Origin of the sequence: Streptomyces sp. BPTC-684 (genome assembly GCF_030028635.1) — a bacterium.
Taxonomy (GTDB): domain Bacteria; phylum Actinomycetota; class Actinomycetes; order Streptomycetales; family Streptomycetaceae; genus Streptomyces; species Streptomyces noboritoensis.
In genome coordinates this window covers 5,170,432-5,228,102 of the sequence record NZ_CP124863.1, presented here as the reverse complement: position 1 = coordinate 5,228,102, position 57,671 = coordinate 5,170,432, and the positions used below count along the sequence as shown (strand labels likewise).

Below are 57,671 nucleotides of genomic sequence, written 5' to 3'. Positions count from 1 at the left end.
GCACGGACTCGATCCAGTCGGCCCACATCCGGTTCTCGGCCACGTAGCTGAGGAACAGATCGGCCGGAAGGGCGGGCCTGCGGCGGGTGAAGGCGTCCCGGATCCGCAGCCGGATCTCCTCGTTGACGGTCGGCATCGAGGTGATCCGGCCCTCGGTGACGACGGAGGCGAGCCGCTCGAAGGCGGACAGCAGCGAGTTGGAGAGTCCGGCCTCGTCGCCGAAGGTCGCCAGTGTCTCCTCGTAGGCGTAGTAGGGGCGGTACGGGATCTCCACCGCGCCCCAGTACGCGGTGAGTTCGTCGCCCGAAAGACCGGCCGGGAAGCGGTCGAACTTGAGGCGGGCGAGCGCCCGGCCGGCGTCCGCCTTCTCCTTCTCGCCCTCGTCGATGCGCATCGGGACGGGCAGGATGCGGATGTTCTGCCCGCTGTAGCGCTCGTCTATCTGGCGGGCCACGGAGGCGGCGCCGTCTATGGACTGGTCGCTGAGGGTGAAGCAGTCCACCAGGATGTCGGGGAGGTGGACGGTGCAGATGTCGGCGATGTCGCTGAGGCCGGTGCGGCTGTCGATCAGGACGTAGTCGTAGTTCTCCTTCATGTCCTCGCGCAGGGCGTCGAAGAAGTGGCCGCCGCCGAGCCGGTCGTAGAAGTTGTCCCAGTCGAACGTGGAGACGGTCGCCGAGTACTCGCGGTTCTGCCGGCCGGCGGAGACGAAGTCCAGGGTGCCGCCGTCGGGGAACTGCCAGCCCAGGGCCTCGGGCGTGAGCGAGACGGCGTGCGGCTGGATGCGCGCGTAGTCGCGGTGCCAGTCGTCCGAGCGCGGCACGGGACTGGTGGCGGCCCAGGCGTATTCGGTGATGAGATCGATGACCCCGGTGGTGGCGCCGAGCGTCGAGGGGTCCAGGAACGGGTGGAAGAAGCGGTGCAGCCCCGGGGCCTCCAGGTCCCAGTCCACCGCGAGGACCCGCTTGCCGTTGGCGGCAAGGATCCAGGCCGTGTTGGCGAGGGCCATGGTGCGGCCCGTACCACCCTTGTACGAGTAGAACGTGACGATGCGTCCGTCACGACTGGCTGTCATCCGTCTCCTCCGCATCGGGCGCGTGATCGAGCCTGTCGGGGATGTACTGCGTGGTGCCGAAATCGGTGCCCATCGGCCCGACCAGGCGCGGCCGTTCGGTGTGCCCGCCCCCCGCGGGCGGATAGACCGTCGCGTGTCTCAGATACTGCTGTGCCGCCGCCTCCACTACCTGGGGCAGTATCTGCCCGAAGGCCTCCATGCTGGGTACGCCCTTGGCTGCGGCCCGGCACGCGGCCCGCCCCTGGCGCATCTTGGACGGCATGGTCTCTTCCAGACGGTGCGTCAACTCCACCTCCGAAGCCCGGCTCTGGTGGTCGTCGCGGTTCCACGGGACGACCACGCTCACCCAGGGCCGGTGCTCGGCGTCGAAGGCCGCGAGCCGGGCGCGCCGGTCCTCGTCCTCCAGCGCCCACCGGTCCACCAGCAGGACCTCGGGCCGCGACGGCGGCTGTTTGCCGTCGAGGTGCAGCACCTCCTCGTCGAAGGAGGAGACGGTGGTCTGGTAGTTGAGCGAGCGCACCATGTCCTCCGCCACCAGCGCCAGCGGCCGGGCGGAGATGGGGTGGTAGGGGTTCCACTCCAGCGGGCTGTCCCCGTAGTACACGTCGTCGCGGCCCTCGGGCAGCTCGTGGCGGGTGGGCGCGGCGACGGTGACGTGCATGGGCCGGGGGCCCTCGCTGGCGGCCGCGCCGAAGGCGCTGGGCGCCAGCCGGTAGTCGACGTGGCGGCCCGGCCGTATCGCGGTGGCGTCGGCGACGCTCACGATCCGTTTGGCGAGCTCGTAGACCGCGCGTTCGTACTCCTCGGCGAATATGCGCAGCTTGATCAGCCCGTAGAGGCCGTCGGTGACATAGCGGTCGCCGAAGGCCCGGTGGTTGAACTGCAACCGCTCGGCGGGCCCGGGCAGTTGCTCGGGCGGGACCGGCACCCACAGGGCCGGCACGATCGCCTCGGCCGGGCGGTTGGTGTACGCCTGGTGCTGGATGGTGCGCTGCTCGAACGCGTACCACTCACGGCCGCACATCTCGCTCGCGAAGTAGCGCGGCGAGAACAGCGGCACGAACACCCGGCAGGAGGCGAGGACTTCGCCGAGACGCTCCGACCAGCCCTCGCCGGACCGTATCTCCCGGTCCATGAAGCCGGCGGGCGCACCGGCGGGCAGATCGGTCATGGCCATCACATGGCCGCAGAGATCACGGAAGAGCCGCTCCACCCACATGTCGGGGTCCGGGCCGCCCGCCCCGTACCTCGGCGTGTGCGCGTAACTCAGAAAGAAGTAGGGCCGATGTTGGTCGGCCGGACGCGGCTGCGCTGATGCGTGCACACGACCCCCGTCCTGCAGTATTGAAGAACATCATTCCGGAGCGCACGGCGCTCCATCCCCTCACCGTTCGGTCAAACAAGGCCGCTTTTCGGTCATCCAGTCCACCGCATGGTCCACCGCCCCCTTGATCGAAAACAACCGGGCGGTTCTCCGTCCCAGCTGCCACTCTTTGCGCGTTTCTTCCGGAAGGTCGGCCCCGACCGCCCCGAAGTCGCTGTCGTCGAGAGCGACATCGGGATAGTGGAACCATCCCCGACGCCCACTCTCGTCCCGCACCACACAGCTGTACAGCTTCTTGGGCGGGTTGTGCAGATACCGGTATTCCGCGAGGTGAAAGGCGCTGCAGACATCGAATCCCACATTGATCATGAGAACCCGGGCATCGGCGCGATACAGCGCGCCGAGCGGCGACTTCTCGCCCAGATGACAATCGGGTTCATGCCCCTCCATCAGCTCCAGGGCACGACAGCCCCAGGCGGCGAAGGAGGTCTGGGGATGGGTGCTGCGCACCGCCCCTTCCGAGGTGCGCACCCACTCCGCCAACCGGCCCATTCCCTGGCTTCGGGTCCGGTCCGGGTCGAAAGGCTCCATTCGGCGCTTGAAATCCTTGTACGCGGCCGGATCGCGCAGCACGTTCCTGCTCCGCCGCCGGTGGGCGAGGGAGGTGAGCGAGTTCTCCGGCGTGAAGGCCGGGACCACCAGGGTGCCCTTGAGCCGCCCGCCGACCGCCGCCTGCAGGGCCTGCCCCAGCACCCGCGGGCCGTGCCCCAGACCGCTCATCGAGGCGTGCACGAGCAGGGTGTCCCCCTCGTTGACCCCCATGGCGACCAGGTCGTCGCGTAACGCGCTCTCCAGCACTGCTTGGGCTCGCTCATCCACGGGCTGCCTCTTCCCACTCCAGCAGGACGTCGGCGACCAGGCTCTTCCCGCCCACGGTGAGTTCGGCCGCCCCTTGAAGAGCTTCCAGCGCGCGCCGGGTCTCCGCCAGAGTGCGTGCACTCCTGTCGTACGCGGCGACCGCCACGCGCTCATGCGTTTCGGCCAGCAGGACCGAGACCGGTACCGGCTCCTCGCGCCAGTCGGCCCGGTGGAGCCAGCCGCCGTCCAGGGCGTACAGGTCCGCCACATCGCGCAGGGCCCGGAACCTGGCCCGGCGGAAGCCGCGCAGCAGCCCCAGCGCCAGCGCGTCCCCCGTGAGCCCCACGGGCACCCCCAGCGCCCCGTAGCCGTGCCGCCCGGCCACCGGTTCGCCGGCGCCCGCGAGCGGGGTGAGCGTGGTCAGCGCGGCGGCCGCGGCGGCCGCGTGGCCCGGCACAGTGGCCGAGAGCAGCCCCCAGGCGGCGCCCAGGCGCCCGCTCCACTCGTCGGCCTCGGCGAGACCAAGCCGCGGCAGCACCTGGGTGCCGAAGCAGTCGCGGTACGGGTCGAGGTCGTCGAGCGCCGGATCGGGCGCCCCGTCCCGGCCCAGGCCCCGCACCGGCAGCCAGTCGCCGCACGGCTCGCGCGGGCACTCCACCTCCACCTCGAAGCGCCCGCCCCGGACCCGAAAGCCCTTCTCGGCCGAGACCACCTCCGCGCGGCCGGACTCGCCCCGGGCGCCGACCCTCAGCTCCCCGAGGGTGGGCAGCACCAGCCTGCCGTCCGCGTACCCGACGGCGACGGGCACGTCGAGTCTGCCGCGCACGGCGGCGGCGGCGGTGTAGGCGGCGAGGCGGTGGGCGTGGGCCACCGCCTCGGGCCGGTTCGTGCGCAGCGCCTCCAGGGTGGTGAGCAGCCAGCTGCGCGCGTACGGATGCGTCAGCACCTCGTCGAGGCCCGGCCCGTCGACGAGGGCGGTCAGCCGCCAGGCCTCGGCCCACTCGGCGCCGCCGCGGCCGGCCAGATCGGCGTGCAGGCGGGCGAGCAGGGTGCGGGTGAGCTCGTGCTCGGCGGCGACGAGCTCGCCGGGGTCGGTGAGCGCCGCGGGGACGAGGCGGGCGGCGGTGCGGGCCTCGATGCCCCGCACCAGCGCCTCCAGGTCCGCGCAGTAGACCGAGGGGCCGTCGAAGGCGTCCCGGCCCGCCGCCTCGTTCGCCGAGCGGTAGCGGTGGGTGTAGAGCCCGCCGCCGCAGGAGCGGACGACCGGGCACTCGCGGCACTCGGGGCCGACCCCGGCCAGGCCGAGCTGGCGCACCCGTACGCCCGGATGGGCGGCGACCTCGTCGAAGGAGTGCCGGAAGACGTCGAACCCGGTGGCGGCGGCGCCGTCGTAGGCGCTCTTGAGCGAGTCGACCTGTTCCAGCGTGCCGTCGGTCTCCACCACCACGAGGTCGGTGGGGGCCAGGCCCAGGGACTCGGTGAGGCTGGGGCCGCCGTTCAACGTCGACAGTACGGACTCGAACAGCCGGACCGGAACCGGTCTGCCCTGTTCCTCCCACCGGTCGAAGACCGCCAGGATCCACTCGGCGTACTCCGTCGGGGAGCCGCCCGGGCGGGCCGGGGGCGCGTCCCAGGTGGCGTGCGGCAGCAGGTAGTCGATGCGCGGCGGGTCCAGGGCGATGAGCGCGTCGTGCACGGTGACCGGGTCGTTGGCCACGTCGATGGTGCAGAGCAGCCCGAGGAAGAGGTGGCGGTAGCGCTCGCTCTGGAGCAGTTCGACGGCCTTGAGGACCAGCGGATGGCTGGTGCGGCCGTCGGCGAAGCGGCGGTGGCGGTCGTTGGCCGACCGGTCGCCGTCGAGGGAGATGCCGACCTTCACGCCGAACTCGTCGAACAGGTCGAGGTAGCGGCTGCTGAGCTGGAGGCCGTTGGTGTGGATGCGCAGATCGAGCTCCGCGACGCCGTCCAGGGCAGCGGTCAGCTCCTCGCACACCCGGCGCAGCCGTGCGGGGCCCGCCAGCAGCGGCTCCCCTCCGTGCAGGATCACTGACACGGAGGGCAGTACGTGTTTCTCGGCGTGCTCGGCCAGTCGCCGGGCCGTCCAGGAAATCGCCTCGTCAGAGATTGCCTTGGGGCGGGTACGCCAACTCTGATCAGGGGCTTCGTAGATATAGCAGTGATCACAAGCAAGATCGCATCTGCTGTGAACCTTGAGCACGATCTCGCGGAATGGGACCACGGGTGCAGTCATTCCGCCAGTCTAGAGCTCTCCGACAGACTAGAGCGCCGAGTTGAAGGTCGACGCCTGCACGGGGCGGCCGATCGACGAGGGCAGCACGCGGCCGAGCTTCCGGGCGGCGTCGGCGCCGCGGACGTCGATCTCGGCCAGGGGCACACGGCTCTTCTTCGCAGGGGCGAAGGAGAGAGAATTCACGGAGGTCTTCACGGCCGTCCTTGATGGGTAATTCCTGCATGTGGACAGTGGTACCGACGACATGCACCGTTGCAGTGTCGGCGGCACGACTTTACTCTCTTGGCCACTGTTGGCAACTGAGCACGGCCGCTTGCCGCAAACGCGTGACCCAGCATTGGCGGAAGGTGTACGGAACGGGTCGTTCCATCGAAAGAGTGATGACTAAAACCGCAGACAGGGGTGGATGTGACGGCGATTCCCGGTCCTCTGCAAAGCATGGTCTTCCGCAACGCCGACCTGCCGGGTCTCTTCCATCACGCGGACTCACTCGCGATAGGGCGCCAGCGGGCCGCGGTGAACAGCACCCGCTGGCAGCTGTGCCTGCTGGTGGTGGGGGCGGCGCTGGCGGCGCTGCCGTGGAAGATGACGCTCGGTGGTGACTTCCGGCTGACGAGCGCGCTCAGCGCACTGGCGTACGCGGGGGTGCTCGCGGTGAGCTTCCGCGCCGCCCGCGGGCACGCGAAATCGCATTGGCAACTGAACCGTTCGGCCGCCGAGTTCATCAAATCCATGTGCTGGCGCTATGCCGTGCACGGCACTCCCTTCGACTCCCACGCGGCCGATCCCGAAGGTATGTTCACCCTCCGTTTGGAGGAAGGACTGCGGGAACTGCGCAAGGTCGGCTGGCGGGACCCGCGCGAGGACCCGGCATCGGGCCTGGCCGATGTCCCCCTCGTCACCGCGCCCATGCGGGAGTTACGCGCGAAGGCGTTCACCGTACGCAAGGAGACGTACGTCCGGGACCGGCTCATCGAGCAGCGCAACTGGTACCGGCGCCGACAGGAGGCCTCCAAGCGGGCCACCGCGCTGTGGACCTCCGCGATCACCCTGCTCACCGTTCTCGCGTTGCTCTTCGCGACGCTGCACATGTTCGGCGCGGCCGAGGGCGTCAAGGTCGCCGGGCTGCTCTCGGCCGCGGCGGCGGCGTGTCTGGCGTGGAGCGAGATCCGCCGCCACCAGCCGCTGATCTCGGCGCACTCCCTGGTGGAGCAGGACCTCAAGGAGATGCACGTGGCCATGGAGAACACGGTCAGCGAGCGGGAGTGGCCCGCGGCGGTCTACGAGACCGAGCGGGTCGTGTCGCCCCAGCACACCGACTGGCTGGCCCGGCTCCGCAGTTGACCATCCCTGCGGGGTGCCTAGGGGCGGCGCACCCCGTCGCACCACACCACCGTGACCGCTTTGCCCAGGCCGCGGGCGTACTGGACGATGTCGCCGGTGCCGCCGAGGCCCCGCGCGGGCTGACCGTCCCAGACGGCGACCAGGCGGTCGCAGTTGTCCGCGATATAGGCCCCGGCCGCGTAGTACGCCTCGTCCGTCGCGTGCGGGAAGTCCATCCGGACCTCCTGGGTCGCCTGTCTCTTCAGGCCCCGGTAGCGGGCGAGTTCGGCGGCGTCGGCGAAGCCGTTCTCGTAGTCGCCGCTGGGAATGACCACGGTCAGGGAGGCGCCGCACTCCAGGGCGATGGCCGCGAACAGCTGGTCCGCGCCGGCCGCGAGGCTGGAGAGGGCCTCAAGGGAACCGTCGTGTCCGCACAGCAGGCTCCGCAGACAGCTGCGGATCTCCCCCAGCGCCTCGGAGGGAATGTCTCGGTGACCGGTCACTCCGATGCGTTTCACTGACTCACCCCGTGTGTCCGGTCGCCTCTCCGCCGTGAACATCCTCCCAAAAAGGCGCATCGCGTCCAGTCGTGACCATCGGACGGGCGCAGGGAACGAGCCCCCGTCCGATGGCCGGACGAGGGCTCGCCGCTGCCGTGGCAGCGAGATGATCAGCCGTCAGAAGACGCTCACGCCATAGGCGTTCATGGCCTCGACCACGGGCTGGAAGAAGGTCGTGCCGCCGGAGGAGCAGTTGCCGCTGCCGCCGGAGGTGAGTCCGAGCGCGGTCGAGCCGGCGTAGAGCGGGCCGCCGGAGTCGCCGGGCTCGGCGCACACCGTGGTCCTGATCAGGCCGTACACGATGTCACCGCCGCCGTAGTTGACGGTGGCGTTGAGCGCGGTGACCCGGCCGCTGTGGATGCCGGTGGTCGAGCCGCGCCGGGTGACCGTCTGGCCGACCGTGGGGTTGGCCGCGCTGGTGATGCGCTGGCTGCCGACGGCGCTCGGGTGGGAGAGCGAGGTGTTGGTGTACTGCACGAGACCGTAGTCGTTGCCCGGGAAGCTGGTGCCGACCGTCGGGCCGATGCTGGTGGTGCGCGAGGAACTGGTGTACCAGGGCGGCTTGCCCTCGGTGCAGTGGCCGGCCGTCAGGAAGTAGTAGGTGCTGCCCTTCTTGACGTTGAAGCCGAGGGAGCAGCGCCAGCTCGGCGCGTAGATGGCGTCGCCGCCGGAGAGCAGCTTGCTGAACTTGCCTGAGGTCCGCTCGACGCGTATGGCGGACGCGTTGGCGCCGGCCTGCCGCTTGATCTTGGCTATGTCGGCCTTGCTCACCGTCGAGTCGGCGGTCACGACCAGCGTGTGGGTGGCGGGGTCGACGTTCCAGGCGGTGCCCGCGACGTCGGCGCCGAGCACGGCACTGCTCGCGGCCGAGAGCTGGGCGGCGCTGAACGCCTGGGACGGGGTGGCGCTTGCGGTGGGGACCGCGAGGGCGCCGGCGGCGAGGAGCCCGGCGGTGAGGGCGACTGCCTTGGTGCGTCTCGCGAGACCGCGGTGGCGCGTGGGGGTGGTGCGCTTGATCCTCACTTCTTTTCCTCCCGAGGGGAATCGAGGGGCCCGGGTTTGGTGGGGGGACCCCGTGAGGCGCAGCCGGAGCTGACGGCAGCACTGTTGAGCGCAAGCCGTGCTCCTGACAAGCGCTGGGAGGGAGTATTCGGTGGCCCGGCCATCGGGCGCAAGGGCGCCTTTCGGCCGGGCCGTTGGGGGTTCGGCAGCCGGCGGGTCAGCGGGTGAGGACGGTCCGCTCGCCCGCCGCGACCGCCACGTCGAGGGTGTTGCCCGGGGGCGGGAAGGGGCAGATGAAGTGCTCCGCGAAGGCGCACGGCGGCAGCAGTGCGCGGTTGAAGTCCACCGTGAGCCTTCCCTGCGCATCGGGTGCGCCGGGGCGCAGGAAACGGAACCGGAAGGTCGAATCCCCGCTGGTCGCGTCGGCGAACACCGCCCAGAGGGCGCCGTCGCCCTCGACCGCCACCTGGAGGGTGTGTTCCCGGCCGTCGAGCGCGAAGGCGAGCTCCCCGCCGAGGCCGAGCCCGCGCTCCACTCCGTCGGCGTTCGCCACCCGTACGGTCCGCGCCTCGTCGTACGGGCGGAAGGTCGCGGGCACCGCCCAGCGCGCCTCGTACGGCGTCGCCCCGATGCCCGCGAAGGCGCGCCGGCGCTCGGCCTCGGGGTCCCAGACCCGTACCGCCCACAGCCCCTCGCGGCGCAGCACCACGAGCCGCCGCGCGCCCTGGGCCAGCCGGGACTCGCCGACCGGCGTGTGGTCGGCGGTCAGCCGCACCTCGCCGCTGAAGGGCTCCCCGTCGAGGACGATCCCGTCCTGCGCGGCGGCCGTGAGCACCACCGCGTCGTCTTCTTCGCGCCACTCGCCCGGCACGGCCGGAATTCGCCCCTCCACCGCGTCGGCGAGCCAGTGGGTGCCGGTCAGCGCCAGTGGGCCGTAGGGCGCCGAGACGGTCTCGACACGCCGTTCGTGCCAGTTCTTCCACTCCTGTGCCGCGTCCGTGCTCATGTGTTCAACCCTTCCGTACGGGGGTGGGCAGCCCCAGGTGCGAGCGCAGTGTCGGGCCGGAGTATTCCGTACGGAAGATGCCGCGCTCCCGCAGCAGCGGCACCACTTGGTCGACGAAGTCGTCGAGTCCGCCCGGGAGCAGGTGCGGGACGAGGATGAAGCCGTCGGCGGCGGCCGTGACGAACTCGGTGAACTGGGCGGCGACCGAGGCCGGTGTCCCGATGAACGACTGACGGCCGGTCGTCTCGATGACCGTCTGCCGGATGGAGAGACCCTTGGCCTCGGACAGCGCCCGCCACTTGGCGGCGCCGGAGGTCGGCGGCCTTCTCCTGTGCCTCGGCCGAGGAGACCGGGCCTCGTAGTGGGGCGGGCCGCCGATGTCGACGGCGAGGTGGAGTGGACGGGTGGCGGACACGGCGGTGACTTCTTTCTTCAGAGGCCTCGGCCTTCAAAGGACGTTGGCCTTCAGAGGACCTTGGCGAGGAAGGCGCGGGTGCGTTCGTGGCGGGGGTGGTCGAGCACCTCGGCGGGCGGGCCCTGCTCGACGACGAGGCCGCCGTCCATGAAGACGACCGTGTCGGCGACCTCGCGGGCGAAGCCGATCTCATGGGTGACGACGATCATCGTGGTGCCCTGGAGCGCCAAGTCCTTGATGACGTCCAGGACTTCGCCGACCAGCTCGGGGTCGAGCGCGGAGGTCGGCTCGTCGAAGAGGAGCAGCTTCGGCTCCAGGGCGAGCGCGCGGGCGATGGCGACGCGCTGCTGCTGGCCGCCGGAGAGCTGCTTGGGGTAGGCGCCCGCCTTGTCGGCGAGACCGACGCGGGCGAGCAGCTCCTCCGCCGCGGCCACCGCCGCCTTGCGGGGGCGGCCGAGCGCCGCGATCGGCGCCTCGGTGATGTTCTCCAGGACGGTGAGGTGCGGGAAGAGGTTGAAGTTCTGGAAGACGAAGCCGATCCCGGTGCGCTGCTTCAGGACCTCCCGCTCGCGCAGCTCGTACAGCTTGTCGCCGGAGCGGCGGTAGCCGATCAGCGTGCCGTCGACGCTGATCGAGCCGCGGTCCACCTTCTCCAGGTGGTTGATGGTCCGCAGCAGGGTGGACTTGCCCGAGCCGGAGGGGCCGAGGACGACGGTGACCTCGCCCGCGCGGACGTCGAGGTCGATGCCGCGCAGGACTGCGAGGCTGCCGAAGCTTTTGTGTACGGAGCGGACTTCGACCATGGCGGTGGCGGTCATCGGGGGGTTCCTAACGGAGAGAGGTGTACGGAGCGGAGGCCGCGGCGCCGGATCAGGCGCTGAGCGGGCGACACGCGAGGTCGTGCAGGAAGCTCAGCGCGGCGCGCGCGCAGGCGTCGTTCTGAGCGAACGCGGGCCCGCCGGTGCGGGGCCGGGTGAACGCGCCGGACGCCCGCGCGGTGGTGTGCGGGCCGAGCGCGAAGCGGCGCGGGTGCGGGCGCCCGTCGCGGTCCAGGACCCGCCCGTCGGCGGGGTCCACGCTCAGCAGCCCGCCGGCGGTGACGTCCGCGCCGTCCCGGTGGAGCGCCCGCAGCAGCGGGCTGCGGGTGCGCTCAAGCGACGGCTCGGGCAGCCGCGCCTCGACCAGGGCGCGCGCCTCGGTCCACTCCCCCGGCACACTGGCGCCGCCCGCCCGGAAGACGCCTTTGTCCTCGTCGCGCTCCACGGTGATGCCCGCGCCGAGGAAGCGGACGACCCCGGCGTCGGAGAGCGCGAGCAGCTGGCGCAGCCGGGGACCGGGCGGGCCGGAGGCGAGGTAGCTGAAGAACCCGTGCCACCAGCCGCCCACGTCACCGAGCCGCAGGAGCTGCCCGTAGACGGAGAGCAGTCCGAGGAACACGGCCAGGTCGGGGCTGTGCGCCCTGTCGTGACGGCGTGTCAGGTCCTGGGTGATGTACGCGCGCAGCCCGTCCTGGAGGGCGTCCGACGACGCGAAGCGCACTCCGTCCAGGGGGTGGTCGAGTGCCTCCAGGTCGAGCCGGTCGGCCGGGTCGGGGACGGCGGCGGCGACCAGGGCGTGCAGCTCGGGGCTTCCGGCCGCGGCCGCCGCGTACTTCTCCTCGAAGTCCGGCCAGTTGACGGCCGTGCGCCGGGGATGGGCGGTGAACAGCCGGTGGTAGTGCGCGAAGCCGAGCTCCTTGTCGATGAGCGGCCACACGTCCTGCCGGAAGTCGAGGCGGCCCGGCCGCTTCAGCAGCTCGTCGACGGCGTCCGGCCCGAAGAAGCGCGGCAGCGGCGGCCGTTCGCCCTGCCAGGTGTAGCCGATCTTGGAGTGGTACGGGACGCCGCGCCGCGAGCCGACGTGGAGGACCGGTTCGCGGCCGGACGGGTGGTAGGTCCCGCTCCTGTCGTAGCGCCCGCCGCGCCCCTCGGTGAGCAGCACCATCAGGTCGACGAAGGCGAGCCCGAAGCCGCGCACGATCACCGGTTCGCCGGGGCGCAGGGCCGACAGGTCCGAGTCGGCGGTGAAGTCGGGCGGCAGGTGGACGAGCCCGTGGCGGGCGGCGAAGTCCGCCGACTCCCTCTGTTCATCGTCGGGTTCGGCGTCCAGATGGCCGAGGGTGAGCACCACCAGATCGGTGCCCAGCGGCTCGGCGCGCCCTTCGAGCCACACCTGCTGGCGGCCCTCGCGCGGGCCGCCGATCCGCAGCACCCGGGTGCGGTGCTCGTGGACGGTGACGGCGGGGCCGAGCGCGGCCACCGTCTCCTCGTACACCCAGCGCAGATACGCGCCCTGCGCCCGCCGGCTCGGGAAGGTCTGCCCGTCGATCCCGGCCCACTCGGCGAGGGTGGGCCCCGGGCGCACCGGGCCCTCCTGGACGACCGTCTCGTCGGTGAACATGGTGACGTCCTCGGCCATGGAGTTCATCCACAGCAGCGGCGACTGCTCCTCGCGCCAGATCCGGCCGCCGCCCGGCGGATGGGGGTCCACCAGATGGACGTCCAGCGGCTGGTCCCCGTACAGACCGGGGAGGTTGGCGGCGAGCCGCTCCAGGAATCCGGTCCCCCGCGGACCGGCTCCCACGACGACCACGGACGCGGTCACCGGGCGTCCGCCGAGCCGCGCGCGTAGTACCGCTCCACGTAGTACTGCCCGATCGAGAGCAGCGAGGTCACCACGACGTACCAGATGGTCGCGACCAGGAGCAGCGGCACCACCTGGTAGGTGCGGTGGTAGACCAGCTGGACCGAGTAGAGCAGGTCCTGCACGGCGATGATGGAGACGATCGAGGTGCCCTTGAGGGTGCCGATCAGCATGTTGCCGGCGGGCGGCACGATGGAGCGCATCGCCTGCGGCAGCACGATCCGGCGCAGTCTGCGCCACCGGCCGAGGCCGAGGGACTGGGCGGCCTCGATCTGGCCGCGCTCGACGGAGAGGATGCCGCCGCGCACCACCTCGGCGGCGTACGCGGCCTCGTGCAGGGTGAGGCCGACGACGGCGACGGTGACCGGCCCCATCAGGTCGACCGTGCGCACGCCCAGGACCTCCGGGTAGAGCGCCCCGATGTTGAACCAGAAGAGCAGCTGCACCAGGATCGGCGTCGAGCGGAACAGCCAGACGTACCCCCAACTGACGGCTTTCAGAACGGGGTTGGCGGACAGGCGCATCACCGCGAGCACGGTGCCGAGCGCGAAGCCGAGTGCCATCACGGCGGCGGTGAGCCAGAGGGTGAGCCACAGTCCGCGCAGCACGGCGGCCGTGGCGAAGTAGTCGCCGACGACGCCCCACTGGAAGGCGTCGTTGCGGACGACCGAGACGAGCGCCAGAGCGAGGAGGAAGAGGAGGGCAACCGCCGCCGCCCACTGGCCCGTTCGGCGGACCGGGACGATGCGGAGCTGGGGGCCGGGGCCGTCGTCGGGCAGGACGGACGGCTGTTTCGAGAGGGTCAGGGACATGCGAAGGCTCCGTGGATGCCGGGATCGAACACGGTGATGCCTTCACGGGCACAGCGCGGACCAGCCCCTCAGCACGGTCCGCTGCCGAGGCTATGCGGTGTGTACGGCCGGTTGTCAAGGCTGTCCGCACTGTGAGCGGTACGTCTCACGGCAGTTGACGCGGATACGGATGCCTGTTCCACTTGGGCCATGCATCCGCAGCAGTGGCTGGTCACGCGCTCCCACATCGACTTCGGTCGAGTGTGGTCCTCCTCCTGTTGAGCCGACCTCCCGCACGGATTTCCCACGGCGCCCGCGCGCGCCGTTCTCCCGCGCCTTCACACAGCTGACACCGCGCGCCCCTCCCCTCGTACCACCGCACTCCCCCGACGCTTCGGCGTGCCACCGCCCACTCCCGACACGTCCGCGTGCCGCCGCGCAGCCCCGGCACTTCCGCCTGCCCGAAATCCCTGGAGCTCACCGCATCATGAGCAGGTATCGCAATTTCGCCGCTTTCGCCCTGATCACCGTCGCGACCCTCGGCCTCAGCGCGTGCGGGTCCGGCGACCCGGCCGACGCGGGGCCCGCCGCGCAGGCGAAGCCCGCCGCGGCCAAGGGGAGGATCCCCACCACCGACGTGGTGTCCGCCGTCAAGAAGGACGAGGCCGCGGCCGCGCTGCTGCCGAAGGCCGTACGCGAGTCGGGCACCCTCACCGTCGCCAGCAGCGTGGGCACCCCGCCCGGCGCCGTCTATCTGGCGGACGGCAGGACCGTCGCCGGCCAGGACATCGACTTCGCGGACGCGGTCGCCAAGGCGCTCGGGCTGAAGCTGAAGCGCCAGGTGGCGGCCTTCGAGGTGATCCTGCCCGCACTCGACAGCGGCAAGTACGACCTCGGCACCGGCAACTTCGGGGTGACCGACGCGCGCCGGAAGACCATCGACTTCGTCACCTATATCAACGACGGCCAGGGCTTCGCCGTCCGCGAGGACAGCAAGCTCGGCAAGGTCACCGATCTGACCCGGCTGTGCGGCCTCAAGGTGGCGACCGGCGCGGGCACCACCTTCGAGGCGACCCTGGAGAAGAACAAGGGCCGCTGCGCCGAGGCGGGCAAGAAGGCGTACTCGGTGCAGACCTACAGCGAGCAGGGCGCGCTGTGGATCTCGCTCCAGCAGGGCCGCAGCGATGTGGTGATGTCGACGATCAACGGCCTCCGCTACGCCGTGGCGCAGCAGCCGGGGCTGCGCTTCCTCAACGAGTTCCACCGGCTCGACGTGGGCTTCGCCTTCAAGAAGGGCACCCCGCTCGCCCCGGCCTTCCAGGCCGCGGTGAACGGCCTCAAGAAGGACGGGACGTACGACAGGATCCTGGCGAAGTGGGGGACGGGCGAGTCCGCGATCGAGTCGTCGCAGATCTCACCCTCCGAACACAAGTGACCCTGCGAATACGACTGGTGACTGTACGTCAGCAGTCACAACCACAGTCGCAGCAGTTACACCCGTCACAGCACTGGCAGGCATCACAGCAATCGCAGCAGTCACAGTCGCAGTCGCGGCAGAAGCCTTCGTGCTTCTTCCGCGACCAGGGGCCCTCGTACTCCTTGGCGCAGCACATCTGACAGGTGCAGCAGAGCCCGGCGAAGACGCCGCACCCGGCGAGGAAGCCGCGCGGCGCGGGCGGCCTGGGGCCTTCGCCCTGCGGGGGCGAGCCGTACGGGTTGCCGGGCACGGGTGCGTACGGGCCGCCGGGCGGCGGCGATCCGTAGGGGCCGGGCTGGTGGGAGCCGTGGGCCGCGTGGTCGTCCCCGTGGGCGCAGCCCGCCGTGCCGAAGGACCGGTTCACGGACTGCTTCAGCTCGTGGGCGAGCAGGACGCGCGCCAGCCTGCCGTCGACGAAGTCGACCTCGCGCAGGGCGAGCCGGATGCCGTGCACCGCGTCGTCGGCGAGCCGCCGGGCCTCGGCCAGGTCGGTGCCGGTCGCCGTGAGCGGGTTCCAGGCACCCGACGCGGCGTCAGATGCCTGGTCCTCCACGGCGTCCAGGAGGTGCGCGAGCCGTCCGAAGAGGCGGCCCGCCTCGGCCAGCGGATCGGCGTTGTGCGGCCGCCCGGCGAGTACGGCCGTGTGCGCGAAGGCCGCGGCGGTGGCCGTCTCGGTCGGCTCGGTGACCGTGAGCAGGGAGGTGCCCGGCCCCGCGAGCGCCTCGATCGCGGTCTGCCGGTCGACCGCGTCGACCAGGACCGCCGTGTCGAACCCGAGGGAGGCGCCGGTGCGGGCGCCCGCCCGGTCCCAGCTCGCGGCGACCTTGCGGGCCGCCAGCGCCACCGGCCTGCGCTTCAACAGACCGTCCCGGTCGGCCACGTGGTCGCGGACCTTCGCCGAGGCCAGGACCAGCGAGACGGCCGCGGCGAGCCGGGCGCCCTCGCCCTGGGCCACCGGGGCCGTCCGCATCGCGCGCAGCGGGCAGGGCCCGGCGGTGCGCCGACGCCCGGTACCGCTCTCGACCTGAGCCTCCGTCAGAACCGAGACGATCAGCCCGTCGTAGTTGGTCACGACCCGGGCGAGCTGTCCGTGGTCGGAGCGAAGTGCCAGGCAGAGGCCGCAGAGATGGGCCGTCCACTCGGTCCGCAGGCCCTCGGTGAGCCGATGCGAGCAGGGCCTGACCATTCCGAACACGACGCTCCCCCGGGTGCCGTGGGGCACCCCGCCCCACGCCTCGTTCAACAGTGCGGCAGGCATCGTATCGAGCGATCCGTTCACCCGTACGTCCGCTCCCTCACCCGTCTGGACGGAAGTTCATATTTTGTATCCGTTACCCGTCATACAGCGGAAGAAAGCTGACGATTCGCCACATCTTCTGCACCAGTAGCGTCACGAATCCCCTGCACGGCGGCTATCCACTTGGCGCGGCATCCGCATCATGGACGACCATAGGGGTGCGGAACGCGAGAAGTAGCAAGAAGAAGTCCGCTGTGAGAGGAGGCGTCCATGGGATCGGTGCGCAAGGCGAGTGCCTGGCTGGGACTTGTCGAGGACAACGACGACCGCTACTACGACGACGAGTACACCGAGGAAGCCGGATCCGGCGAAGCCTGGGTGACGGACCCGCGGGTGCGGGTGGCCTCCGAGGCGGCCCAGGAGCAGGGCCGCCGGATCGCCACGGTCACGCCCGACGGCTTCCGCGACGCGCGCGGCATCGGCGAGCTCTTCCGCGAGGGCGTCCCGGTCATCGTGAACCTCACGTCCATGGAGCCCGGTGACGCCAAGCGCGTCGTGGACTTCGCGGCCGGTCTGACGTTCGGGCTGCGCGGCTCCATCGAGCGCGTGGCGACGAGGGTCTTCCTGCTGACCCCCGCCGACACCCAGATCGTCAGCGGCGAGGCCGCGGGCCGCGCCACCGGCGGCTTCTTCAACCAGAGCTGAGCGAGGCGCTCACCGGCGCGCCGCCGACCTAGCGGAACGCGTCGAGTCCGGTGAGCGCCTTGCCCAGCACCAGCTGGTGCATCTCCACGGTGCCCTCATAGGTGAGCACCGACTCCAGATTGGTGGCGTGCCGCATCACCGGGTACTCCAGCGAGATCCCGTTGGCCCCGAGGATCGTGCGCGAGGTGCGGCAGATCTCGATCGCCTCCCGTACGTTGTTGAGCTTTCCGAAGCTGACCTGTTCCGGACGGAGCCTGCCCGCGTCCATCCGCAGGCCCAGGTGGTGGGCGAGCAGGACGCCCTTGTGGAGCTCGACCGCCATGTCGGCGAGCTTGGCCTGGGTGAGCTGGAAGCCGCCGATGGGCCTGCCGAACTGCTCGCGGGTCTTGGCGTAGTCCACCGCCGCCTCGAACGAGGCGCGGGCCGCGCCCATCGCGCCCCAGACGATGCCGTACCGCGCGTGCGAGAGGCAGCTCAGCGGGCCCTTGAGCCCGGTGACCCCCGGCAGCACCGCGTCGGCGGGCAGCCGCACCTCGTCCATGACCAGCTCGCTGGTGACCGACGCCCGCAGCGACCACTTGTGCTTGATCTCGGGTGCCGAGAAGCCGGGGGTGTCGGTGGGGACGGCAAACCCCCTGATACCGCCGCTCCCGTCGTCGGTCTGCGCCCAGACCACCGCGACCCCGGCCACCGAGCCGTTGGTGATCCACATCTTGCGCCCGTTGAGCACCCAGTCGGCGCCGTCCCTCTTCGCGTACGTACGCATCCCGGCCGGGTCGGAGCCGTGGTCGGGCTCGGTGAGGCCGAAGCAGCCGATGGTCTCGCCGATCGCCATCGACGGCAGCCAGCGCTCCTTCTGCTCCTCGGAGCCGTACTTCCAGATCGCGTACATCGCGAGCGAGCCCTGGACCGAGACGAGCGAGCGGATGCCGGAGTCGGCGGCCTCCAGCTCCAGACAGGCCAGGCCGTACTGGACGGCGGTGGCGCCCGCGCAGCCGTAGCCGGTGAGCGACATCCCGAGCGCGCCCATGTCGCCGAGTTCGCGCGCGAGCTCGCGGACGGGCACCTCTGAGTCCTCGTACCACTGGGCGATGTGCGGCAGGACCCGGTCGGCGGCCCAGGAGCGGACGGTGTCGCGGATGGCGAGGTCGTCGGCGCTCAGCAGGTCGTCGATCCCGAGGGGGTCGGCCGGGTCGAAGGGGGGCAGCTTGGCGGGTGCGGACATGAGGATGCCTCCGGCGTCCCTGAGAACCTGTGCGGCTCAGCTAAAACTAGCAGTGGTAGTTATTGCTGACCGCTGACGTTACGGCTCAGTGTGCCGCGCGTCCAGACCCGCCCGGGCGTGCGGGTCCCGCCGGCTCAGTGGCCGCCGGGCCCGGATCCGGCCGCCTCGGCGGCCGGAACGCCTGCCGCCGCGGGGACCCTGAGGTGCGGCTCGGTCCGCTGCTCGGGCAGCCCCGGCGCGAGCTCGCTGTGCTGCGCCCCGCACTCCATCACCCGGGGCAGCCGCAGTGCGGCCAGCGCGCCCAGGACCAGCAGACCCGCGCTGACCAGCAGCGTCACATGCAGGCCGTGGACGAAGGAGTGCTGGGCGGCGCCGCGCAGGGCTGCGCCCGCCGGGCCGCCGAGGCGGTCCGCTATGTCATAGGCCTCGCCCAGGGAGTTGGCCGCGCCCGCCGAGGCCTCGGTCGGGACGCCGGGGACCGAGGCGAGCCCGGGGGCGTAGGCCGCGTTCATCACGCTGCCGAGCAGGGCGATGCCCATGCCGGCGCCGAGCTGGTAGGAGGTCTCGCCGATCGCGGCGGCGCCGCCCGCGCAGTCGGCGGGCGCCTCGCTCAGCATCGATTCGTACGCCCCGAAGAGCGTCGTCTGGAGGCCGAAGCCCAGGACTATGAAGGCGCTGGTGAGCAGCAGCGGCCGGTCGTGCTGGCCCATCAGGACGAGCAGCAGCACGGCGGCGGCGGTCAGGGCGAAGCCGCAGCCGACCATCGTGCGCGGGCCGAGGCGGCGCAGGGTGTACGAGCCGGTGGCGCCCGCGGCCATCGCGGCGAAGGTGAGCGGCAGCAGCCGCAGGCCGGTCTCCAGCGGGCTGAGCCCGAGGACCAGCTGGAGGTACTGGACGGCTATGAGCTCCAGGCCGACCAGCGCCAGCATGGCGAGGACGATGCACCCCACCGAGGTGGAGAAGGTGGGCCGGGCGAACATCCGCATGTCGACCAGCGGATGGCGGCGCCGCTTCTGGCGCCGCACGAACAGCACGATCAGGGCGGTGCCCGCGCACAGCGGCGCCAGGGTGAACAGGTCGAACAGCCCGTGGCCGGCGCCCAGCCGCTTCACACCGAGGACCAGGGTGATCACTCCGGCGGCGGCGGTCAGCGCGCCGAGCACGTCCCACGGCCCGTCGGCACCGCCCTTCGACTCGGGCAGCAGCCTGCGGCCGAGCGGGAGTATCAGCGCCATCAGCGGGATGTTGATCAGGAAGACCGAGCCCCACCAGAAGTGCTGGACGAGGAAGCCGCCGAGCACGGGTCCGGTGGCGGCGCCTATCGCCGCGGTGGCGGTCCACACGCCGATGGCGGTGGCGCGTTCCCGACGGTCCGGGAAGACCGCGCGGAGGATGGAGAGCGTGGCGGGCATGATCATCGCGCCGCCGACGCCGAGCAGCGCCCGGGCCACGATCAGGAGCTCGGCCGACCCGGCCAGGGCCGCCACGGCGGACGCGAGGCCGAAGATCCCGTAACCGAGCAGCAGCACCCGGCGGCGGCCGACGCGGTCGCCGAGGGTGCCGAAGAGGATGAGGAGGGCGGCGCAGACCAGCGGGTAGGCGTCGACGATCCACAGCAGCGCGGTGGCACTGGGGCGCAGGTCCTCGGTGACCGAGGGGACGGCGACGTGCAGGACGGTCGCGTCCAGCGCGACGAGCAGCAGACTCACACAGAGGACGACGAGGACGACCCAGCGGTTGGCACCGCCGGCGGTCGCACGCGCGCGTGCGGCGTCCGTCGTCGTTCCTGCCATGTGTGTACCTCCTGTACGGCGGCCCCTGCCGGGGTCCCGGGACGCGCCGGCCTCGCGGTGACGCACCGTCCCCCGCTCTCGGCGGACCCTGGACCTGCGGCGGTCTGGGTGGGCCCGGCATCGACGAGCGAGTGATTCGTCAGCGTACGCGAGTTCCGGCCATCGGCACGTGGTGCACCTCTCACCCCTTTGGGCGCACCCTGTGGCGTGCGCCACATCGGGCGGAGTAAGGGAGTCGCCCCCTCGCGGCCATTAATGATCTTGGCACGCCGTGTCGGTCAATCCTGGCACCGGGTGCCAGGCCCGGTGGCTGAACGATGAATTCCGACCCGCTTCCCGGAGAACCAATTCAGCGGATTCAAAGAGCGCTCCCGACCGGCCTGCGGCGGAATAGATCCCAAGGCCATCCACGCATTTCCCGGGGCCGGGAATAAACCGTGACGTGAGACATACTCCACATCACATCGTCATCACAAACCCGCCGGATCGGCCTGGGCCGTCACTCACTCGCTGTAACGTCGATTGAGTGCGTACCGACCGAATCTTCGCCCGTCTGGACCGGGAGCCCGAGCCGCCGAAGATAGCGATCCCGCGGATGAGCCGTCACCGCGTGATCCTCTTCAGCGCGACGATGGCGTTCTACGTCGCCATCGTCGTCGCCGTGCTCGCCTCGTCCTGGCTCGTCGAGCTGGACTGGAAGGTCATGCTGTTCCGGCCCTACGAGCAGTGGCCGCAGATGCACGCCTTCCTCGACTACTTCGTGGTCCTGGGCCAGCGCGGACCCACGGCGGTGATGGTCGCGGCCTGGCTGGGCTGGCGCTCCTGGCGGCAGCACACCCTGCGCCCGCTGCTCGCGCTGGGCGCCTCGCTGCTGCTCCTGAACATCACGGTCGGCGCGGTCAAGCTGGGCCTGGGCCGCCTCGGCCCGCACTACGCGACGCAGATCGGCTCGGCCGAACTGTTCGCGGGCGGCGACATATTCCCCTCCGGCCACACCGCCAACGCGGTCGTGACCTGGGGCATCCTCGCCTATCTGGCCACCACCCCGCGGGCCCGGCGCTGGCTGTCGGTGATCTCTGCCGTGGTCGCCCTGGGCGTCGGCGCCACCACCGTCTACCTCGGCACCCACTGGGTGAGCGACGTGCTCCTCGGCTGGGCGGCCGGGCTGCTCATCCTGCTGGCCCTGCCCTGGTGCGAGCCGCTGATCGCCCGCGCCGAGGCGCTGGTCTTCGCGCTGCGGTCCAAGTGGCGGGCACGCGGAACCGCCGCTCCGGCACTGCCCGTTCCGGCCGGCGCGCTGCCCGGCGTGTTCGCCCAGCGCACCGCGAGCGAGGACGACGCCCCCGTGCGCGAGCCGGTGGGCGCGGCCAGCGGCGGGCGCACCGCAGGAGCGCGCGGCGCCGCCCGCCCGCCGGGCGCCGGTCCCCGCCCCGAGCGTCCCCCGGCGCCCCCGGCGGCCAGCAGGCGCCCGCAGCACCCCGAGCGCGCCCCGCGCCCGGCACCGGCCCGCCCCCTCGGCGGCTGAGGCCCCTCCGAGCAGCGGGGAACGGTACGCACAACCAACCCCCGCAAGGCGAAGGCCCCGGCCGCTCCACTCGGAGCGGCCGGGGCCTTCGACGTACGGGAGCGTCCACCCCTGCGGGAGCGCGGCTCAGCCGCGCCAGCAGCGGATCACCGTGCCGTCGGCCACCTCGAAGTTCAGCCGCCCTTCCAGGTACTCCATGGTGATGATCGAGCCAGGGGCGAGCGACCTCACGGTGGTCCAGCCACGCGCGCGTGCCAGCCGCTCGGCGGCCTCGCCGGCCAGGCCCACATAGGCGTCGGGGGCGTCGTCGGGCTGTGCGGAGTGGGTCGGTATGGGTGCCATGCCAGCCACCGTAGGCGCCCCGGGGCGGTGACGGAAGCCGGAGCCCCTGCCCTGCCGCTGTCCGCACCACGTCCCCCGCCGGTCACACTTGTGTCACAGGATCATGGACCGTGTTTGCCTCGAACTTGGTCACTCGTACGGGGAGTTCCGGACAGGCCGCCCGGAAATCGCACAGCCGCCCACGGGCCGTTCGGGCGCATTAAAGAATTCCCCGGCGAGCGCCCCCGAAACACCCGCCCTAATTTCCCTACCGGCCCTCCGCGTGGGAAATTGACGGGCCATAGGGAATTCACGGCATCCTTACACGATCCGCACCGACGGCGGTTCCGCTTCGCCCTCGGCTGCGTCCGGCGCGTTGGCTCGTATGCGCCTATCCCGGTCGGGTACGCACCCTGTCGGACCGGGTACCAGCGCGAGCATCATGGCTACCGGCCTGATGCCTGACACCTGAGTGGGGGCGGCGATGGGTACGGAGACGGCGACCGCGGAAGCGGGACCACACGAGGCCCGGCAGTCGGGCCAGGTGATCGTGGACTGGCTGACCACCACAGACCACAAGAAAATCGGGCATCTCTATCTGATCACGTCGTTCGCGTTCTTCCTGATCGCCGGGCTGATGGCCATGTTCATGCGGGCCGAGCTGGCCCGCCCGGGCCTGCAGATCATGTCGAACAACGAGTTCAACCAGATGTTCACCATGCACGGCACGATCATGCTGCTGCTCTTCGCCACCCCCACCTTCGCGGGCTTCGCCAACGAGATCATGCCGCTCCAGATCGGCGCCCCCGACGTGGCGTTCCCCCGGCTCAACATGCTGGCGTACTGGCTGTTCCTGTTCGGCGGGCTCATCGTCCTCGGCTCGCTGCTGGTGCCCGGGGGCCCCGCCGCCTTCGGCTGGTTCGCCTACGCGCCGCTCAACTCGATGACCCGCTCCCCCGGCGTCGGCGCCGACCTGTGGATCATGGGGCTCGCGCTCTCCGGGTTCGGGACGATCCTGGGCGCGGTGAACTTCCTGACCACCATCATCGGGATGCGCGCGCCGGGCATGACGATGTTCCGGATGCCGATCTTCACCTGGAACGTGCTGTTCACCTCGATCCTGGTGCTGCTGGCCTTCCCGGTGCTCGCGGCGGCGCTGCTGGTCCTGGAGGCGGACCGCAGGTTCGGATCGGTGGTCTTCGAGCCGCAGTGGGGAGGCGCGCTGCTGTGGCAGCACCTCTTCTGGTTCTTCGGCCATCCCGAGGTCTACATCATCGCGCTGCCGTTCTTCGGCATCATCACCGAGATCATCCCGGTCTTCTCGCGCAAGCCGATCTTCGGCTACCTCACGCTGGTCGGCGCGACCATGTCCATCACCGGTCTGTCGATCGTGGTGTGGGCGCACCACATGTTCGCCACCGGCGCGGTGCTGCTGCCGTTCTTCTCCTTCATGTCGTTCCTGATCGCGGTGCCGACCGGGGTGAAGTTCTTCAACTGGACGGGCACGATGCTGCGCGGCTCGCTCAGCTTCGAGACACCGATGCTCTGGGCCGTGGGCTTCCTGATCAGCTTCCTCTTCGGCGGCCTCACCGGCGTCATCCTCGCCTCGCCGCCGCTCGACTTCCACGTCACCGACTCGTACTTCGTGGTGGCCCACTTCCATTACGTCGTCTTCGGCACGGTCGTCTTCGCCACCTTCGGCGGCTTCTACTTCTGGTGGCCCAAGTTCACCGGAAAGATGCTCGACGAACGGCTGGGGAAGATCCACTTCTGGACGCTCTTCGTCGGCTTCCACACCACGTTCCTGGTCCAGCACTGGCTGGGCGCCGAGGGCATGCCCCGCCGGTACGCGGACTATCTGGCCGCCGACGGCTTCACCGCCCTCAACACCATCTCCTCCATCGGCGCCTTCCTGCTCGGCATGTCGACGCTCCCGTTCCTCTACAACGTCTGGAAGACGTCGAAGTACGGGACGAAGGTGGAGGTCGACGACCCCTGGGGGTTCGGGCGCTCGCTGGAGTGGGCGACCTCCTGCCCGCCGCCGCGCCACAACTTCATCACCATCCCCCGCATCCGCACCGAGTCGCCCGCCTTCGACCTGCACCACCCGGAGTTCGCGCCGTTCCGCGACGACCTGGCGCCGGAGCGGCCGAAGGAGACGGAGAGGGAGGAGAACCCTCAGGGCCGGTAGGCGAGCTGCGGCACGGTGAAGCAGTTGGCGTTCATCTCGCCCTGGGTCACCCACCCCTTGCCGTCCTGCCAGCGGGCCACCGACAGACAGGTGCGGCGCTCCTTGGGCGGCCGGTCCAGGTGCTCGTACGAGACCGGGAGCAGCAGCCCGTGCGCGGTGTACGGCTCGGTCCGGTTCAAGAACCCCTCCACGCACGCGCGCGTGAGCGCGGCCGCCGGGCAGGACCGGGCGGCGTCGGTGAACCACATCGCCGCCGCCCACCCCTCCAGCTGCCACTGCGAGAGCGGCCTGCCCTTCATCGCCGCCCGGAACGCCGCCACCTCCGGCTGGTCCTTCTCCTCGTAGTTGCGCGAAGAGCCGGTCACCCACAGGGCGTTGCGGCAGCGCGGGGCTTCCCGGTAGTCGTCGGGCACCGCCGCGTTCCAGTTCTGCACATTGGTGACCTTGGCGGTGACCTTCGCCCCCAGCGCGTCCATCGCCTCGCACAGCTGCACGTTGCCGTGCGTGTCCAGCGCGTCGAAGACGAGGTCGGCGCCGCGGGCCTTCAGATCGGCGGCGACCGCGCGGAAGTTCGGCAGCACGAAGTCGACCTGCTCGCCGACCACGTCGTACCCCTCGGCCTTCAGCCCGGCGGTCACAAGGCGGGCGTACGCGGCGGACGCGGCCTGGTTGTAGGCGACGACGGCGGCCGTGCGGGCGCCCTGCTCGCGCTTGAAGTAGCGGTAGACCTCGGTGCCTCCGTAGAGGCTGCCGTCCCAGCCGGGGGTGCCGTCGCGCGGGGCGTCGCTGCCGTAGATCCCGTACAGGTGCGGATAGGTGTCGTAGGCCGCGCCGATGGGCTGGCCGCCGATGTCGGGGACGCCCGCGGCGGAGACCTCGGGGGCGCCCGCGTAGTCGAGCGCGGTGGTCGCGACCAGCGCGAACACCTTCTTCTCCGTCACCAGCCGGTGCACGCACTCGGTGTTGCCGACCCCGCTGCCCCCGTCGTCGCAGGTGAGCACCTCCACCTTGCGCCCGTCCAGGCCGCCCCGCGCGTTGAGCGCGTCGAAGTAAGCGCGGGCGCCGTCGCGCGGCCCGGTGAACGCGGCGCCGCCGACCGGGCTGGTCTCGCTGGCGATGATGCCGATCCGGACGGGCCCGGTGCCCGGCGCGGTCGGCCCGTCCTCGAAGTCCCGCTCGGGCAAGCGGCTGCCGCAGCCGGCGCCCAGCAGGAGCAGCGCCGTCAGCAGCAGGCCTTCAGCAGCCCGGCGCGGCCGCATTGCCGCTCAGCTGGACGAGGGCGCAGAGCGTCTTCACCGAGACCTTCCACGTCTGGTCCTGGAGCACCGCGGTGCCCTTGGCGCCGGGCAGCGCCGGGTTGCCGCCGACCAGCAGGTCGTACGTCACGGCGGCCTGGGTGGCCGAACCGAAGGTGACGGCGGTGACCTTGGCGGAGGACTGCGCCGCGTTCTTGTCGCTGCCGAACGCGGCGAGCAGCGGCCGCAGCGCGTCGCCGTTCTCCAGCACCTTCGCCTTGGCGTCGGTGGACGCCTTGGGGTCGAAGAACGTCGTCCAGTTCTTCTCGATCTGCGCCTTGGCCGCGGCCGGGTCGGCCGGCTGGTCGGCGGCCGGGGAGCCGGCGGGCGCGGTCGCGGTGGGCGAGGGGGACTTCTCGGAGCCGCCGCCGCTGTCCGAGCACGCCGCGGCGGCCGGGAACAGCACGAGCACCGCCGCGGCCGCCCAGGCCGCGGGCCGAACACGTGTGCCGGGACTCATCTGGCTCACCACCAAGACTGGATGCTTCCAGGGTCTGCCGCTTCAGGGCATAGTGCAAGGAATCGCCTTCCACCACCAGACGGGCGGACACCGGACATGGGGACCTGATGCGGACTTCCCGGCTGCTGTGGGCGGGCCTCGCTGCCGCCGCCTGCGGCGCGGTCCTCTGTGTCGCGGGCTGGTACGGCGTCTCCGGCGAGCGCTTCGCCGCCCGTCAGATCCCCTACCTCGCCTCCTGTACGGTCCCGGGCGCGGCCCTGATCGTGGCGGGCGCGGTGCTCCTTGCCCGGACCGCGGATGCGGAAGCAGCCGTTCGGGTGAACGGGCCCGGCCGACAGGAGCCGTCCCCGGACGAGCCCGGACCGCCTTCCTCCGACGGCCCCTTGGTCTGTGTCCCCGGCGGCACCCTCGCCCACCGCCCCGACTGCCCGCTGGTGGCCGGGCGGCCGGACGCGCGGCCGGCGGGCGAGGCGCCGCTGGAGCCCTGCCCCGTGTGCGAGCCCTGACCGTGGCGTCCCTGACGTACGACCTGACCCTCGCGGGGCTCACGGTCGGCAGCGCCGCGGCCCTCACCGGCATGGGTCTCGTCGTCACCTACCGGGCCACCGGCGTGCTCAACCTGGCGCACGGCGCGATCGCCATGGTCTGCGCCTACGTACTGCGCCAGCTCGTGGTCGAGTGGCACTGGCCGCTCGCCCCGGCCGCCGCCCTCACCCTGCTGGTGGCCGCCCCGGGCCTGGGCGTGCTGCTCGACGTGCTGGTCTTCCGCCCGCTGTCCGTCCAGGGCAACGACCCGGCCCGCACCCTGGTCGCCTCGATCGGTGTGTTCGTGCTGCTCGTCGGCGGCGCCGCGCTGATCTGGGGCCCGGGCGCGCGGGCCGACGCCCCGGCCCTGGTGACCGGCGAGCCCTGGGGCCAACTCGCGGTGGTGGCCGCCCTCGCCGCCCTGGTGGGCGCGGTGACCCGCTGGACGCGGTTCGGCGGCGAGGTGCGGGCGGTCGTCGACAACCGCGAACTGGCCGCGCTCGGCGGCATCGACACCGACCGGGTGGCGTCGGTCGGCTGGGCGTTCGGCGCCTTCACGGCCGGTCTCACCGGTGTGCTGCTCGCGCCCTATGTGCGCCTCGACCCGTACGGCCTCCCCCTGCTCGTCGTCGAGGTGATCGCGGTCGCGGTGATCGCCAGGATGCGCAGTGTGGTGGTCGCCGTGGGCGCCGCGCTGCTGATCGGGGTGGCGCAGGCACAGCTGACCCGGCTCCATCCGGCCGGGCGGGCCGAACCGCTGGTCCAGGCCGTGGGGGCGAACCTGTTCGTGGTGGCACTGCTGGTCGCGGCGCTCGTGCTGCCGGGCGTCGGGACGCGGGACGCGCTGTCGCGGACGACGGTCGCCGCGGTGCGGATACCGCCTGCCGCCTGGCTGGTGGCGGGCGTCCTGTTCCTGCTGCCGCTGGGCTTCGCGGGCTCCGATCTGCACACCTCGGTGCAGGTCCCGGCGCTGGCGATCGTGCTGCTCTCGCTGGTCGTGGTGAGCGGCCGGGGCGGCCAGATCTCGCTGGGCCAGACGGCGTACGCGGGCCTGGGCGCCCTGTTCACCGGCCGGCTCTCGCAGTCGGTGCCGGAGCTGGTCGCGCTCCTCCTCGCGGTGCTCCTGGTCGCCCCGCTGGGGCTGCTCACGGGCCGGCCCGCGATCCGCCGCCACGGCCTGGCGCTCGCCCTGGCCACCCTCGCGGTCTCCGTGGCCGCCAGCCGCTTCGTCTTCGCCCAGCCGTACGCGACCTCGGGCCTGACCCTGACCCGCCCGGCGGGCCTGGGCGACGACCGCGCGTACTACACCGTCGAACTCGCCCTGCTCGCCTGCGCGTTGCTCGCCGTGGCGGCCCTGCGCCGGGGCCGCACCGGACGCGCCCTGGCGGCGATGCGCGACCACGAGGAGGGCGCCCAGGCCGCGGGCGTGCCCGTCCCCGCGCTCAAGGTCGTCGCGTTCGTCGTCGGCGCCGCCCTGGCCGCGCTCGGCGGCGGGCTGCTCTCGATGGGGCTGCGCACCTTCGACCCGGGCGCGTACGACCCGGTGCGCGGGCTGCTCTGGTTCGCGGCGGTGGTGGTGCTCGGCGCGGACAACCTGCTGGGCGCCCCGGCCGCGGCCGCCCTCCTGGTCGGCCTGGACGCGGGCACCCGGGGCGGCGTCGCGGCCGCCGCCATCGGTCTGCTCGCCCTGCTCGTCGGCCGCTTCCCGCAGGCCCACGAGCTGCTCTCCCGCTGGCGCAGACCCCCGAAGACGCCACCGGCCACGGCGCGGAAGGTGTACGCGCTCCCGGCGGGCCCGGCCCCGGCGGCGGCCCCCGAACTCGCCGCGCACGGGGTGCGGCTCTCGTACGGCTCGTACACCGTCCTCGCGGGCGTCGACCTGGCCGTGCCACCGGGCCGGGTCACCGCGCTGATCGGCGGCAACGGCGCCGGGAAGACCACGCTGTTCCACTGCCTGTGCGGCACCCTGCGCCCCGACACCGGACGGGTCGCGTTCGGCGGGGCCGACATCACCCGCCGTCCGGCCCACGCCCGTACCCGGCTCGGCATCGCGCGGACCTTCCAGCGGATCGCGGTGTTCCCCTCGCTGACGGTGGAGGAGAACGTACGGATCGGGGCCGAGCAGGGCCGGGTGCGCGACCCGGCGGCGGTGGAGCAGGCGCTGCGGCTGATGGGACTCGCGGGCGGGGTGCGGCGGCTGCCCGCCGCCGGGCTGCCCACCGGCACGCTGCGCCGCGTCGAGCTCGGCCGGGCGCTGGCGGGCCGCCCCCACACGCTCCTGCTCGACGAACCGGCCGCCGGACTCGACACCGCCGAAGCCGAGGAACTGGCCCGGGTACTGAGGGCGCTGGCCGCCGACGGCATGGCCGTACTCGTCGTCGAGCACGACCTCGACCTGGTCGCGGACATCGCGGACAAGGTCCATGTGATGCGGGCGGGCCGGATCGGATGAGGCCGGAAGGAGGCCGCGGGCGATGGCCGTCGAGATCGAGCTGAGGGGCGCGCGGGTGCGGTACGGCCCGCTGGAGGCGCTGCACGGGGTCACCTTGGCCGTGCCCGCCCGCGCCCTGACCGTCCTGCTCGGCCGCAACGGCTCCGGCCGCACGACCGCGCTGCGCGCCCTGGCGGGGACGGTGACGCTGACGGCCGGGCGGGTGGTGTGGCGCGGCGCCGACGTCACCGGGCTGCCCGTGCACCACCGCGCGCGCCGCGGCCTGTGCCTGGTCCCGGACGCGCGGGCCGTGCACGCCGGACTGACCGTCGCCGAGAACCTCGAACTCGCCGCGCCGGGCGGGGACTTCGGGGCGGCGCTCGACGGCTACCCGGCGCTGCGCCCGCTCCTGCCCCAGCGGGCGGGCACCCTGTCGGGCGGCGAGCAGCGGATGCTCGCGGTGTCGCGCGCGCTGGTCGGCGGCGCCCGCCTCGTCCTGCTCGACGAGCCTACCCAGGGCATGGACCCCGAAGTGGCCGAGCGCACCTACGACCTGCTGACCGAGCTCGCGCGGCAGCGGGCCGTGGTGGTCGCGGAGCAGCGGCTGCCGCCCGGCCGCGCGGCGATCGTGCACCGGCTGCGGCGCGGGACCGTGGTCTTCAGCGGCGAGAGCGCGGAGATCGCAGGCCTGCCCCCGGAGTGAACGGCGCTGGACGTTCGCTCCCCGGAAGGGTGGCGAGGTCGGCGCGCGGGGCGCAGGCGAGCCCCGCCCGGCCGGACGGCGACCGGGCGGGGCGGTGATCGTGCGGCTTAGAGGGCGAGCCGCTGGCCGGGCAGGATGAGATCCGGATCGCCGCCGACGACGGCCTTGTTGGCCGCGTACAGCGCCTCCCAGGTGGTGCCGTGCGCCTCGGCGATGGCGGAGAGCGTGTCCCCCTCGCGCACGGTGTAGTCGCCGCGCGCGTCCCGGTCGGCCCGGACGGGCGGCCGCTCGGGCGCCTTCGCCGGTGCGGCCTTCACCTCGACCCGGCCGTTCCCCGCCTGACCTGTTCCGGCCTTGTGCGTACCGGCGTCGCGGGCCTCGCGCTTGGGCTCCGACTTGTGCTCGGGCTTGGGCTTGGGCTTGTGCGTCGACGGCTTCGGTGCCGACGGCGCCTGCCCGTACGCCCCCGCCCTGGCGGCGCAGACGGGCCACGCGCCCCAGCCCTGTGCCCGCTGGAGCCGGGTGGCGACGGCTATCTGCTGGGCCCGGCTGGCCCGGTCGGCGGTGGACGCGTACGCCCCGCCCCCGTGCGCCCGCCAGGACCCGGCGGAGAACTGGAGTCCGCCGTAGTAGCCGTTGCCGGTGTTGATGTGCCAGTTTCCTCCGCTCTCGCACTGCGCGATGCGGTCCCACACCGCACCGTCCGCCGCGCCGGCCGGGCCGGCGGAGACGGCGAGCAGCGCCAGCGGCGCCGCCACCACGGCGGCGCCGATCGCCGCCATCGTGCCGCGCCCGCGCTTGGAGCTGGAACCACTGGTACAACCAGACATGAAGTCCCTCTTCCGAAGGACCCGGTACTCCCAGGCGGTACGGCCCGTCGACGCGTCCGGCGTCCCGTTCCGTGCCGCCCCGCCCGCCGGGGTCGTGCGCTTGCCTGTGGTGCGGTCGTACGAGTCGTAGCTGTCGTGCGGCCATACGGGGCGGGCTGCCCGGGCGGTGCTAGGTGCACACGGCGTGGAATGTAGGGACCGGATCACCCTGGTATCAACCAATGCCTTGTCATTCCAGGCCAGTTGCCTATTACCTTGGGTAGCAGCGATTTCAGGACACCCACTTGTTGGATGGATATCAGGATTTGTCGACCTGTCGCCCACCCGATCTGTGACCCACCTCACCGGTTCAACTTCCGTGCAGCCGCCATGTGTTGACATGGAGTGAGAGATTCCGGTGGCGTACTCACCCTCCGCGCCCGGTGGTTCGATTCCGTTCGTCCTGGGGCGTGACCCCGGCCACAGATCCGCCGTTGTCCTTTCAGGAGCCGGGAACCACCCGGCGCACGCATCCAGTAGGAGCCACCCGTGCCGCGCATGCTCGACGTCAGCGAGGACGTCCGCGCCGAGATCGGCGACGAAGAAGCCGACCGGCTGCTCGCCGGCGAGAACGCCCCGGGCAGCTACGACTGCACCTCCTGCCGCACCCCGGGCGACTCCGAGCACGAGGCCACCAGCACCGTGCTGTTCGTCGGCGAGGAGACCGCGGTCCTCGCCTTCGCCCACGCCTCCTGCATCCCCTCCCAGGTCGTCCAGGTCTCCGAGGAGCAGCTCCAGGGGGCCGTCCGGTCCATCACCGGCGACGAGTTCGGGGGCGCCGCGCCCGAGCAGGCCGTGCTGGGGATCACCAGCGGCCTCATCCTGATCGAGGGCGCGCTGCACCCGGCGCTCGTCGTGGAGCCGACCGCCCCGATCGCCCGCGCCGGCTCGGGCAGCACCACGGACGAGTTCCTGCCGCTCCTGATCGAGCAGGGCTTCGTCCCGGTCACCGACGTCGGCCGGATGCCCTCGGTGCTCTCCGGCTGGTCGGTGCTGCTCGCCATGGGCCAGCTGCACGCGATCCTGCAGCCCGGCACGGGCGGCGGCAGCAGCCAGGTCTCCTGGTGGCAGGCCCACCAGCCGCTCCAGGTGACCGAAGGCTGGCGCGCGGCCGCCAACCGCACCCAGCGCGTCCTGGTCTTCGCGGCCCCGGTCGGCTCCATCGGCCAGCAGCCCCGCGAGGACCTGCTGCGCGACGCCCTGGAGAAGGCGGCCTCGGACGGCACCCTGGTGTCGGCGGCGATGCCCCTGGCGGGCACCTGACCTGACGGCCCGGCGGGCCTCCGGTCACCCAGGCAACTCCAGCCCCCGCAGCCCCAGACCCCGGGGCCCGGACCGCGTACCGGCCCGGGCCCCGGATCCGTTGGCCCCGCCACGCGCAGGCGGCCGCCCGGTCGGCTCACGCACCCCAGAAGAGACGCCATCGCGTCCGGCACCGCGTGAGCGCCCCGCGTGCACCCGGAACACCCCGTGCATCCGGTGATGCGTGATATCTGACGTCAGCCCGCATCCGAGAGCCGTCGGGGTCGTTGGCACAGACGTGCACGCATACGAGCCCTCCCGCCAGCCGTACCAGTCGCAGATCCCCTCCATGCGACCCGCGCAGGACTTCTCGGGCGGCCACTCGGCCACGCCGATCTACGACGCGCTGTACTCGGAGTACCGCCGCTCCTTCAGAGCCCTGCCGGGCGACCGGAGCAACGAGGACGACCTCGGCTTCCGGGGCTTCGCGGCCCTCGGGCACTCCGGTTCCCTCGGCTTCCGCGGCGCCCACCAGCACCACGCCCAGCCGGTGCACCCGCAGGTGCCGCACCCCCAGACCGTGCCCAGCTTCCACCCGTACCCCGCGCACAGCGGCGCGCCCTGGCAGCTCAGCGGGGCGGCGAGCGGCGGGGGCGGCACCGGGCAGACGACAGGGCGGCAGCACACCGGGCTCCACCAGCTCCCGGCAGCACTGCCGCCCGCCCCGCGCCGGGGCCTGTGAGGCCCTAGGCCCCGGCCCCCGAGGGGGTTGCCTCGAAAGGGTTACTTCTTCTTGCTGCCGCGCTTCTCGCGCACCCGCACCGAGATGTGGATCGGGGTGCCCTCGAAGCCGAACTCCTCGCGCAGCCGGCGCTCGACGAAGCGCCGGTAGCCGTGCTCCAGGAAGCCCGAGGCGAACAGCACGAACCGCGGCGGCTTGGTGCCCGCCTGCGTACCGAACAGGATGCGCGGCTGCTTGCCGCCGCGGATCGGGTGCGGGTGGGCGGCGACGATCTCACCGAGGAAGGCGTTGAGCCGCCCGGTCGGGACGCGCGTCTCCCAGCCCGCCAGAGCGGTCTCGATGGCCGGGACCAGCTTCTCCATGTGGCGGCCGGTCAGCGCCGAGACGTTGACGCGCGGGGCCCAGGCCACCTGCTGCATCTCGGTCTCGATCTCGCGCTCCAGGTAGTAGCGGCGCTCCTCGTCGAGGTCGTCCCACTTGTTGTACGCGACGACGATGGCACGGCCCGACTCGACGGCCATGGTGATGATGCGCTGGTCCTGGACGCTGATGTTCTCGGTCGCGTCGATCAGGATCACCGCCACCTCGGCCTTCTCGACGGCGGCGGCCGTGCGCAGCGAGGCGTAGTAGTCGGCGCCCTGCTGGAGGTGGACCCGCTTGCGGATGCCCGCGGTGTCGATGAACTTCCAGGTCACCCCGCCGAGCTCGATCAGCTCGTCGACCGGGTCGCGGGTGGTGCCGGCCAGCTCGTTGACGACGACGCGGTCCTCCTTCGCCACCTTGTTCAGGAGCGAGGACTTGCCGACGTTCGGGCGGCCGATGAGCGCGATGCGGCGGGGGCCGCCGGGGGCCGCGCCGCCGAAGGTCTGCGCGGGCGCCTCGGGCAGCGCCTCCAGGACGGCGTCCAGCATGTCGCCGGTGCCGCGGCCGTGCAGCGAGGAGACGGGGTGCGGCATGCCGAGGCCGAGGGACCACAGCGCGGCGGCGTCCGCCTCGCCCGACTGGCCGTCCACCTTGTTGGCGCACAGCACGACGGGCTTTCCGGCCCGGCGCAGCAGCTTGACGACGGCCTCGTCGGTGTCGGTGGCGCCGACCTTGGCGTCCACGACGAAGACACAGGCGTCGGCGGCCTCGATCGCGTACTCCGCCTGGGCGGCGACGGACGCGTCGATGCCGAGCACGTCCTGCTCCCAGCCGCCGGTGTCGACGACCTTGAAGCGGCGGCCGGCCCACTCCGCCTCATAGGTGACGCGGTCGCGGGTGACGCCCGGCTTGTCCTCGACGACCGCCTCGCGGCGGCCGATGATGCGGTTCACCAGGGTCGACTTGCCGACGTTCGGGCGGCCGACGACGGCGAGGACGGGCAGCGGGCCGTGGCCCGCCTCCTCGATCGCGCCCTCGACGTCCTCGATGTCGAAGCCCTCTTCCGCGGCGAGCTCCATGAACTCCGCGTACTCGGCGTCGCCAAGCGCTCCGTGGTCGTGCTGGTCGTTCATGAAGTCCGTTCCTCGTTCTGCGTCATCGATGGACCGGGCGTCCGGTCCACTACTCAAGTCTCAAGTCTCGCTCAGCGCCCGGTGAGGCGCCTGGCGTTTTCCAGGTGGCCGGTGAGCCGCTCCTGGATGCGTACGGTCGCCTCGTCCAGCGCCGTACGGGTCCTGCGGCCGCTGCCGTCCCCGGCCTCGAAGGCGTCGCCGAAGACGACGTCGACCCGGCTGCGCAGGGGCGGCAGCGCCTTTATCAACCGCCCCCTGCGCTCGGTGCTTCCCAGCACCGCCACGGGGACGATCGGCGCCCCCGACCGCAGGGCGAAGTAGGCGAGCCCGGCGCGCAGCGAGGCGAAGTCGCCGTCGCCCCGGGTGCCCTCGGGGAAGATCCCGAGCACCCCGCCGTCGTCAAGGACGCCGATCGCCTGGTCGATCGCGGTCCGGTCGACGGTCGACCGGTCCACCTTCAGCTGCCCGATCCCGCGCAGGAACGGGTCGAGCGGCCCGACGAAGGCCTCCTTCTTGATGAGGAAGTGCACCGGCCTCGGCGCGGTCCCCATCAGCATCGGCCCGTCGATGTTGTGCGCGTGGTTGACGGCGAGGATGGCCGGGCCGCTGGCCGGTACCCGCCAGGCCCCGAGCACTCTGGGCTTCCACAGCCCGTACATCAGGCCGACGCCGATCCGGCGCCCTACCTCGGCGCCGCGCTCCGTTGGAGCTGTCACTTGGCGGCCCGCTTCTCCTCGATGAGCGTGACCACGCACTCGATGACCTGGTCGAGGGTGAGCTCGGTGGTGTCCACCTCGACGGCGTCGTCCGCCTTGGCCAGCGGGGACGTCTTGCGGCCGGAGTCGGCCGCGTCCCGCTTCAGCAGGGCCTCGCGGGTGGTGGCCACGTCCACGCCCTTGAGCTCGCCGCTGCGGCGGGCCGCGCGCGCCTCCGGAGAGGCGGTGAGGAACACCTTCAGGTCGGCGTCGGGCAGCACGGTCGTGCCGATGTCACGGCCCTCGACCACGATCCCGGCCGGGGCGGACGCCGCTATGTCCCGCTGGAGCTGGGTGATGAGCGCCCGCACCTCCGGGACCGCGCTGACCGCGCTGACCTTGGCGGTGACCTCCTGCGTACGGATCGGGCCGGCCGCGTCGAGGCCGTCCACCGTGATGGTCGGCGCGCCGGGGTCGGTCCCCGAGACGATGACCGGCTTGGCGGCCGCGGTGGCGATCGCCGCCGGGTCGTCGGTGTCGATCTCGTTGGTGATCATCCACCAGGTGATCGCCCGGTACTGGGCGCCGGTGTCCAGATAGCTCAGCCCCAGCTTGGCGGCGACCGCCTTGGAGGTGCTGGACTTGCCGGTGCCGGAAGGGCCGTCGATGGCGACGATCACAGCTGCCGGGGCGGTCCGGGCGGCGCTTTCCACGGTGACGGACACCTTCCTGGTACGGGGACGGGGTGGGCGGGCAGGCATCCGCCCCCGTACAAGGTTACTGGCTCATACGTGCGCCCAGATCCCCGCCCGGCGGCGCCGAGCCGGGCTCACTGCCGGATCGCCCAGCCGCGCTCGCGCAGGGACGCGGTCAGGCCCGGGGCCGCGGCCGGCTCGACCATCAGCTGGACCAGGCCCGCCTGCTGGCCGGTCGCGTGCTCGATGCGCACGTCCTCGACGTTGACCCCGGCGCGGCCCGCGTCCGCGAAGATCCGGGCCAGCTCGCCGGGCTGGTCGCTGATGAGCACCGCGACCACCTCGTACGCCGTGGGGGCGGCGCCGTGCTTGCCGGGGACGCGCTCGCGGCCCGCGTTGCCGCGCCGCAGCACGTCCTCGACGCCGGCCGCGCCGCCGCGCCGCTTCTGCTCGTCCGAGGACTCCAGGGAGCGCAGCGCCCGTACGGTCTCGTCCAGGTCGGAGGCGATTCCGGCCAGCACGTCCGCGACCGGGCCGGGGTTGGCGGAGAGGATCTCGACCCACATCCGGGGGTCGGAGGCGGCGATCCGGGTGACGTCCCGGATGCCCTGCCCGCACAGCCGTACCGCCGTCTCGTCGGCCTCCTCAAGGCGAGCGGCGACCATGGACGACACCAGCTGCGGGGTGTGCGAGACGAGGGCCACCGCGCGGTCGTGGGCGTCCGCGTCCATCACCACGGGCACCGCGCGGCAGAGCGCGACCAGCTCCAGGGCGAGGTTGAGCACCTCGGTGTCGGTGTCCCGGGTCGGGGTGAGCACCCAGGGGCGGCCCTCGAAGAGGTCGGCGGTGGCGGCGAGCGGGCCCGAGCGTTCCTTGCCGGACATCGGGTGCGTACCGATGTACGAGGCGAGGTCGCAGCCCAGCGCCTCCAGCTCGCGGCGCGGGCCGCCCTTGACGCTGGCGACGTCGATGTACGCGCGGGCCGCGTCCGAGCGGATCGCCTCGGCCAGGGTGGCGGCGACGTGGGCGGGCGGCACGGCGACGATCACCAGGTCCACCCGGCCCTCGGGCGCCTCGTCGGTCCCCGCGCCGAGCGCGGCCGCGGTGCGGGCCTGGCCCGGGTCGTGGTCGACGAGGTGGACGGCGACGCCGCGGGCGGCGAGGGCCAGCGCGGCGGACGTACCGATCAGGCCGGTACCGATGACGAGTGCGGTCCTCACGGAGTGATCCTTGCGAAGTGCGGCGGCTGCGCCGGGGCGGACGTACGGGCTTGCCCGTTCAGCCTAGTCAGCCCCGTGCGCGCCCGGGCACGGCGCTACAGCTTCTGCTGCTTGATCAGGTCCTCCAGGGAGGTGCCCGCCTGCGGCAGCTCGCCGCCGGGGGTGAGCTTGTCGACGGCCTGGGGCAGCGACTGCGCGATCTGGTCGGCGGCCTGCTCGGGGGTGATGCCCGCCTGCTCGGCCACCTTCTGCAGGGTCTCGTCCGGCACGGCCTGCTGGATCTGCGCGCCGCTGACCGGCTGGTTGTCGCCGGAGCCGACCCAGGACTGGGCCTGGTCGGCGAGGCCGGACTTGGTGAGCATGTCCATGAGCCCGCCGAGCGGATTGCCGCCGCCGCCCTGGCCGCCGCCACCGCCCATGAGGGCTCCGAGCAGCGAGCCGAGGACGTTGCCGCCGCCTGAGGCCCCGGAGCCGCTGCCGCCGCCGAGGAGGCCGCCCAGAAGGCCGCCGAGATCGTTTCCCGCCATGGTCCTGCCCTTCGAGAGGTGGATGGGAACACGGTCAATGTCACCCGGGGCGCCGGGGCCGCGCCACTCGGCCGGTCACCGTTGGGACGGATTCCCTCTGCGGGCCGTGCTGGGTTGCTCGCGCCCGCGCGGCGGAGCCGCAAATGTCACAGCCCCGCGCCCCTTAAGTGCGCCCCTCCGGGGCGCCCCCGGGGATTGCCGCGCAGCGGCATTCATAGGGGCGCGGGGAACTGCGCGACCAGCCCACGACGGCTCGCAGACGAACGCAGACCCGGGAAGCGCGCCTCAGCCCACCCCGCCCCCGGAGGGTTTAGGGAAGAGGCGGGGAGGGGCCTGGGTTGGGCCATAGGGCGTACGGCACGCGCGCGTCACGGGATTCGCCGCGGGGTTGCACCAAGATGCTGCCCATGACGACGCCAACCTCCCGCCGCGCGGTGCTCGCGGTCGCCGCGGGCACGGCCGCGCTGGCCGGCTGCGGCAGCAGCGACGACAAGAAGAGCAGCGGTACGAGCAGCACGCCCGGCACCGCCGAGGCCTCTCCCCCGGTCGCGGCGGCCCCGAACACTCCGACGCCGTCCTCCGCGCCCCCGCAGGGCGACGCCCTGGCGAAGACGTCGGACATCCCGGTCGGCGGCGGCAAGGTCTTCGCGGCCAAGAAGGTCGTGGTCACCCAGCCCGAGGCGGGCACCTTCAAGGCGTTCTCGGCGGTCTGCACCCACCAGGGCTGCACGGTCAAGGACGTCGCCGGCGGGACGATCAACTGCCCCTGCCACGGCAGCAAGTACCGCGTGGCCGACGCCTCGGTCGCGGCGGGCCCGGCCCCCCGCCCGCTCCCGCCCGAGCGGATCACGGTCGAAAACGGCTCGATCCACCTGGCCTGACCAGGGACAATCGGCGGATGACGCCCGAACAGCTGGTCCGCGACCACACCGTCTACTCCTGTGTGATGGGCTCGCGCGCCTTCGGTCTGGCCACCGCCGCCAGCGACACCGACCGCCGGGGCGTCTACGTGGCCCCGACCCCCCTCTTCTGGGCCTTCGACAAGCCGCCGACCCATGTGGAGGGCCCGGCCGAGGAGCAGTTCAGCTGGGAGCTGGAACGCTTCTGCGAACTGGCCCTGCGCGCCAACCCCAACATCCTGGAGTGCCTGCACTCCCCGCTCGTCGAGCAGGTGGACGACACCGGCCGGGAGCTCCTCGCCCTGCGCGACGCGTTCCTCTCCCGCCGCGCCCACGCCACCTTCACCGGCTACGCGCTGAGCCAGCGCAAGAAGCTGGAGGCGGACGTACGCCAGTACGGTGCCCCGCGCTGGAAGCACGCGATGCACCTGGTGCGCCTGATGACGAGCTGCCGCGACCTCGTACGCACCGGCACCCTCACGATCGAGGTGGGCCCCCCGCGACCGCCTCTGGCGGTCAAGCGCGGCGAGGTCCCGTGGCCCGAGGTCGAGGCCTGGATGACCGGCCTGGCCGAGGAAACCACGAAGGCCGCCACCCGCAGCCCGCTCCCGCAGGAGCCGGACGGGGCCCGCGTGGCGGACTTCCTGTTCCAGGTGCGCCGCGAGTCAGCGCTCCAGCCGTACCCGTACGACGAAGTCGTGCAGCGCGTCGTGTCCGGCGGCGGCGTCGGGCAGTAGCGAGTCCGCCTGCGCCCCGTCGAGCACGCCGTGCAGGGCCTCGACGTCGCCCGCCACCCGCTCGGGGTCGAGCCCGGTCGCGGCCCCGTGCTCGGCCTCGGCCTTCACCGCGATCAGATCGGGCAGATAGGCGGGCGCGGCCACCTCGCCGAGCAGCGTGGGCGGGTCCGCCTGCACCTCGCCGCTGCGCATCAGATGGATGCCGGTGAGCAGCACCCGGAAGGTGTAGAGCAGCGGCTTCAGCTCGCCGGTCTTCTCGTACAGCCGCCACTGGGTGTTGGCGAACCCCGGTAGTGGTGGGCGTGGTGCGAGGTCAGCACGGACGGGGCGAGCGCCACCAGCTCCGCGTGCGCGTCGCTCGTGTGCACCACCAGCGGCGAGAGCAGCTGTTCCAGCACATAGCCGTTGCGGCGCAGCATGAGGCGGACGAACTTGCGCAGGTCGTGGGTGACCAGGTCCATCTCGACGCCGTCCCGGTCCCACATCAGGGACCGGCTCTCCTCCGGCTCGCGCAGCCCGAGCAGCGCCTCGACCGGGAGCAGGTGGACGCCGCGCAGGTCGACGTCGGAGTCCCGGGAGGGGAAGCCGTAGAGGTGGGCGCCCGAGACCGTGGCGAAGAGCAGCGGGTCGGGCTGCTCGCGCACCACGGCCGCGAGGTCGATGGCCTGGAGATCCGTCATGGATCAAGCATCCCAGAGCGCCCCGAGCGTCAGCAGTTCGCTGCGGTACTCGATGCGCTCCGCCCACTCCTTGGGCCAGGCCGCCGCCCCTGGGTGGGCGCCCGCGAAGGCGCCGGTCAGGCAGGCGATGGAGTCGGAGTCGCCCTTGGTGCAGGCCGCCCGGCGCAGGGCCGTCAGGGGCTCGTCCGGGAACAGCAGGAAGCAGACCAGGGCCGTGGCCAGGGCTTCCTCGGCGACCCAGCCGTCGCCCGTCTCCAGGCACGGGTCGGTCTCCGGGGACGGGTTGTGCAGGGCCTTGAGGACGCGGTCCAGGGCGTCCAGGCACTCGTCCCAGCCGCGGGCCATGAAGGCGGCGGGCGTCTCGTCGTGGGCGTAGGTCCACAGGTCGCCGAGCCAGCGGTCGTGGTAGCGGGTGCGGTTCTCGTACGCGTACGAGCGCAGCTGGCCGACCAGGCCCACCGGGTCCGCGCCCTGGGCCAGCAGGAAGACCGCCCGGGCCGTCAGGTCGCTGGCCGCAAGCGCCGTGGGGTGGCCGTGGGTGAGGGCCGACTGGAGCTGGGCCGCGCCCGCCCGCTGTGCCTCGCTCAGACCGGGCGCCAGGCCGACCGGGGCCACCCGCATGGTGGCGCCGCAGCCCTTGGAGCCGAGCTGGCTCGCCTGCTGCCAGCGCAGGTCGGTGTCCAGGAGGCCGCAGGCGACCATGCAGGTGCGGCCGGGCGCCCGGTTGTTCTCCGGGGAGTGGTACCAGCGCACGAACCCCTCGCGGACCGGCGGCTCAAGGCGGCGCGCGTCGAGCAGCCCCCGGTCCATGGCGGCCCGTATGCCGTGGCCGACCGCCAGGGTCATCTGGGTGTCGTCGGTGACGATCGCGGGCGCCGGCAGCCGCATCTCGCGCCAGGGCCCGCACTTGGCCAGGATCGCGGGCACGCCGATGAACTCGGTCGGGAAGCCCAGCGCGTCCCCGAGCGCGAGTCCGATCAGCGAGCCGGTCGCCGCCTGCTTCGCCCGGCTGTTCACTCGACTGGTCATGAGGGTCGTCCTTCCGGCCGCAGGAGCGGGTGCAGCGCGGTCGCCACGCCCGCCTGGTACAGCGCGGCCGGCTTGCCCCGGCCGCCGGTCAGCGCGCGGCGCCCGCCACCGGCTCGACGAAGCCGGGCGTGGCGAGGACCTTGCGTCGGAAGTTTGGGCGGTCGAGGGCGGTCCCCCAGACCGTCTCGTAGACCTGCTGGAGCTCGCCGAGGGTGAACTCGGGCGGGCAGAACGCCGTGGCCAGGCAGGTGTATTCGAGCTTGGCGCCGATCCGGTCGCGCGCGTCGGCCACGATCCGCTCGTGGTCGAAGGCGAGACTCCCGTGCGCCGAACGGCACCACTGCGCGTGCGCCGCGTCGCCGCCTCCGTGCGGCTCCGGCAGATCCGGTACGAGCGCGGTGTACGCGACCGAGACCACCCGCATCGGGGTCGCGGTCGGGTTCGCTGTAGGTGCGCAGCTGCTCCAGGTGCAGGCCCGCGACCACGTCGTCCGAGACCGGTCTCCTCGGCCAGCTCGCGCCGCGCCGCCTGGCCCGCGCTCTCCCGGGGCAGCACGAACCCCGGCAGCGCCCACTCGCCCTTGTACGGCTCCTCGCCGCGCCGGATCAGCAGGAGGTGCAGCCCGCCGTCGCGGACCGTGCAGACCGCGAGGTCGACGGTGACCGCGAACGGCTCGAAGGCGTACGGGTCGTAGCCCTCCGGCCTCTGGGCCGGGCCCACCGCGCTCACCATCGCCCCGCGGGCGGCCGGTCCAGGCCCCAGCTCTCGCCCAGGAACGTGTCGACCGCGTCGACGGCGGCCCCAGCAGCGCCGCAGGACCCTCGCCCCGCAGCACGACCTTGCGGCCGTGGCCGAGCAGCCCGCCGTCCTGCGGGCCCGCGAGCAGCCACAGGTGCCGCTCGGCGCCGGCGGTCCCCGCCGCGCAGAAGAGCACCGGTGCCCCGGTGCGCGCCGCCGCTCCTCCCGCGCCGCCCCGCACCGGGGCACCCACCGGGTGCCCGCCCAGACCCCGCCCCGCCGCTGGTAGCGCTCGGCCAGCGAGCGGGCCAGGGTCGTGGCGGCCAGGTCGGCGCCGAGCACGGCGACCCGGCGGGTCAGCCGGGCCCGTACGGGCTGCTCCAGGAAGTCCCAGCACCCCACCGGGTCCTTGCGCACGGCGGCCGGAGACCGGGAAGAGCGCGTGCTCGGGGTCGACGCACACGTGCTCGGCGCCGAAGGCCCGGCGAGCCGGTCCCCGTGCCGCTCGGACGTGAAGACCGCGTCCACCCTCCCGGCGGTGCGCACGGAGCGGACCGACCGGACGACGCGGACGCGCGGATGGACCTCGGCCATCCAGCGCGCCCGCGTCCGGGCCGCCACGAGTCCCCGGCCGCCGTGCACACCAGCACGGTCAGCGCCTCGCAGCGGTCCTCGGCGGTCCGTACGAGGTGGTGGTGGCCGGCGTGCGGCGGGCAGAACGTGCCGATCACCAGACCGTGTCCGTACCGCTTCATCGCCGCCACCCCCTCCCGTCGCACTGCCGCTTTTTAATAGCATGATGACTATAAAGGCGGGACAGGGGCGCGCACAACGGGGCGTACGGCATATACGCCGGACATGGCGCACAGCACGAAGCCCGGCCCCCGTCGGTCGGGGGCCGGGCTTCGTAAATCAGGGCGGCTACAGGCCGACCTCGCGCATCAGCATGCCCACCTCGGTGTTGGTGAGGCGGCGCAGCCAGCCGGACTTCTGGTCGCCGAGCGCGATCGGGCCGAAGGAGACCCGGACGAGCTTCTCGACCGGAAGCCGGCCTCGGCCATCATGCGGCGCACGATGTGCTTGCGGCCCTCGTGGAGCTCGATCTCCACCAGGTAGTTCTTGCCGGTCTGCTGGACGACCCGGAACGCGTCCGCGCGCGCGTAGCCTCCTCCAGCTGGATGCCCTCCTTGAGCCGCTTGCCGATCTCGCGCGGCAGCAGGCCCGTGATGGCGGCCAGATAGGTCTTCTTCACACCGTACTTGGGGTGGGTGAGACGGTGGGCCAGCTCGCCGTGGTTGGTGAGCAGGATGATGCCCTCGGTCTCGGTGTCGAGCCGGCCGACGTGGAAGAGCCGCGTCTCGCGGTTGGTCACGTAGTCGCCGAGGCACCGGCGGCCGTCCGGGTCCTCCATGGTGGAGACGACGCCGGCGGCTTGTTCAGCGCGAAGAACAGGTACGACTGGGTGGCGACGGTCAGGCCGTCCACCTTGATCTCGTCCTTCTCCGGGTCGACGCGCATGCCCTGCTCAAGCACGATCTCGCCGTTGACCTCGACGCGGGCCTGCTCGATCAGCTCCTCGCAGGCGCGGCGCGAGCCCGTGCCGGCGCGGGCGAGCACCTTCTGCAGCCGCTCGCCCTCCTGCTCGGCGCCCAGGAAGGTCTTGGGGAGCTTGATGTCCGGCTTGTCCGCGTACCGGTCGCGGTTGCGCTGCTCGATCTTCGCGTCGAGCTCGCGCGGACGCGCCTGGCCCATGCGCTGGCCGTGCGGGCCGCGGCGGACCGGGGTGCCGCCCTGGGGCGCCTTAGGCCGCCCTTGGCGCCGCGCGCGGAGGAGCCGCGACCGCTGCGGGGGCGTCGCCGCCCACGTCGTAGGTGCGCTCCTCGGGGCGCGGCGGGCGCTGCTTGCCGCTGCCGCTCTGGCGCGGGCCGCCGCCCTGGCGCTGGCCGTCCGGACCGCCGCCGGCGCCGCCGGCTCGGCACCGCCCCGGCCGCCACCGCCGCTGCTGCCGCGGCCGCCGCTGTTGCCACCACGGCTCCCGCCGTTGTTTCCGCTGCTGTTACCGCCGCTGCTTCGCATCAAATTTCCGTCTTGTCGTCTGCGTGGGTTTCAGGGCGTCCAGCGCGTCCGGATCGAACGACGGCACACCCTCCAGGGTCTCGGCCTCGATCGCGTCCGCCTCGGGGAGGAAGGGAGCGAGTCGAGCTCGTCCAGGCCGCGCAGGCCCATCCGCTCCAGAAAGTGGTTCGTCGTCCTGTACAGGATCGCACCTGTTTCGGGTTCCGTGCCCGCCTCGTCGACCAGACCCCGCTGGAGCAGGGTCCGCATGACCCCGTCGCAGTTCACCCGCGCACCGCGGAGACCCAGGACCGGCTCACCGGCTGGCGGTACGCGACGACCGCCAGGGTCTCCAGGGCCGCCTGGGTGAGCCGGGCCTGCTGCCCGTCCAGGACGAAGCCCTCGACGGCCGGGGCGTACTCGGCCCGGCTGTAGAACCGCCAGCCGCCCGCCACGAGCCGCAGCTCGAAGCCGCGGCCCTGGACGGTGTACTCGTCCGCCAGCTCCCGCAGGGCGTCCGCGACGGCCCTGCGGGGCCGCTCCAGCACCTTCGCCAGGTGCTCCTCGGTCGCGGGCTCGTCGACCACCATGAGAACGGCCTCAAGGGCGGGCTTGAGCGCGAGCTGCTCGGGTTCGTCGATCACGCCGTCTCCGCCTCCACAACTTGGTCGAACTCGTCCGTGACGGCGGGCTGGTCCCCGTCGCCGCCGCTCCAGCGCACCATGGGCTCCCGAGCGCCTCGTCCTGGTCGAGGACGACGGCCTTCTCGCGGTAGAGCTCCAGGAGGGCGAGGAAGCGGGCGACGACGGTGAGGGTGTCGGGGGCGTCGAGGGTCAGCTCCCGGAAACTCACGTCCCCGCACGCCCGCAGCATCGCCACGACGACAGCCGCTCGCTCCCGCACGGAGACGAGCGGGGCATGAATGTGATCGACGTACACCTGCGGCTTGGCCCTCGGCTGCATGGCCTTGACCGCGAGCTTGGCGAACCCGTCGGCGCCGATGCTGATGACGACCTCGGCAGCAGCTCGGCGTGGTGCGCCTCAAGGCCGACGGTACGGGGATAGCGGCGCGCCTCGCTGTCGAGCCGCTCGCTGAAGATGTCCGCGATCTGCTTGTACGCGCGGTACTGGAGCAGCCGCGCGAACAGCAGGTCCCGCGCCTCGAGCAGCGCCAGGTCGGCTTCGTCCTCGACCTCGGCGGCGGGCAGCAGCCGGGCGGCCTTGAGGTCGAGCAGGGTGGCGGCGACGACGAGGAACTCGGTGGTCTGATCGAGGTCCCAGTCGGCCCCCATGGCCCGGATGTGCGCCATGAACTCATCGGTCACCTTGGACAACGCGACCTCGGTCACGTCCATCTTGTGCTTGGAGATGAGCTGGAGGAGAAGGTCGAAGGGCCCTTCGAAGTTGGCGAGCCGAACGGTGAAGCGCCCGTCACCGGGGGCGGACGCGGAACCGTCGGCCTCCGGCCCACCCCCGGGGGCGCGGGGAACTGCGCGACCGGCCCAGGACGGCCCGCAGCCTCCAAGGAAGGGGCCGGGACCTCGACGGGGTGCGCGGCCCGGCGGGACGGGGTGCCGGTGCCCACCCGTGCCGCCTCGGCGGCCCGATTGCCCACGGCAGCGGAGTCCCCGTCCTGCCCCGGGGGGTTTCGGGAAGGGGCGGGGTGGGGGAAGCCACCCCCGGCCCCCTCCCGAGCGCACGGCGACCACCCCGCGCAGCGGGAACGGACGGTTCGTCGGCGGTGGGCAAGAGGCGGTCCAGGGGGTGCGGAACGGGCGGTACGCGCGGCGGCGCGGGCCGCACGGCGCAGGCTGGTGCTACCGGCCCCGCAGACGCCGTACGAGAATGCTCGCGTCGCCCCGCGACTCCAGGTCGGCGAGGACGACGGCGACCGCCTCGCGGACGATCCGCCCGCGGTCGACGGCCAGCCCGTGCTCCCGCGCAGGACCAGGCGCGCGTGCTCCAGGTCCATCAGCTCCTCCGCGGAGACGTACACCGTGATCTTCTCGTCGTGGCGCTCGCGCCCGCTGGGCCGCCGGTTGGCCGCCCGGGCCCGCCGCGCTGCTGCGCGGTGCTGGAGGCGGCCGGAGCGCCCGGACGGGCCCCCTTGGCGGCCTCGCCGGACGCCGCGCGGCTGCGCGGCTCGCCCGACGCCGGATCCTCCTCCGCGGCCGAGTGCTCGGCCCGCGCCGCGGGCTCCTCCGCGGCCGGGTCGCTCTCGCCCGCCGGTCCGGGCACCTTCGCCTCGCCGTTGGTCCGCCTCGGGGTGGAGGACTGGAGTGCCATTCCTCCGGTCGTACGGAACAGTTCGTCGGCCCCGGGCAGACTCACTCGGCGTGACACCGGGCGAGCACCTCCCTGGCGAGCTGGCGGTAGGCGGCGGCGCCAGCGGAGTTGGACGCGTACGTCGTGATCGGCTCGCCGGCGACCGTGGTCTCCGGGAAGCGCACGGTCCGGCCGATCACCGTGTGGTAGACGTGGTCGTCGAAGGCCTCGACCACGCGGGCCGGGACCTCGCGGCTGTGCACCGTGCGCGAGTCGTACATGGTCGCGAGGATGCCGTCGAGCTCCAGGTCGGGGTTGAGCCGCTCCTGGACCTTCTCGATCGTCTCGGTCAGCAGGGCCACACCGCGCAGCGCGAAGAACTCGCACTCCAGCGGCACGATCACCTTGTGAGCCGCCGTCAGGGCGTTGACGGTGAGCAGGCCGAGCGAGGGCTGACAGTCGATCACGATGTAGTCGTAGTCGGCCATCAGGGGCTTCAGGGCGCGCTGGAGCGTGGATTCCCGGGCGACCTCGCTCACCAGCTGCACCTCGGCGGCCGAGAGGTCGATGTTGCTCGGCAGCAGGTCCATGTTGGGAACCGCGGTCTTGAGCAGGACCTCGTCGGCCGACATGCCCCGCTCCATGAGCAGGTTGTAGACCGTCAGGTCGAGCTCCATCGGGTTCACGCCCAGGCCCACCGAGAGGGCGCCCTGCGGGTCGAAGTCGACGAGCAGCACCCGGCGTCCGTACTCCGCGAGCGCGGCACCCAGGTTGATGGTCGACGTGGTCTTGCCGACGCCGCCCTTCTGGTTGCACATCGCGATGATCTTCGCCGGACCGTGGTCGGTCAGCGGACCCGGGATCAGGAAGTACGGCAGCGGCCGTCCGGTCAGGCCGATCCGCTCGCGGCGCTGGCGTGCGGCGTCGGGGGCGAGGGTGGCCGCGTACTCGGGGTCAGGCTCGTACTCGGCGTCGGGGTCGTAGAAGTGCCCCTGGGGCACCTCGTCGTAGTCGGCGAAAGCGGCGGTCTCGCGGCCGCTCTCGTTGCCGGCCATGGCGTTCACGTGTAGGCCGTCCATCATCCGTGGGGCTGTCGTCATGTGCGGGGTGGTTGCGAAGGCGCGGACCGCGACGGAGCCGACAGCCTCAGCAGGCCCCGAAGGGCCATGGCCCCGTGCGGGCATCCCTGGTTGACCACCTCCGGGAGTAAATGTCGACTCATTCACAAGTCGTCTTACCTCCTTGGAAGTGACCAGGAAACTTTATCGATAGGTCAGCGTGGCACCATGCCGACGGTTGGCGACTCTATGGCGTGTCACCGGTCCGCAGCAACACAATCCACCGGACCCGGCCGGATGTGTCGGCAACCGAACACCGCCCTGTCAAGGGCGTACGGGCATCAGAGCGCGAGTTTCAGGGGTGCGCGAAACGGTTAAAGAGTTACGTTCGAGGCGAGTTGAGCGAGCCTGCCGCACTCCGGTGGAAGTGTCGCGATACATCCGGCCGGACCTTGGGCGACAAGGTCCGGCCGGGTGCGTGAGGTTGACGACGTACGTTGACGAACCGTTACGTCAGAGCGTCGTCACGGCGTGTCGGATCAGCCGAGGAGCGTGCTCAGCTCGACGGTCTCCAGGCCGTGGGCCTCGGCGACCGGGCCGTAAACGACCTGGCCGTCATGGGTGTTGAGACCCAGGGCGAGCGCCGGGTCACGGCGCAGCGCCTCGACCCAGCCGTTGTTCGCCAGCGACACGATGTAGGGCAGCGTGGCATTGGTGAGGGCGTAGGTGGAGGTGTTGGGCACCGCGCCCGGCATGTTGGCGACGCGGTAGAAGACCGAGTCGTGGACCATGAAGGTCGGCTCGGCGTGGGTGGTGGGACGCGAGTCCTCGAAGCAGCCGCCCTGGTCGATCGCGATGTCGACAAGGACACTTCCAGGCTTCATCTTGGCGACGAGCTCGTTGGTGACCAGCTTCGGGGCCTTGGCGCCCGGGATCAGGACGGCGCCGATGACGAGGTCGGCCTCGACGACGGCCTTCTCCAGCTCGTAGGCGTTGGAGACGATCGTCTTGATCTTCGTGCCGAAGATCTTGTCGGCCTCGCGGAGCTTGTTGATGTCCTTGTCGAGCAGGGTCACGTGGAAGCCCATGCCGACGGCGATCTGCACGGCGTTCCAGCCGGAGACGCCGCCGCCGATGACGACGCACTCGCCGGCGTGCGTGCCGGGGACGCCGCCGGGCAGGACGCCGCGGCCGCCGACCGAGCGCATCAGGTGGTACGCACCGACCTGCGGGGCCAGGCGGCCCGCGACCTCGGACATCAGGGCGAGCAGCGGCAGCGCGCGGCCCGCGGTCTCCACCGTCTCGTACGCGATGGCGGTGGTGCCGGACTCCAGGAGGGCGTCCGTGCACTCGCGGGACGCGGCGAGGTGCAGGTAGGTGAAGAGCGTCTGGTCCTTGCGGAGGAGGTGGTACTCCTCGGCGATGGGCTCCTTGACCTTCAGCAGCAGGTCGGCGGCGGCCACCTCGTCGGCGGTGCCCAGGATCTCGGCGCCGGCGGCCACGTACTCGGCGTCCGTGATCGACGAGCCGACACCGGCGTTCTGCTCGATGACGACCTGGTGGCCGTGGCGCACCAGCTCGTGCACGCCGGCGGGGGTGATGGCCACCCGGAACTCGTTGTTCTTGACCTCGCGGGGGATGCCGACCTTCACGTCGATCACGGTCCTTGGCTCAGGGGATGAAGGGGGTGTAACGACATACCCGGATGCAGCAAGGCGCACCGGGAGACACCGCAAGAAGGTGCGGCGGAGCCAGTCTAATGAAGGTTTTCCCGCTGTCTACCCTTACAAACAACTAATCTTTGGCCGAAGCACTACGGATTTCGTAGGCCGGAGCCTCGCCTTCCTCTCCGGTTCCGGGTCGGGCTCCAGCAGACGCTCGGCCGCGCCCCGGTGCAGCCTGGCCCCGCCGGATCTCCCAGCCGGTCGAGCGTGTCCGCGAGGCGCAGCTGGAGCGCGGCCTGGAGACGCAGATCACCGGCCTGCCTCGCCCACTCCACCGCCTCGCGGCAGGTGCGCAGCGACTCCTCGGGCCGCCCGGCGTACTCCTGCACCCGGGCCGCCTCGCTCAGCGCCCGCGCCTGGCTCGGCAGATCGCCGAGACGGCGGTATCCGGCCACCGCGGCGCGCCAACCGCGGAGCGCCTCGCCGTAGCGGCCCGCGTAGGTGAGCACGGCGCCGATGCGCCCGTACAGGCGCGCCTCGTCCTCCAGCTCGCCCCTCGCCAGGCGCTGGGCCAGGGCCCGCCCGTACCAGTCGGCGGCCCGCGTCCAGTCGCCCAGCTCCCGGTGGGCGCCGCCTACGGATTCCATCGCGCGGCCCGTCGCGTACGGGTCGTTCGCGGCCCGGCCCGCGTCCAGGGCCGCCCGGTAGCGGACGAGCGCATCACTCGTACGCCCGGCCTCCGCGTCCAGATCGCCCAGATTGAGCAGGGCCGCGGCCTTCTCCCGGTGCAGCTCGCGCCGCTCGGCGACGTCGAGAACCAGCTGGTGCAGACCATAGAGATCGGTGCGGCCGCCTCGGTCCCCGGTGCGCGGCCAGCGCCGGACCAGGGCCGCGACCAGCCGTCTGGCCAGCGTGTCCAGCTCGCCGTCCTCGACCGCGAGCCGGGCGGCCGCGAGCAGCGCGGGCCGACGGGTGTCCAGCCACGCGGCGGCCAGCCGCTCGTTGGGGAAGCGCAGGGCGCGGGGCAGCCCGGCGAGCTTCTTGCGGGCCGCGGAGCCGTCGGGCTCGGTGATCGCCCGGCAGGACTGGAGCAGCCGCACGGTCCGCTCCAGCATCCGGGCCCAGGCCAGCTGGAGCTCGCCGGGCCGGTCGGCGGCCTCCGCGAGCCTGTGCACCATCGGAGCCAGCCAGCCGGGCACCGCGTACAGGGCGGGCCGCTCCTCCGGGTCGCCTTCGACCCTCAGCAGCCCGTACGCGACGAAGTCCTCCAGGGTGTTCTGGGCGGCCGACACCGAGCACCCGGCGAGCGCCGAGGCGGTCTGGGCGTCCGCGAACCCGGCCAGGGCGAGCGAGAGCAGCCGCAGCAGCCGGGCGTTGGGCTTCGGCAGCGACTCGTACACCAGCCGGAAGGCGCGCGCCACGGCGCTCGGCGACGAGCAGTTGACCGACGAAGGTCCCGTCGGCCCCGCTCTCGTCGGGTAGCGCGTGCAGCCGCTTGGCCACGTCGGAGACGGCCGCCTGGGGCCGGACGGCCAGCCAGCCGCCGACCAGGGCGATGGCCGCGGGCGCCGCCGCGCACTCCTCGACCAGGTTCTCGGCGGTGCGCGGGTCCACCGTGATCCGGACCGCACCGGTGAAGCTCTCCAGGAACTCGACGGCCGCCTTGGGGTCGAGGCCGCCGAGGGTGCAGGGCCGGACGTCCGGGATGCCGGTGAGCGGCCGCAGGCGGTCGCCACCACCAGGCAGTCGGCGTTCTGCGGCAGCAGCGGGTCGACCTGTTCGGCGCCGACCGCGTCGTCGAGCAGCAGCAGAACCCGCCGCCCCGCGAGCACCTCGCGCACCAGCTGGGTCAGCTCGTCCTCACCGCCGCCGGGCGGCACCAGGACGTCCAGGGCGTCGAGCAGATCGCGGGCCACCGCTCGGCGGGGACAGGGGTGCCGCCGGGTTCACGCAGGGACGCGCGCAGTACCCCGTCGGGGTAGTCGGCGGCGAGCTGCCGGGCCAGCTCCTCGGCGAGGGCGGTCCGCCCGGAGCCGGGGCGTCCGGCGATCAGCAGCACCCGGGCACGCGGCGACTTGCGGCCGGACAGGGTGTCGAGCCCGGCCCGCTCCACGTCCTCGCGCAGCTCCTTCAGCTCCCGCTGGCGGCCGAAGAACTGACGGCCGCTCGCCTTCGGCGCATCCGGCTCGCGCTCCGCGGCAGAGCCGCCCACGTCCACCGCCTGATCCGTCACGGGCCACGCTCCGTCCGCTGCGCACGAGCCGAGCCCGGCGGGTCTCCACACTGGCGTTCCGAGCGTAGTTCACGCGTGGTGAGCGGCCCGGCGGAGCGGGGCGGGCAGGTCGCCCGATCGGATCAGCGGATGGTGTGACTGATGGGGTGGGGCGGGGCCGGTCTGCGGACCGTCCGTGGCCGGTCGCGCGGTTCCCGCCCCTAAGTGCCCAGGGGCGCGGGGAACTGCGCGAGCAACCCACCACGGTCCGCAGCCGAAACCGCACCCCCAGTGCCCCACTACTCCTCGAACGGCCGGGCCGGCCAAGGCGCCTCGGCCGGGCGCAGCGACTCCAGACCGGGCCCCGCCTGTGCGGCCGTGAGCGCGAGGACGCCCAGCATCCAGCTGTTGTGCAGCTCACCGGCGAGCACGCCCCGGACGAGCTCGTCGAGCGGCACCCGGGCCAGCTCCATGTCGGCTTCCTCCTCGGAGACGTCGAAGCGCTCGCCCTCCGCCTCGGAGAGGTCGCGGGCGAGGAAGATCCGTACGGCCTCGTCGCAGCCGCCGGGCGTGGTGAAGACGTCGGTGAGGACCCGCCAGTCCTCGGCCTTGACGTGCGCCTCCTCGTACAGCTCGCGCTGGGCGGCGTGCAGCGGGTTCTCGCCGGGCACGTCGAGCAGCCCGGCCGGGATCTCCCACAGCTTGTGGCGCACCGGGTGGCGGTACTGGTGCAGCACCAGGACCCGGCCCGCGCCGTCGAGGGCGAGGACCGCGACGGAGCCCGGTGGACCTGGTAGTCGCGGCGGGCGACCGTGCCGTCGGGCATGACCACGTCGTCGGTGCGGACGCTGGTCCTGTTGCCCTCGAACAGGGTCGTGGTCGCGACGACCCGCCATTCCTCGGGGGTGTCCTTGAGCTCCATCGATGTCCTCCCGCAAAAGCAGAAACCGGGGCACGGATCCGTCAGGACCCGTACCCCGGCAACCATATCGCCTGGTTACTTCTTGCCGGTCTTCCGCTCCACGGCCGCCTTCACCAGGCCCGCGAAGAGCAGGTGCGGGCGGGTCGGGCGGGAGCGCAGCTCCGGTGCGCCTGGGTGGCGACCAGGTAGGGTGCACCTCGCGCGGGTACTCGACGTACTCGACGAGCTTGTTGTCCGGGGACGTGCCCGAGAAGACGATGCCCGTCTTCTTCTCCAGCTCGGCGCGGTAGGAGTTGTTGACCTCGTAGCGGTGGCGGTGGCGCTCCTCCACGTACGGCTGGTCGCCGTAGACCTCGCGCACGATCGAGCCCTCGGCGAGCTTCGCCGTACATGCCCAGGCGCATGGTGCCGCCCAGGTCGCTCGCGCCCTCGACGTACGCCAGCTGCTCCTCCATCGTCGAGATGACGGGGTGGGCGGTGGCGGCGTCGAACTCGGTGGAGTTGGCGTCCGGGATCCCGGCCAGGTTGCGGGCGGCCTCGATCACGATGCACTGCAGGCCCAGGCAGATGCCGAGCAGCGGCACCTTGTTCTCGCGGGCGTACTGGATCGCGCCGATCTTGCCGTTGACGCCGCGGTCGCCGAAGCCGCCGGGGACGAGGATCGCGTCCACGTCGCCGAGGTTCTTCTTGGCGCCGACAAAGTCTTGCAGTCGTCCGAGGTGACCCACTTGACCTTGACGCGGGCCTTGTTGGCGAAGCCGCCGGCGCGCATGGCCTCGGTGATCGAGAGGTAGGCGTCGGGCAGGTCGATGTACTTGCCGACCAGCGCGACGGTGACCTCGTGCTCCAGGTTGTGGACGCGGTCGAGCAGGTCGTCCCAGGTCGTCCAGTCCACGTCGCGGAACGGCAGGTCGAGCTTGCGCACGACGTACGCGTCCAGGCCCTCGGTGTGCAGCACCTTCGGGATGTCGTAGATCGACTTGGCGTCGATGGCGGCGACCACCGCGGCCTCGTCGACGTCGCACATCAGCGAGATCTTGCGCTTGATGGACAGCGGCACCTCACGGTCGGCGCGCAGCACGATCGCGTCGGGCTGGATGCCGATGTTGCGCAGGGCCGCGACCGAGTGCTGGGTCGGCTTGGTCTTCAGCTCGCCGGAGGGGCCGATGTAGGGCAGCAGCGAGATGTGCACGACGAAGACGTTGTCGCGGCCGACCTCGTGGCGGACCTGGCGGACGGTCTCCAGGAACGGCAGCGACTCGATGTCGCCGACCGTGCCGCCGACCTCGGTGATGACGACGTCGACGTCGTCGGTCGCCATGCGGCGGATGCGGTGCTTGATCTCGTTGGTGATGTGCGGGATGACCTGCACGGTGTCGCCCAGGTACTCGCCGCGCCGCTCCTTGGCGATGACCTGCGAGTAGACCTGGCCGGTGGTGACGTTGGCCGAGCCGTCGAGGTCGACGTCGAGGAAGCGCTCGTAGTGGCCGATGTCCAGGTCGGTCTCGGCACCGTCGTTGGTGACGAACACCTCGCCGTGCTGGAAGGGGTTCATCGTGCCCGGGTCGACGTTCAGGTACGGGTCGAGCTTCTGCATGGTGACGCGCAGGCCGCGCGCCTTGAGGAGCGCACCCGGGCTGGAGGCAGTCAGACCCTTGCCGAGGGAAGAGGCGACACCCCCGGTGACGAAGATGTGCTTGGTCGTCGTGGATTTGGGCTGCATGGCCAAGAGGGGGCTCCCGTGGTCGCTGTCTGGAGTGCGTGCCGGTCCCCTCTGTGGATCCCGCACGAGTTTCCGTACGGGTTTCCGGGGGCGCCGTCGCTGCGGTTCGGGGGTTTTCACCACCCGGCCACGGGCTACCAGGGTATCAGCGAGTGCGGCGGACCGCTTCCGGCCACGCTCCGCACACGCCCGGCCGACCCAGTGTGCTCCCGTCACCCGGACGGCCGAACGGCGTTGCCGGAAGGCATCGGCGGATCACCTACGTGCGTCGTATCCTGCTCGGACACTCGCCGCCGAGCCGCTGGCAACACGGCGCCACCCCGGCCGTCACCCACAACATGCGCTCGTTGGCGATCCCTTGACCGCAGTCGCAGTAGCAGTAAGCGCCCCGCGGGGCGGACGTGGCCGTTCGACTGGAGATTGCACGTGGCCGGGCGCATCGAGGATTACGCACTCATCGGGGACATGCAGACCGCCGCACTGGTCTGCCGGGACGGCACGACCGACTGGCTGTGCCTGCCACGCTTCGACTCGCACGCCGTCTTCGCCGGACTGCTCGGCACCGATGAACACGGCTTCTGGCGGATCGGCCCGGCGCACGCGGCCGACGCGCCGCCACCCCGTGCGGACCGGCGCCGCTACCGGGGCGACTCGCTGATCCTGGAGTCGGAGTGGGACACCCCGCGCGGCACGGTCCGGGTGACGGACTTCATGCCGCCCGCGCGCGCGCCGCTGATCCGGATCGTGGAGGGCGTCAGCGGCCGGGTGCCGATGCGCAGCGCCCTGCGGATGCGTTTCAGCTACGGGCGCGTCGTGCCCTGGGTGCACAAGGTCGACAACCGTACGGTCGCGGTCGCGGGCCCCGACTCGGTCTGGCTGGACACCCCGGTCGACACGTACGGCAAGAACCTCACCACGTACTCCGACTTCACCGTCTCCCCGGTGAGCGGATCGCCTTCACGATCAGCTGGGAGCCGTCCCACAAGGAGCCGCCCGCGCTCTCGGAGCCGGAGGCGGCCCTGGAGGCGACCGAGGACTTCTGGCGCGAGTGGGTCGAGCACTGTACGTACCACGGGCCCTACCGCGAGGCCGTGGTCCGCTCGCTGATCACCCTCAAGGCCCTCACCTACGCCCCCACCGGCGGCATCGTCGCCGCGCCCACCACCTCGCTGCCCGAGGACATCGGCGGCTCGCGCAACTGGGACTACCGCTACACCTGGCTGCGGGACGCGGCGATCACCCTCTCCTCGCTGCTGCGCACCGGCTACCGCGAGGCCGCGCCTGGCGCGAGTGGCTGCTGCGGGCGTCGCGGGCGACCCCGAGAACCTCCAGATCATGTACGGGATCGCGGGCGAGCGGGAGCTGGGCGAGGCCGAGCTGGACTGGCTTCCCGGATACGAGGACTCGGCCCCGGTCCGGGTCGGCAACGGCGCCGCCCACCAGCTCCAGCTGGACGTGTACGGCGAGGTCACCGAGGCCCTGCACCTGGCGCACATGACGGGCCTGGCCCGCAACGACTACGCCTCGCTGCTCCAGCTCAAGCTGATCCGCTACCTGGAGGACCACTGGGACCAGCCGGACGAGGGCATCTGGGAGGTGCGCGGCCCGCGCCGCCGCTTCGTGCACTCCAAGGTGATGGCCTGGGTCGCCGTCGACCGCACCATCAAGCTGATCGAGTCGGGCGACGCGGACGGGCCGCTGGAGAAGTGGCGCGAGCTGCGCGACGACATCCACCGGGATGTGTGCGAGAAGGGGTACGACAGGGAGCGCAACACCTTCACGCAGTCGTACGGCTCCAAGGAGCTGGACGCCTCCCTGCTGCTGATCCCGCAGATGGGCTTCCTGCCGCCGGACGACAAGCGCGTGATCGGCACGATCGAGGCGATCCAGCGCGAGCTGTCCACGCCGGACGGGTTCATCCTGCGCTACCCGACGGCGGGCGAGGAGGCGGGCTGCGACGGCCTGGAGGGCGACGAGGGGGCGTTCCTGGCCTGCTCGTTCTGGATGGCGGACGACCTGGCCATGATCGGCCGGGTCGACGAGGGCCGGAAGCTCTTCGAGCGGCTGCTCTCGCTGCGCAACGACATCGGGCTGCTCGCCGAGGAGTGGGATCCGCGGCTGCAGCGGCAGGTGGGGAACTTCCCGCAGGCCTTCAGCCATGTTCCGTTGATCGATACGGCGCTGCGGCTCACGCGTCCGGGGCGTACGGGGGTAGGCGTTCCGCACGGGGTGCGGTGCGTTCTTGGCTGCGGGTCGTCTGTGGCTGGTCGCGCAGTTCCCGCGCCCCTGACGGGGCGCCCGCTTAGCATGGAAATGTCCTGTCCCCTCCTGGAAAGGGCTGCGCCATGACCACCCCCTCGAAAGCGGGCACGGCCCTTGCCGAGCTCCGTGAAGACCTCGCCGGTGACGTGTTCGTCCCGGGCGATCTGAGCTACGACGACGCCCGGACGGTCTTCAACGCCATGATCGACCGGCGCCCCGCCGTGATCGCCCAGTGCGAGTCCGACGCGGACGTGGTCACCGCCGTGCGCTTCGGGCGCGACCTGGACCTCAAGATCGCCGTACGCGGCGGCGGTCACAGCGTCTCCGGCCAGGCCCTCAACGACAACGGCCTGGTCATCGATCTGCGCCGGATGCACGAGGTGACCGTCCACCGGGCCGCCCACGCCGTCCGCGTCCAGGGCGGCGCCATCATGAGCCATCTCGACCAGGCCACCCAGCCGCACGGCCTGGCCACCACGGGCGGCCGCGTCTCCACCACCGGCGTCGGCGGCTTCGTGCTCGGCGGCGGATCGAGCTGGCTGGACCGCAGCTTCGGGCTCGCCGTCGACAACCTGCTCGGCGTCGAACTGGTCACCGCCGACGGCAGTGTGGTCATGGCGAGCGCCGAGGAGAACCGGGAACTGTTCTGGGCGCTGCACGGCGGAGGCGGCAACTTCGGCGTCGCCACCTCGCTCACCCTGCGGCTGCACGAGCTGCCCGAGTACTCCATCGCCATGCTGCTGTACCTGCCCGAGCACGCCCCCGAGGTGGCGCGCACCTATCGCGAGCTCATCGAGAACGGGCCGGCCGAGGCGAGCGGCGGCGTCCTGCGCATGACCGCACCGCCCGAGCCGTTCATCCCCGAGCACCTGGTCGGAAAGGTGCTGTCCGGCGCCCCGTGGCGTATGCGGGCGGCGAGGAGGCCATGCGCAAGGTCGCCCAGCCGCTGATCGCCCTGCCGCACGAGGTCGAGATCGTCACGGCCATGCTGTACGCCGACATGCAGTGCATGATGGACGACCCGCCTGGGCTGCGTAACTACTGGTCGGCCGAGTACCTGACCGGTATGCCCGACGACTTCGTGGACGTCTTCTGCGCCCTGGGCGAGTCCATGCCGACGCCCACCGGCACCCAGCACGTGGTCTTCCTGCTGGGCGGCGCCATCGCCGACGGCCCCGGCGAATACCCCGTGCCCTACCGCGACGCGCCCTGGGCCGTGCACCCCTTCGGGATCTGGGAGGACCCGGCCGACGACGAGCGCTGCCGCCAGTGGGTCAAGGACGTCCGGGCCCGGTCCAGCCGTGGTCGACCGGCGCGGTCTACCTCAACTTCACCGGCGACGAGGGCGCCGAGCAGGTGGTCGCGGGCCTCGGCGCCGAGAACATGCGGCGGCTGCGCGAGGTGAAGCGCGCCTACGACCCGGACAACGTCTTCCGCTTCAACCACAACATCGTCCCGACCTGACGGAAGGAGCAGTGTGTCGTACCGTGACCCGCATCACCGTCCGGTACGACAAAACACGAGGTGAACCCCATTGGACAGCCAGGGCGGGATCACCGTGCAGCGCGCTCTGGAGCTGCTCGGGCTGCGCGGCGGGCTCCCCGAGGTGGTCGCCGGGGCCGAGCGCCTGGGCCGCACGGTGCGCTGGGTGCACGCGGGCGAGGTCCCGAACATCGCCTCGCTGCTCAAGGGCGGCGAGCTGCTGCTGACCACGGGGCTCGGCCTGGGCACCCGCCCTGCCGAGCAGCGCGCCTTCGTACGGCGCCTGGCCGAGCGGGGCATCGCCGCACTGGTCGGCGAGCTCGGCCGGCGCTTCGGCCGCCTGCCCGCCACCCTCGTGGACACCGCGCGGGCGGCCGGGCTGCCGCTGGTCGCGCTCCACCGCGAGGTGCCGTTCGTGACGGTCACCGAGGAGATCCACACCGAGATCGTCAACGGCCACTACGCCCTGCTCCAGCGCGCCGAGGAGGTGCACCGGCGATGTACCGGCGCGCTGTTCTCGGGCGGCGGCGTGCCCCAGGTCCTGTCGATCCTGGCCGACTTCACGGCCAACCCGGTGTTCCTGGAGACCCCGGACGGCCAGCTGCTCTACGCGGCCGCGGGCTCCGCCGAGGCGGGCGCGGACCCGCTCCAGGTGTGGGAGGGGCTGCGCGGGCAGCGCGAGTCCTGCGAGTCGGGCCGCCGGCCGGCGCGGTCTGGACGTGCCCGGCGGCGGCCACGGCACCGGCGCGGTACGCGCCCGGCTCGTCCTGCTCGCCGTCGCCGCGCCGCTGCTGCCGGTCCACCGGATGGCGGCGGAGCGGGCCGCGGGCATCCTCGCGGTGGTGCTGATGCAGGCGCGCCAGGAGGAGGAGGTGGGCGCGCGGGCGCGGCGACTTCCTGACCGACCTCGCCGAGGGCCGCATCACCGCCGAGGACGCGCCCGCGCAGGCGAAGGTGCTGGGCTTCAAGCCGGGTGAGGGCCTGCTGCTGCCGGTGGTGATGCGGCTGGCCTCCGAACTCTCCCCCACCGGCAACTGGGCGGTCCTGGCGCGCGCGGTCCTGGAGGAGCTGTCCTCGGTGGGTGTGCCGGTCCTGCTCGGCGTACGGCCGGTGGAGGGCCGGGTCCCGCTGCTGCTCGGGCTGCGCTCGGAGTCGGCGCACGGCGGTCGCCGACCGGGCGGCGGCGGCGCTGCGGGCCGGCGTGGAGCGCGCCGGGCTGCCCGGGCCGGGGCGCAGCCGGTGGTGGTCGTCGGGGTGGCGGGCGGCTGGGCGGCGGCCTCGGCG

The 57,671-nt window shown here is 72.2% G+C and carries 39 protein-coding genes and 14 pseudogenes (2 of these 53 only partly in view); 16 read left to right on the top strand and 37 right to left on the bottom strand.

Annotation, left to right across the window (positions count from 1 at the left end; genetic code table 11):
• The 5 genes in view from fxsT to fxsA are tightly spaced (at most 60 nt apart) and all read right to left on the bottom strand, a layout consistent with a single transcriptional unit that may run on beyond the window.
• Positions 1-1,075: the beginning of an FxSxx-COOH system tetratricopeptide repeat protein gene (gene fxsT / locus QIY60_RS23185; protein ID WP_283144137.1), read on the bottom strand. The gene continues 2,861 nt to the left of window position 1, outside the view; the window shows 1,075 of its 3,936 coding nt (coding positions 1-1,075); its start codon is at positions 1,073-1,075; its stop codon lies beyond the left edge, outside the window.
• A complete protein-coding gene (gene fsxC / locus QIY60_RS23180; RefSeq protein ID WP_283144136.1) occupies positions 1,059-2,399 on the bottom strand; it encodes an FxsC protein in 1,341 nt (446 codons plus the stop codon). Before fsxC ends, fxsT begins: the two co-directional genes overlap by 17 nt.
• A 60-nt stretch (positions 2,400-2,459) precedes the next feature.
• Positions 2,460-3,278 carry an AAC(3) family N-acetyltransferase gene (locus QIY60_RS23175; protein WP_283144135.1) on the bottom strand — a complete coding sequence of 273 codons (819 nt, stop codon included), beginning with the start codon at positions 3,276-3,278 and terminating at the stop codon, positions 2,460-2,462.
• Positions 3,271-5,508, bottom strand: coding sequence for a radical SAM/SPASM protein FxsB, inactivated metallohydrolase extension form (gene fxsB / locus QIY60_RS23170; protein WP_283144134.1), 2,238 nt, complete (start codon positions 5,506-5,508; stop codon positions 3,271-3,273). Before fxsB ends, QIY60_RS23175 begins: the two co-directional genes overlap by 8 nt.
• A 27-nt stretch (positions 5,509-5,535) precedes the next feature.
• Complete coding sequence (fxsA, locus tag QIY60_RS23165) at positions 5,536-5,691, bottom strand: FxSxx-COOH cyclophane-containing RiPP peptide (protein WP_266991576.1); 156 nt, start codon at positions 5,689-5,691, stop codon at positions 5,536-5,538.
• 255 nt (positions 5,692-5,946) lie between these two features.
• On the opposite strand from fxsA, the gene QIY60_RS23160 reads away from it, so the two are divergent.
• On the top strand, positions 5,947-6,852 hold the full coding sequence (locus tag QIY60_RS23160) for a DUF4231 domain-containing protein (protein ID WP_283144133.1): 906 nt from the start codon (positions 5,947-5,949) through the stop codon (positions 6,850-6,852).
• A gap of 17 nt (positions 6,853-6,869) precedes the next feature.
• Here QIY60_RS23160 and QIY60_RS23155 read toward each other — a convergent pair whose 3' ends face one another.
• The 7 genes and pseudogenes from QIY60_RS23155 to QIY60_RS23125 form a co-directional block, all read right to left on the bottom strand.
• Positions 6,870-7,349 (bottom strand): hypothetical protein, encoded by a 480-nt coding sequence (locus QIY60_RS23155; protein WP_283144132.1) that lies wholly within the window; start codon positions 7,347-7,349, stop codon positions 6,870-6,872.
• A gap of 159 nt (positions 7,350-7,508) precedes the next feature.
• Complete coding sequence (locus QIY60_RS23150) at positions 7,509-8,414, bottom strand: S1 family peptidase (protein WP_283144131.1); 906 nt, start codon at positions 8,412-8,414, stop codon at positions 7,509-7,511.
• A gap of 196 nt (positions 8,415-8,610) precedes the next feature.
• A complete protein-coding gene (locus QIY60_RS23145; protein ID WP_283144130.1) occupies positions 8,611-9,399 on the bottom strand; it encodes a DUF1684 domain-containing protein in 789 nt (262 codons plus the stop codon).
• A gap of 4 nt (positions 9,400-9,403) precedes the next feature.
• A pseudogene (locus QIY60_RS23140) lies at positions 9,404-9,718 on the bottom strand (F420-dependent methylene-tetrahydromethanopterin reductase); the annotation flags it as partial.
• 146 nt (positions 9,719-9,864) lie between these two features.
• A complete protein-coding gene (locus QIY60_RS23135) occupies positions 9,865-10,617 on the bottom strand; it encodes an amino acid ABC transporter ATP-binding protein (protein ID WP_283146043.1) in 753 nt (250 codons plus the stop codon).
• Between the two features lie 67 nt (positions 10,618-10,684).
• Complete coding sequence (locus QIY60_RS23130) at positions 10,685-12,457, bottom strand: FAD/NAD(P)-binding protein (RefSeq protein WP_283144129.1); 1,773 nt, start codon at positions 12,455-12,457, stop codon at positions 10,685-10,687.
• A complete protein-coding gene (locus QIY60_RS23125; RefSeq protein WP_283144128.1) occupies positions 12,454-13,308 on the bottom strand; it encodes an amino acid ABC transporter permease in 855 nt (284 codons plus the stop codon). Before QIY60_RS23125 ends, QIY60_RS23130 begins: the two co-directional genes overlap by 4 nt.
• 466 nt (positions 13,309-13,774) lie before the next feature.
• On the opposite strand from QIY60_RS23125, the gene QIY60_RS23120 reads away from it, so the two are divergent.
• The gene (locus QIY60_RS23120) at positions 13,775-14,722 is read left to right on the top strand and encodes an ABC transporter substrate-binding protein (RefSeq protein ID WP_283144127.1); all 948 of its coding nucleotides are present in this window, start codon (positions 13,775-13,777) and stop codon (positions 14,720-14,722) included.
• Positions 14,723-14,750: 28 nt separating this feature from the next.
• Here the strand turns inward: QIY60_RS23120 and QIY60_RS23115 are convergent, their stop codons facing one another.
• Entirely contained in the window at positions 14,751-15,959 is a 1,209-nt protein-coding gene (locus QIY60_RS23115; protein WP_283146042.1) for a DUF5685 family protein, read from the bottom strand.
• A gap of 312 nt (positions 15,960-16,271) precedes the next feature.
• On the opposite strand from QIY60_RS23115, the gene sepF reads away from it, so the two are divergent.
• Positions 16,272-16,706 carry a cell division protein SepF gene (gene sepF / locus QIY60_RS23110; RefSeq protein ID WP_190089750.1) on the top strand — a complete coding sequence of 145 codons (435 nt, stop codon included), beginning with the start codon at positions 16,272-16,274 and terminating at the stop codon, positions 16,704-16,706.
• Positions 16,707-16,734: 28 nt separating this feature from the next.
• On the opposite strand, the gene QIY60_RS23105 is transcribed toward sepF, so the two are convergent.
• The gene (locus QIY60_RS23105) at positions 16,735-17,931 is read right to left on the bottom strand and encodes an acyl-CoA dehydrogenase family protein (protein ID WP_283144126.1); all 1,197 of its coding nucleotides are present in this window, start codon (positions 17,929-17,931) and stop codon (positions 16,735-16,737) included.
• A 134-nt stretch (positions 17,932-18,065) separates the two neighbouring features.
• Positions 18,066-19,724: an MFS transporter gene (locus QIY60_RS23100; protein ID WP_283144125.1), complete on the bottom strand. Its 1,659-nt coding sequence runs from the start codon at positions 19,722-19,724 to the stop codon at positions 18,066-18,068.
• Positions 19,725-20,250: 526 nt separating this feature from the next.
• On the opposite strand from QIY60_RS23100, the gene QIY60_RS23095 reads away from it, so the two are divergent.
• Positions 20,251-21,249: a phosphatase PAP2 family protein gene (locus QIY60_RS23095; protein WP_283144124.1), complete on the top strand. Its 999-nt coding sequence runs from the start codon at positions 20,251-20,253 to the stop codon at positions 21,247-21,249.
• A gap of 126 nt (positions 21,250-21,375) precedes the next feature.
• On the opposite strand, the gene QIY60_RS23090 is transcribed toward QIY60_RS23095, so the two are convergent.
• Positions 21,376-21,591 carry an I78 family peptidase inhibitor gene (locus QIY60_RS23090; RefSeq protein ID WP_283144123.1) on the bottom strand — a complete coding sequence of 72 codons (216 nt, stop codon included), beginning with the start codon at positions 21,589-21,591 and terminating at the stop codon, positions 21,376-21,378.
• A gap of 463 nt (positions 21,592-22,054) precedes the next feature.
• Between QIY60_RS23090 and ctaD the strand changes: the two genes are divergently transcribed.
• The gene (gene ctaD / locus QIY60_RS23085) at positions 22,055-23,761 is read left to right on the top strand and encodes a cytochrome c oxidase subunit I (protein ID WP_283144122.1); all 1,707 of its coding nucleotides are present in this window, start codon (positions 22,055-22,057) and stop codon (positions 23,759-23,761) included.
• Here ctaD and QIY60_RS23080 read toward each other — a convergent pair.
• Both QIY60_RS23080 and QIY60_RS23075 read right to left on the bottom strand, forming a co-directional pair.
• A complete protein-coding gene (locus QIY60_RS23080; protein ID WP_283144121.1) occupies positions 23,749-25,020 on the bottom strand; it encodes an ABC transporter substrate-binding protein in 1,272 nt (423 codons plus the stop codon). The two genes, ctaD and QIY60_RS23080, sit on opposite strands and share 13 nt — an antisense overlap.
• Positions 24,998-25,516, bottom strand: a complete 519-nt coding sequence (locus tag QIY60_RS23075) for a hypothetical protein (RefSeq protein ID WP_283146041.1) — start codon at positions 25,514-25,516, stop codon at positions 24,998-25,000. Before QIY60_RS23075 ends, QIY60_RS23080 begins: the two co-directional genes overlap by 23 nt.
• A 107-nt stretch (positions 25,517-25,623) precedes the next feature.
• On the opposite strand from QIY60_RS23075, the gene QIY60_RS23070 reads away from it, so the two are divergent.
• From QIY60_RS23070 to QIY60_RS23060, 3 genes are read left to right on the top strand one after another with little or no spacing between them, the layout of a single operon-like run.
• Entirely contained in the window at positions 25,624-26,022 is a 399-nt protein-coding gene (locus tag QIY60_RS23070) for a hypothetical protein (RefSeq protein WP_283144120.1), read from the top strand.
• Positions 26,023-26,024: 2 nt separating this feature from the next.
• On the top strand, positions 26,025-28,493 hold the full coding sequence (locus tag QIY60_RS23065; protein WP_283146040.1) for an ATP-binding cassette domain-containing protein: 2,469 nt from the start codon (positions 26,025-26,027) through the stop codon (positions 28,491-28,493).
• Positions 28,494-28,515: 22 nt separating this feature from the next.
• Entirely contained in the window at positions 28,516-29,175 is a 660-nt protein-coding gene (locus tag QIY60_RS23060) for an ATP-binding cassette domain-containing protein (RefSeq protein WP_283144119.1), read from the top strand.
• 107 nt (positions 29,176-29,282) lie between these two features.
• On the opposite strand, the gene QIY60_RS23055 is transcribed toward QIY60_RS23060, so the two are convergent.
• Positions 29,283-30,005 (bottom strand): transglycosylase family protein, encoded by a 723-nt coding sequence (locus QIY60_RS23055; RefSeq protein WP_283144118.1) that lies wholly within the window; start codon positions 30,003-30,005, stop codon positions 29,283-29,285.
• A gap of 528 nt (positions 30,006-30,533) precedes the next feature.
• Between QIY60_RS23055 and QIY60_RS23050 the strand changes: the two genes are divergently transcribed.
• Together QIY60_RS23050 and QIY60_RS23045 are read left to right on the top strand one after the other, a co-directional pair.
• On the top strand, positions 30,534-31,307 hold the full coding sequence (locus QIY60_RS23050) for a hypothetical protein (protein ID WP_283144117.1): 774 nt from the start codon (positions 30,534-30,536) through the stop codon (positions 31,305-31,307).
• 328 nt (positions 31,308-31,635) lie between these two features.
• A complete protein-coding gene (locus tag QIY60_RS23045) occupies positions 31,636-32,028 on the top strand; it encodes a hypothetical protein (RefSeq protein ID WP_349253942.1) in 393 nt (130 codons plus the stop codon).
• 41 nt (positions 32,029-32,069) lie between these two features.
• Here the strand turns inward: QIY60_RS23045 and der are convergent, their stop codons facing one another.
• The 5 genes from der to QIY60_RS23020 form a co-directional block, all read right to left on the bottom strand.
• Positions 32,070-33,524, bottom strand: coding sequence for a ribosome biogenesis GTPase Der (gene der, locus QIY60_RS23040; protein WP_283144115.1), 1,455 nt, complete (start codon positions 33,522-33,524; stop codon positions 32,070-32,072).
• Positions 33,525-33,595: 71 nt separating this feature from the next.
• Entirely contained in the window at positions 33,596-34,183 is a 588-nt protein-coding gene (locus tag QIY60_RS23035; RefSeq protein WP_283146039.1) for a lysophospholipid acyltransferase family protein, read from the bottom strand.
• 53 nt (positions 34,184-34,236) lie between these two features.
• Positions 34,237-34,980 (bottom strand): (d)CMP kinase, encoded by a 744-nt coding sequence (gene cmk, locus QIY60_RS23030; RefSeq protein ID WP_283144114.1) that lies wholly within the window; start codon positions 34,978-34,980, stop codon positions 34,237-34,239.
• A 68-nt stretch (positions 34,981-35,048) separates the two neighbouring features.
• Positions 35,049-36,134: a prephenate dehydrogenase gene (locus tag QIY60_RS23025; protein WP_283144113.1), complete on the bottom strand. Its 1,086-nt coding sequence runs from the start codon at positions 36,132-36,134 to the stop codon at positions 35,049-35,051.
• A 95-nt stretch (positions 36,135-36,229) separates the two neighbouring features.
• Positions 36,230-36,661 (bottom strand): YidB family protein, encoded by a 432-nt coding sequence (locus QIY60_RS23020; RefSeq protein WP_283144112.1) that lies wholly within the window; start codon positions 36,659-36,661, stop codon positions 36,230-36,232.
• Between the two features lie 407 nt (positions 36,662-37,068).
• Here QIY60_RS23020 and QIY60_RS23015 point away from each other — a divergent pair, with 407 nt between their 5' ends.
• Positions 37,069-37,542: a Rieske (2Fe-2S) protein gene (locus QIY60_RS23015; RefSeq protein WP_283144111.1), complete on the top strand. Its 474-nt coding sequence runs from the start codon at positions 37,069-37,071 to the stop codon at positions 37,540-37,542.
• Between the two features lie 17 nt (positions 37,543-37,559).
• Positions 37,560-38,297, top strand: a complete 738-nt coding sequence (locus tag QIY60_RS23010) for a nucleotidyltransferase domain-containing protein (RefSeq protein ID WP_283144110.1) — start codon at positions 37,560-37,562, stop codon at positions 38,295-38,297.
• Here the strand turns inward: QIY60_RS23010 and QIY60_RS23005 are convergent.
• The 3 genes and pseudogenes from QIY60_RS23005 to QIY60_RS22995 all read right to left on the bottom strand — a co-directional run bounded on the left by QIY60_RS23005 (position 38,226) and on the right by QIY60_RS22995 (position 40,738).
• Positions 38,226-38,977, bottom strand: a pseudogene (locus QIY60_RS23005) (nucleotidyltransferase domain-containing protein). The gene QIY60_RS23010 and the pseudogene QIY60_RS23005 overlap by 72 nt on opposite strands.
• A 3-nt stretch (positions 38,978-38,980) precedes the next feature.
• Complete coding sequence (locus QIY60_RS23000; RefSeq protein WP_283144109.1) at positions 38,981-40,006, bottom strand: ADP-ribosylglycohydrolase family protein; 1,026 nt, start codon at positions 40,004-40,006, stop codon at positions 38,981-38,983.
• Positions 40,003-40,738: pseudogene (locus QIY60_RS22995) on the bottom strand (NUDIX domain-containing protein). Before QIY60_RS22995 ends, QIY60_RS23000 begins: the two are co-directional and overlap by 4 nt.
• Before the next feature lie 115 nt (positions 40,739-40,853).
• Between QIY60_RS22995 and QIY60_RS22990 the strand changes: the two are divergent.
• Positions 40,854-41,033, top strand: a complete 180-nt coding sequence (locus QIY60_RS22990; RefSeq protein ID WP_283146154.1) for a hypothetical protein — start codon at positions 40,854-40,856, stop codon at positions 41,031-41,033.
• Here QIY60_RS22990 and QIY60_RS22985 read toward each other — a convergent pair.
• The 10 genes and pseudogenes from QIY60_RS22985 to QIY60_RS22940 all read right to left on the bottom strand — a co-directional run.
• Positions 40,991-41,499, bottom strand: a pseudogene (locus tag QIY60_RS22985) (adenylyltransferase/cytidyltransferase family protein); the annotation flags it as partial. The gene QIY60_RS22990 and the pseudogene QIY60_RS22985 sit on opposite strands and share 43 nt — an antisense overlap.
• Positions 41,500-41,665: 166 nt before the next feature.
• Positions 41,666-42,820, bottom strand: a pseudogene (locus QIY60_RS22980) (pseudouridine synthase).
• Positions 42,820-43,389: pseudogene (locus QIY60_RS22975) on the bottom strand (SMC-Scp complex subunit ScpB). Before QIY60_RS22975 ends, QIY60_RS22980 begins: the two co-directional pseudogenes overlap by 1 nt.
• A 50-nt stretch (positions 43,390-43,439) precedes the next feature.
• A pseudogene (locus tag QIY60_RS22970) lies at positions 43,440-44,232 on the bottom strand (segregation/condensation protein A); the annotation flags it as partial.
• Positions 44,233-44,616: 384 nt separating this feature from the next.
• Positions 44,617-45,130: pseudogene (locus QIY60_RS22965) on the bottom strand (hypothetical protein).
• A complete protein-coding gene (locus tag QIY60_RS22960; protein WP_283144108.1) occupies positions 45,127-46,248 on the bottom strand; it encodes a ParA family protein in 1,122 nt (373 codons plus the stop codon). The pseudogene QIY60_RS22965 and the gene QIY60_RS22960 overlap by 4 nt, the downstream one beginning before the upstream one ends.
• A gap of 413 nt (positions 46,249-46,661) precedes the next feature.
• Positions 46,662-47,774, bottom strand: coding sequence for an alanine dehydrogenase (gene ald / locus QIY60_RS22955; RefSeq protein ID WP_283146038.1), 1,113 nt, complete (start codon positions 47,772-47,774; stop codon positions 46,662-46,664).
• 142 nt (positions 47,775-47,916) lie between these two features.
• A pseudogene (locus QIY60_RS22950) lies at positions 47,917-50,004 on the bottom strand (tetratricopeptide repeat protein).
• Positions 50,005-50,297: 293 nt separating this feature from the next.
• Positions 50,298-50,920, bottom strand: a pseudogene (locus QIY60_RS22945) (NUDIX hydrolase).
• 75 nt (positions 50,921-50,995) lie between these two features.
• A pseudogene (locus QIY60_RS22940) lies at positions 50,996-52,643 on the bottom strand (CTP synthase).
• A 426-nt stretch (positions 52,644-53,069) separates the two neighbouring features.
• Between QIY60_RS22940 and QIY60_RS22935 the strand changes: the two are divergent.
• The 3 pseudogenes from QIY60_RS22935 to QIY60_RS22925 all read left to right on the top strand — a co-directional run.
• A pseudogene (locus tag QIY60_RS22935) lies at positions 53,070-54,992 on the top strand (glycoside hydrolase family 15 protein).
• A pseudogene (locus QIY60_RS22930) lies at positions 54,989-56,369 on the top strand (FAD-binding oxidoreductase). Before QIY60_RS22935 ends, QIY60_RS22930 begins: the two co-directional pseudogenes overlap by 4 nt.
• 70 nt (positions 56,370-56,439) lie before the next feature.
• Positions 56,440-57,671, top strand: a pseudogene (locus QIY60_RS22925) (PucR family transcriptional regulator) (it continues 382 nt past the right edge of the window).

Coding starts and splice junctions, on each gene's coding strand:
- fxsB (WP_283144134.1), bottom strand. CDS start 5,508: ATGACTGCACCCGTGGTCCCATTCCGCGAGATCGTGCTCAAGGTTCAC.
- QIY60_RS23160 (WP_283144133.1), top strand. CDS start 5,947: ATGGTCTTCCGCAACGCCGACCTGCCGGGTCTCTTCCATCACGCGGAC.
- QIY60_RS23145 (WP_283144130.1), bottom strand. CDS start 9,399: ATGAGCACGGACGCGGCACAGGAGTGGAAGAACTGGCACGAACGGCGT.
- QIY60_RS23135 (WP_283146043.1), bottom strand. CDS start 10,617: ATGGTCGAAGTCCGCTCCGTACACAAAAGCTTCGGCAGCCTCGCAGTC.
- QIY60_RS23125 (WP_283144128.1), bottom strand. CDS start 13,308: ATGTCCCTGACCCTCTCGAAACAGCCGTCCGTCCTGCCCGACGACGGC.
- QIY60_RS23120 (WP_283144127.1), top strand. CDS start 13,775: ATGAGCAGGTATCGCAATTTCGCCGCTTTCGCCCTGATCACCGTCGCG.
- sepF (WP_190089750.1), top strand. CDS start 16,272: ATGGGATCGGTGCGCAAGGCGAGTGCCTGGCTGGGACTTGTCGAGGAC.
- QIY60_RS23105 (WP_283144126.1), bottom strand. CDS start 17,931: ATGTCCGCACCCGCCAAGCTGCCCCCCTTCGACCCGGCCGACCCCCTC.
- QIY60_RS23100 (WP_283144125.1), bottom strand. CDS start 19,724: ATGGCAGGAACGACGACGGACGCCGCACGCGCGCGTGCGACCGCCGGC.
- QIY60_RS23090 (WP_283144123.1), bottom strand. CDS start 21,591: ATGGCACCCATACCGACCCACTCCGCACAGCCCGACGACGCCCCCGAC.
- ctaD (WP_283144122.1), top strand. CDS start 22,055: ATGGGTACGGAGACGGCGACCGCGGAAGCGGGACCACACGAGGCCCGG.
- QIY60_RS23080 (WP_283144121.1), bottom strand. CDS start 25,020: ATGCGGCCGCGCCGGGCTGCTGAAGGCCTGCTGCTGACGGCGCTGCTC.
- QIY60_RS23075 (WP_283146041.1), bottom strand. CDS start 25,516: ATGAGTCCCGGCACACGTGTTCGGCCCGCGGCCTGGGCGGCCGCGGCG.
- QIY60_RS23070 (WP_283144120.1), top strand. CDS start 25,624: ATGCGGACTTCCCGGCTGCTGTGGGCGGGCCTCGCTGCCGCCGCCTGC.
- QIY60_RS23060 (WP_283144119.1), top strand. CDS start 28,516: ATGGCCGTCGAGATCGAGCTGAGGGGCGCGCGGGTGCGGTACGGCCCG.
- QIY60_RS23055 (WP_283144118.1), bottom strand. CDS start 30,005: ATGTCTGGTTGTACCAGTGGTTCCAGCTCCAAGCGCGGGCGCGGCACG.
- QIY60_RS23045 (WP_349253942.1), top strand. CDS start 31,636: ATGCGACCCGCGCAGGACTTCTCGGGCGGCCACTCGGCCACGCCGATC.
- der (WP_283144115.1), bottom strand. CDS start 33,524: ATGAACGACCAGCACGACCACGGAGCGCTTGGCGACGCCGAGTACGCG.
- QIY60_RS23035 (WP_283146039.1), bottom strand. CDS start 34,183: ATGTACGGGCTGTGGAAGCCCAGAGTGCTCGGGGCCTGGCGGGTACCG.
- cmk (WP_283144114.1), bottom strand. CDS start 34,980: ATGCCTGCCCGCCCACCCCGTCCCCGTACCAGGAAGGTGTCCGTCACC.
- QIY60_RS23020 (WP_283144112.1), bottom strand. CDS start 36,661: ATGGCGGGAAACGATCTCGGCGGCCTTCTGGGCGGCCTCCTCGGCGGC.
- QIY60_RS23015 (WP_283144111.1), top strand. CDS start 37,069: ATGACGACGCCAACCTCCCGCCGCGCGGTGCTCGCGGTCGCCGCGGGC.
- QIY60_RS23010 (WP_283144110.1), top strand. CDS start 37,560: ATGACGCCCGAACAGCTGGTCCGCGACCACACCGTCTACTCCTGTGTG.
- QIY60_RS23000 (WP_283144109.1), bottom strand. CDS start 40,006: ATGACCAGTCGAGTGAACAGCCGGGCGAAGCAGGCGGCGACCGGCTCG.
- QIY60_RS22960 (WP_283144108.1), bottom strand. CDS start 46,248: ATGCCCGCACGGGGCCATGGCCCTTCGGGGCCTGCTGAGGCTGTCGGC.